We start from the raw sequence: 57,671 nt of genomic DNA, 5'->3' as shown, positions 1-57,671 counted from the left end.
CGACATCTACGACGCCCCGGACCCCCGCGCGTACTTCCGTCGCCTCGCCCCGCTGGACTACGAGATCCCCCACCACGCCCAGGAGGTCTTCCGCCGCACCCGCGCCGAGCGGGCCGCGGCCGCCGGCGGCCCCGTGACGGTCCTCGACCTGTGCTGCTCGTACGGCATCAACGCCGCACTCCTCAACCACGACCTCACCCTCGGCGACCTGTACGCGCACTACACCGGTCCCGAGGCCGAGGCGCTGACGACGGACGAGCTCATCGAGCGCGACAAGGCGTTCTACGCCGCACGGCGACGCGACGACGCCACACCGGCCATCGGACTCGACACCGCCGAGAACGCCGTCCGGTACGCCCTGACGGTGGGCCTGCTCGACCACGCGTACGCGGAGAACCTGGAACACGTACCACCGAGCGCCGCACTGAGCGGCGCCGTCGCCCGTACCGGACTCATCACGGTCACCGGCGGCATCGGCTACATCACCCGCCGCACTGTCGACGCCCTGCTGGGCTGTGCGCGCGATCCGCTGTGGGTGAGCGCCTTCGTCCTGCGCACCGTCTCGTATCAGCCCGTCCTCTCCAGCCTCGCCGCACACGGGCTCGTCACCGAGGAGGACCGCTCGCGCACGTACACGCAACGGCTGTTCAGCGACCCGGCGGAGCGGCGCGGCGCCATCGAACAGGTACGGCTCGCGGGCGCCGACCCGGCCGGCCTGGAGTCCGAGGGGCGCTACCACACACGGCTGTACCAGTCCCGCCCGTACCGGGGCTGAGCCCTACCGGGATCGACCGCGGCCGAGCGCCCGTACGCCCGGTCACCTCCGCCGCGGTCCGGTCCGCACCCGGCCGCAGCAGCCCCTCGCCGCCGACGGCTCAGCGCCCCCAGCGCAGGCCCGCCGTCTGCACCGGCGCGTCCCACAGGCGCAGCATCTCCTCGTCGACCTGGCAGATCGTCACCGAGGCGCCGGCCATGTCGAGCGCGGTCACGTAGTTGCCGACGAGGGTGCGGGCCGCGACGACGCCGCGTTCGCCGAGCACCCGCTGCACCTCCGCGTTGAAGCCGTAGAGCTCAAGCAGGGGCGTCGCGCCCATGCCGTTGACCAGCACCAGCACCGGACCGTCGGGCTGAAGGTCAGAGAGCACCGCGTCCACCGCGAAGTCGGCGATCTCGTGCGACGTCATCATGGCGCGCCGCTCCCGGCCCGGCTCGCCGTGAATGCCGATGCCCAGCTCCAGCTGGCCGGCGGGCAGGTCGAAGGTGGGGCTGCCCTTGGCCGGGGTCGAACAGGGGCTGAGGGCCACGCCGAAGCTGCGCGAGGACTCGTTGACGCGGCGTGCGAGGGCCTCCACGCGTTCCAGGGGAGCGCCCTCCTCGGCGGCGGCCCCGGCGATCTTCTCGACGAACAGCGTGGCCCCGGTGCCGCGTCGCCCCGCGGTGAAGAGGCTGTCGGTCACCGCGACGTCGTCGTTGACCAGCACGCTGGCCACCTGGATCCCCTCGTCCTCGGCGAGCTCGGCGGCCATGTTGAAGTTGAGGACGTCGCCCGTGTAGTTCTTCACGATGAACAGCACGCCTGCGCCGCTGTCCGCGGCGGCCGCGGCCCGCACCATCTGATCCGGCACCGGAGAGGTGAAGACCTCGCCGGGGCACGCGGCGTCCAGCATCCCGGGCCCGACGAACCCCCCGTGCAGCGGCTCATGCCCGGATCCACCGCCCGAGACCAGCGCCACCTTCCCCGCCACGGGCGCGTCCCGCCGTACGACGACCCGCTTCTCGACGTCCACCGCGAGATCCGGATGAGCGGCGGCCATACCCCGCAGCGCGTCCGCCACCACGGTCTCGGGAACATTGATGAGCATCTTCATGTGGATCTCCTCGGGCGTTGCAAGGAACTGCCGCCTACCTGCAATCCCGCAGGTCAGGGGTAGTGCACGGACAATTCTATGGTGGCGGTATCCGGCGGTCGGCGGGGGTCCCTGACGGTACCGATGCCGACCTGATGCCGACTTGGCTGATGGCGCGTCAGCTACTGCCTGGATTACTTGGCGCGACGATGTCGGGATGTGCGGAGGTGATGGAACGATCGCAGATATTGGCGGGTGGAGGACGCGACCCCTGCGTGTTGCGGCGCGCCCCTGACCGTGACCGCGTAGTCGGCTCACGTCCGGCGCAGGTCTACGGCTGACCGGGAAAGAGATGACTCCCGCCAACTGTCCCAAGGATCTGCGCGAACTCGACACCGAGCGGCTGCCCGACGGGAAGTGCGACCGATCGGGGATCGTTCACGGCAAGGAGATGTGCATCGCGGCCGTCAACGGCCGCGGCGCGGCCAACGTGGACTCCGGTGGCCCCGCCCTCATCAAGACCAAGGGCGCCTGGGCCCCGGCCGGCGCCACCTCCGGCAACGGAGGCGACCCCGACGTCGACCCCACCATCTACACCAACGTGACCATCAGGGCCGACTGGATCAAGTCCGTCATCAACCCCTGATCCCCGCCAACGGGAACGAGACCGAGCGCGCGGCCGTCGGCGCCGTACGCCCGACGGCCGCGGCGCCCATCCACCCCCGCAGTCCGGCAGCGATCCGAAGGTGAAGAACCCGCTCGCCTGGTATCCGGTCACGGTGTTCACCTATCGACGCGTGCCCGGTGCCGCGCAGGCCGCCCGGCACGCAGACAACGGCGAGAACCGGGCCGACGACACCGCCGCGAACCTGCTTCCAGCGCCAGGCCATGCCCCTTCATCTCGCCCGCTTCACCCGTCTCCAACGAGACGCTCGGTCCCACGGGCGACAGCAGTCCAGTCGCATTTCGCGATCACTCTCACCACGAAGGAAGACGTTCATGCACGTCGGAAAACGCCAACGTACAACCCCTCGCACGGGAGTGGGCCGGGTCGGCCTCTGCTCGTTCACCGCTGCGGCAGCGGCTTTGGCCGCCGTGGTGACCGGCCCGGGGAGCGCCGCGGCTGCGGAGGGCACGGAGAGGCCGGGTGCGCGGAGCATAGGCGACCGGCTGTTCTCCTATGTCGGCAATGGCGGCTACCACGTGCGGTCCTACGACGTGGGGTACGACTACCGGCCGGGCACCACGAAGATGGCGTCGTCCGCGCGGGTGGACGCGGTGGCCACGCAGGATCTTTCCGAGTTCAGCCTGGATGCGGCCGGGATGACGTTCACATCGGTCACGGTCGACGGCAAGGCGGCCACCTTCCGCAGCCAGGGCGAGAAACTCTTCATCACTGCCCTGCCGAACGGGCAGGCGTTCCGCGTCGAGGTCGCTTACACCGCCGACCGTTCAGCCGCGCCCCCGTCCCCAGCCACCCCGGACCAGACACGCTCCATCTCCGGCTGGTGGGACTCCACGGACAAGGGCAAGGAGGGGTTCGCTCTGCTGGGCCAGCCCGACCGGGCCCACCTGTTCTTCCCGATGAACGACCATCCCAGCGACAAGGCACGTGTCACCTTCCGTATCACCGTTCCCAAGAACCTGACGGCGGTGGCGAACGGCACGCTGCGCCGGACCACCACGAAGGGGAACCGCACCACGTACGTGTACGGCACGCGTGACCCGATCCCCACCGAGGTCGTCCAAGTGGCGGTCGGCCGTTACAAGAAGATCACCGCAACAGGCCCCGGGGGTCTCCCGCTGCGCAGCTACGTACCCGCGGACCAGGCCGACAAGACCAGGCCGTACGTGGACCAGATCGGCAAGCAGATCGCCTGGGTACAGAAAATGATCGGCAGCCCCTACCCCTACGAGACCTACGGTGTCCTGGTTCCCCAGGGGGACTACGGGGCAGCCCTGGAATCAGCGACACTGCCGACCTTGGGGCTGAGCGGACCGGACGATGTGCCGACCATGGTCCACGAGCTGGTCCACCAGTACTTCGGCGACGCCGTCTCGCTCAAGAGCTGGGACGACATGTGGATCAGCGAAGGCCACGCCTCCTACTACACGCTTCGCTACCAGGACGAAAAGAAGATCACCCCGCTGAAGGAAAGCGTGGAACGCGCCTACGAGTTCGACCAGGAGAACCGCTCGGAGACCGGGCCGCCCGGCCGGCTCAAGGACCCCGGTGACGTCCTCGGCTCCACCAACGCGCCTGGCCTCCTCATGCTCTACGGTCTCAACCGCCAAGTCGGCGCCGCGACGTTCCAGAAGATCGAGAAGACCTTCTTCGAGCGTTTCCGCCACAAGACCGCCTCGACCCAGGACTACATCGACGTCGCCAACGAAGTCTCCGGACGAGACTTCAGCGCCTACATCAAGAGCTGGATCTACGGCGCGAAAACACCGCCCAACCCCATCGCGGCCCCTACCTCGGCACCCACTCCAACGCAGACCGAGGGACACAAGGTCCGAGCAGCCGGCCCACCGTCCCGAGCCTGACCGACCCCAACGCCTGGGAGCACGACCTGGCGCTGCTGGCCCGCCCCGGCGCCCCTCGCCGTCGGTGATGGCGTAGAGGTGCTCGACGCGGGCCTTCTCGGCCGCGTAGCCGGGGTCGCGTGAGGTCTTCCAGGTCTTCACGCGTTGAAAGGAGACGTCTTCCTCGCGGAGCAGGGTGCGCAGGCCCTGGTGGCTGATGTCGTCGACCACTCCCTCGGCTACCAGGAAGTCCGCCGGCTTGGTCAGACTCCAGGTGGAGTAGGGCAGGTCGTGCTCGACTGGCTGGGACTCGGCGGTCTTCTTGATCTCGCGCCGCTCGGGCCGCGTGAATGTCTTCGGCCGGTGACGATTGTCAGCGCTCGCGTGCGGTCGAGCTGGTCCAGCTGGCCAGAAGATCGAGTGTCTGGCGTTCGGGTGAGTCGGGCTCGGGCGAGTAGACGGTGATACTGAGCCCGGGGTCAGCGGGCAGATCGAGGGCTTCGTAGGGCAGGGCCAGGTTCCCGACGAGCGGGTGGTGGAGTTGCTTCATGCCGGAGCGGTGGAATTTCACGTCGTGCCTAGCCCAACGTTGGGCGAACTCGTCGCTCTTTGTGGAGAGCTCTCCGATCAGGTCCGTCAGGCCCTTGTCTTGCGGCGAGCGGCCGGTCTCGGTGCGCAGGATGGCGACTGAGTCGTTGGCGGCTTTCTCCCACTCGGGCCAGAAATCGGCGGAACCAGGATCGAGGAACAGGAATCGCGCGGTGTTGACCGGACCACGCTGCGCGAACAACGGGGAATCGTAGACCGGGGCATACAGAGCCTGGCCGAGAGAGTTGGCGGCGAGGATGTCGAACCGCCCGTTGCGGATGTAGGCCGGCAGGTCGGTCATCGCGTCGAGCATCCGCAGGACCACCGGTCGGATCCGCCCAGTCGCAGCGGGTGGCCGACGCCCGGACGCAGTGGCCGCGCGGGCCAGGTCGTAGAGGTAGGCACGCTCGGCATCGTCGAGCTGAAGTGCGTGGGACAAGGAGTCCAGCACCGAGTCCGAGGCGCCGCTCAAGTTCCCGCGCTCAAGGCGGATGTAGTAGTCAATGCTCATCCCGGCCAGCAGTGCCACCTCCTCCCGGCGCAACCCGGTCACCCGTCGTTTGACACCGAAGACGGGCAGTCCTGCCTGCTGGGGCGTAATACGGGCGCGACGGGTACTGAGGAACTCCCGCACCGCGTCGGCCTGCTCATGCCTCTCGCTGTCGATCACATCACCATCGTAGGTCGCGCGGCGGTGCGCTGGGAGGTACTGCCGTTACCCGGAAGAGCGGTAACTCCCACCCGCGCACGAATACGGGTTTCGTAGCAGGGACACGGCAAGGCGGAGAGACCCTGCACAGCTTTCCCCCCCAGTCGGCACCTGCATCACAACCGCCTGACGAATTGGAGGCCAACGATAAGATCCCAGGCTGAATGTCGGGCCTGCCGCCTCAATCGCGGTATCGAATACGCGCGGAGTAGGGCGACACCTAATCCATGGAAAATCATCCGCGTGACGCCATGACGCCCATCAACGCATTAGGGAGCTCAACATGACGGTAAGACGAGTAGCCACTGGTCATAACGCGGAGGGCAAGGCTGTTTTTGCCAGCGACGTGGAGCTTGAGCACGACGGGGGTGGTGGCCCTATTTACCAGATTTGGGGCGGCGACTACAAAGGTGTGCACTTCCCTGACGCCGGTTCGGAGCCTGCCTGTGAAGACGAGTACTTCCCGAGGGCTGGCGGGTTTCGTTATGTAATGGTCACGCTGGCGCCGAATGGCGCAGACCCGTTGCCGGAGCTGGCGCCGGGGACGTTTACCCCGAGGCGGCCCATGCGTTACGGCTTCGACGGTAATTTCCCCGAAGGCGGCGGGATGCACAAGTCGGCCAGCGTCGACCTCATGGTGGTCTTGTCCGGGGAGATCACTCTCGAACTCGATGATGGCGCTAGCAAGACTCTGAAGGCAGGCGACACGATCATCCAGAACGGGACGAAGCACCGGTGGATCAATAATGGTGACGTGCCGGCGGTCTGTGCGGCCGTTATTGTCGGTATTGACCACGACGACTTCACCTAGTGTGGCAGGGCCAGCTGCTGGAGTGTAGCCGACACTCCAGCAACAGTCCGTGGAGTAATCAGAATGTGAGATTCCCCGAAGAATTTCGACTTGCTCCCGGAATGTGTAGTCTCCCCGACGGACCTTGAGGTATGGGACGAGGAACTCAACCGGGTTATTGCAGGAGCAGAGTCGCTTTTCGCCCGGTCGGAGCCAAGGGCGCACGCGGATCACTACCTCCGCCCCCTGCGGGCGATGCGGACGCCGATGTGCTTGCCCCGTAGCCATTTCCGCAGATGAGGGGCGTCGTACGTCGTGTCCGCATGCAGGCGTCGGGGCTTGAAGCGGCGCCCGCGGTGGGGGCGTGTCTCGTTTGGTGACCGGTGATCATGGGCTTCGGCGCGAGGCTGTCGTGGACGCTGGCCGCGGAGGCGCCGACGAGGAGGGGCAGCCCGTTCGCGTCCGACAGGACGTGCATCTCGGAACCCGGCTTGCCTCGGTCCACGGGGCTCGGACCTGTGAGTTCGCCCCTTCTTTTAGCCCTCACATGCGCGGAGTCGAGCACGGCTCGGGACAGGTCGAGCAGGCCGGCGTCGTACAGGCGATACCGATACAGGATCTCCTCGTGGGGCCGACCCCGGACACCGGCCCGCGACCAGATCAGGAACCTGCGATGGGCCGTCGACTTCGATATCCCGAAGCACGGCGGCAAGGTCCGCCAGGCGCAGCCGGACACCAAGCCGTAGATGTTCGCGGCGAACAGTGTCTCATCAGGCGTGTCCTGCGTCCCGCCGCCCTGCTGCCGTACCTTTGACGGCGGGATCAGCGGCTCCGCGATCTCTCACAATCCGTCCGGAACAAATCAACTCCACATACCCCGTCCCATACCGAGCCCAACGATCGACTCGCCGCATAGGACACCGTCTTAACGTCGCTGTCCGGCATCACCTCGCCTCTCGGACGACGCGTCGCCTCCGATAGCCTCGTGTTTGCCCTCGCCACAGCGATCTACACCTCTTGTCCTAGGGAGCGGAATTGGTGCACGCACAAGAAGAACACGCCGACAAGAACTCCGCGCGCAAGACACAGACTCCGCCCAGGACAGCGGCCGGGCCCGAGGCCATGGGGCCCGGGCCGATGACTCCCGCGAGGGCCTTGGCACTTCAGCATTCCATCGGTAACCAGGCCGTCGCCCGCCTTGTCGACGAGGACCAGCACTTCCATGGCCCCGGCTGTGGTCACGATGGCGGGGGCGCCGACCAGGCCGCACTGCTCAAGCAAGCCGGCGAATCCCCCAGCCGCTCGTTCCCGGACCCCCTCATCTCCGAGGCCAAGTCGTTCTACCAGAACGAGAACATCGGCGCCGCCCGCCTCCACGACAACGCCGTGGCCCAGCGCGCCCTCGCCGCGATGGGCGCCGAGGCCATGACCATCGGCACCCGCGTCTTCGCCTCCCCCTCGGCCAGCACCAACAGAGAACTGATGGGCCATGAATTCAGCCACGTCGACAAGAACACGCGCGGCGTGACTGAGACGGGCAACAGGAACGGCCAGGTCACGGTGACCGACCCGAACCAGCCCTCCGAACGAACCGCGATAGCCGAGGGCTCCGCTTTCAAATCGGGAGACTCGATCGCGCCGTCCGTTGTCGCCCAACGCGCCGTCGCGGGAGACAAGGCCCAGGACACCGACCAGCCGGTCCAGCGGACCTCCTCCGGTCAGGCCCCCGTTCAGCGCATGCCGGACGTCCCGAAGCCGAAGACGGCCCGGCAGCAAGCGCTGAGCACCCACAAGGCCGTCAAGGAACACTGGGATTATTCGTACGGCGCCGGTAACCAGGGCAACGGCCCCGAAGAAGCTCATAAGCGTTTCTCCCGCTCCTATGAGGGCGAGGAGGCGGCCCAGACCCTGTCACATCAAGCGTTCCTCGTCTACGACGCCCAGGCGGGCCTCCGGGAACAGGGAGACGAGAACGAAGAAGAGAGCGTGAACGAGCGTGAGATCCAGGGCATGCTCATCAACAACAGGCTCCTCTTCGCCTCGAACTTCAACGAGTCAATGGAGTTGTTCAAGGGCCACCAGACCGACGGCAAGGACGGACGCGACGCCTATTCCGAGATCATCGGGATACATCAGAGCGACCAGGGCCGTGAGGGGAACCTACCGAAGGCGGACGGCCGTGAGTACGTCGACCGGGTGAACCGCGCCGAACACAAGACGAAAGAACTCTTCTCGAAGTCGAAGCCTCGCAACCCGACCGGGGACGCCACGGCCGACGCCCTGCGCAAGCGTCACGGCAAACCGGTGACGATCGTGGACATCAGCAACCCGCCGAAGCCGCTGCACAAATTGCTGACCCACGAAGATTACATCGGGGCGATCTTCCTCATCACGTTCGGGGAGGAAAAGAAACTGGTCCACGCGGAGCAGAAGCTGATGCTGGCCCTGCACCGGTCCGGCGTCACTCCCAAGGAAGTCACGGGCGCCCATACCATCATGGGCCGGTACCGGGGCTGCCTCTGCTGCACGGCCGCATTGAAGTACTACCAGAGCAAATTCACCGGCCTGGAATTCGACCCGAATCCCGGCTTCTACTACTGGACGTCCCTGGCGAACCTGTACAAGCACCAAGCGCATGTCGTACAGGACCCGAAATTCCACGAGTACATGATGGAGCTCGCCCAGGGACTGCCCAGTTCCTCCGCGCTGTCGCGGGTACGGCCCCCGGAGGGCGCCGAGGACCGCCACGGCCCGCAGCTCACCGAATCCGCCGCACTGGCGGCACGACGGGGGTATAGGACCGCGTCCGACACCGAGGGCGAGAGCTCCGACCAGATGGACACGGACGACGAGTACAAGTCCCGGCCCCGCGCGCACGACCTCACCTACACGGAAGACTCCGCCGGGAAGCTCGGCAAAGGCTCGCAGATGCAAGGCTCCCGGTCCCGGGCCCGCGCCACCCGCATCGTCAGCCACGAGGGCAAGGAAGAAATTCAGGTCGCCTACCTCAACAACAACACGGAGGCAGAGGCAAATGTCTACAAGAAATGGGTGGCTCTGGGGGCGAGCTATGCAGAGCTCAGGGACATCGTCATGGACGTCGATGTGTCCGGCAGGTCCGAGAACGCCATTTACTCCCACGTCATCAGGTACGTGACGGGCAAGACCGGGCATGAGAAGCGCGATAACACCGCAGCCGGACGCGACGATATCAAGCGTCGGAAGACGGGCACCAGCACCGAGAAGAAGGGGGCGAATTCCAAGGGCACCGGGTGGCAGAAGATGACCGAAGACTCGGACGCCTGGAGCACCCTGCTGAGCAAGGTGGAGGCTGACAGCGTCTTCTACGGCGAGTGGCAGCGCCGGGAGAGCGACCCCGACCTCGGCGTCATCGCGTTCTCGAAGATGTCCCCCGATCTCGCCCAGTTCGTCGCCGAGCAACGCGGCACCTACACCGTCTCCTCGATGGCCGCCCTGCTGCACATGCAGGAGAAGACGTTCCGTACCAACCTCGTCAAAAAGTACGGGGAGGCCAAGTCGCCGCAGGCCACGGACGGCGACGGGGATGTCGAGATGGAGCTCGCGTAGCCCTCGCGCAGCCGTCCGGGAGCGCCGGCCGACGGGCCTCACACCGGCCCGGCCGGCCCCGGACGGCCGGGCCGGCGCCATCCCCACGGGCGGGACCACCAGCCCTCGCGGCCGGCATGCTCGGCCCGCCCCAAGTTCCCGCACACGCTGCGCCGCTCGCCGCTCGCCGCTCGCCGGTGTCGAGTTGCGACGAGGCGTTGAAGCGCCTGGCGCAGCGCGCGCTGCTCGACGGCCTGAACGAGGTGGCCCTGAACGAGGAGCTGCTGGCCTTTTTGGAGCTGGGCGCTGTACGGCTGCCCACCGCACCTGGAGGTGTGGGCCGGCGCCTCCACTGCGCGCCGCGATGCTCGCCGCGGTACGAGCCTTCACCGCCGCCACCGGACTCAGGTCCACGGGCGAGGAAGGCCCCGAGCGTCCCGGGCCCTTGGCGCGGATCATCCCGGATGATGCCTGGGCGGCTCCGACCCGCGTGGTGTGGAGCGATTGTTCTGTGCCGAGTCGCTCCGGTGACCACGGGTCTCCAGGGGCCAGGGACCGCAGGGAGGACGAGGCGCCGGACCAGGCGGTGACCAGTCCGAGAACGACGAGCTCACACCGGTGCTCCAGCGGCTCGACGGCCGACAGGCTCCGGCCGTCACGTGATCCGGATTCTGAACCGCTCAGCCGGATGGGCTCTTGCCGTCGGCGCGCCTCGGCATGACCAGGAACACGACGACGGCTGTGACCAGTACTACCACTGACGCGGTGATCCAGGTGGTCCGCATGGCATGGATGAAGCCGCTGTTCGCCGCCCGGGCGAGGGAGTGCGCCTGCGCGCCGCGGCCGTGCGCGGCGAGGTCCTGGGCGACCTGGAGCGTCGCCGCGACGGATCCGTGTGCCCGCTGCCCCGAGTGGGCGTCCAGGGCGTCGACCGCCGGTGCGATCCGGGCGCGGTAGGCCGCGTTGAGCACGGAGCCGAGGATGGCGGCCCCGATGGAGCCGCCGACCTGGCGGAACGTGTTGTTCACCGCAGAGGCCGCGCCGGACTCATCGGCCGGAAGCGCCGAGACGATCGCTCCGGTTGACGGCGGGTGTACGTGCGCGGCCCCGGCGCCGAAGACGAACAGGTATGCCTCGAAGATCCAGATCGAAGTGGACTGGCCGACTGTCGCCATCCCCAGCAGGCCGGCGCCCATGGCCGCCAGGCCGAAGGCGCACACGGCGCGCACGCCGAACCTGGAGACGAGCTTCGGCACCCGCGGCGCGAAGATGATCAACGAAGCCGCGAGCGGCAGCACGCACACACCGGTGAGCAGGGGGCTGTAGCCGCGGACGCTCTGCAAGTAGAAGGTGATCACGAAGGTGCCGCCGACCAGCGCGAAGTAGAGCACGCCGAGCCCGATCGCCGCCGCCGCGAACGTGCGCTCGCGGAAATAGCGTACGTCCAGGGCCGGTTGTGCGGCGTGCCTCTCCCACAGGACGAACGCGGTGAGCAGCGCAAGGCCCGCGGCGAGCGGCAGCACCGCTGCGGGACGCGTCCAGTCGTCGAGGTCGCCGGCCCGGATCACGCCGTAGACCACACCGAGCAGGCCGAGACCCGACAGCGCGACGCCGGGCAGGTCCAGGCGGCGGGCCCGGGCCGCGCGGGACCGGTGGGTATCCGGTACGACCCGGACCATCGCGACCAGGGCCACGAGCACGACCGGCACATTGACCAGGAACACCGACCCCCACCAGAACCGTTCGAGCAGCGCGCCGCTGATGATCGGCCCGAGGGCGACGGCCACGCCGACCACAGCGGTCCAGATGCCGAGCGCCTTGGTGCGCTTCTCGCCGGGGAACACCGCGGAGATGATGGCCAGGGTCGCGGGCATGATGAGGGCTCCGGCCGCGCCCATGACCGCGCGCAGGCCGATCAGTTGGCTGGGCGTCTGCGCGTAGGCCGACAGGGCGGAGGAGGCGCCGAACAGGGCGACACCGGCGATGAGCAGCTTCTTGTGCCCGATCCTGTCGCCGAGCAGCCCGGAACTCAGCAGCAGGCCCGCGTACGAGAGCGTGTAGGCGTCGACGGCCCACTGGAGCTGGCTGTGATCGGCGCCCAGGCCGACGGGCGCGGGCTCGGCGAGGGTCTTCAGCGCCACGTTGAGAATGGAGTTGTCCATCGACACCAGCAGCACGGCGGCCAGCACGACGGCGAGGACCACGGTGTGGTGGGGCTCGCGGCCGATGCCCCCGGGCACGGGCACCCGGGCGGGCCCGTCGGACGCGGTGGGGACGGGTGCGCTCACAGTCCTGAGTCCTCTCGGGCACGTCGATGCCTGCTGGCGCCGGTGACGGATGGTCCGCCGGCGGGGCGCCGACCGCGGCTGAGCCGGTACGTGCCGAACCGCGACCGTGCACGGCGGCCCTCGCCGCCCGGCACGCTCGCATCCCGCGCCGCTCCGCCGTGGCCACTGTGCCCCCGCCCGTACCGTCGCGGCGGCGCGGCTGCCGCGGACGGCCGACCGCGCGTCAGAGCCCCGGTGCGTCCCGCTTCGGCAGCCAGCGCTGTTCCGCCTCCGCCAGTTCGTCCTCCCCCTGTAGTTCGAGGACTTCGGCCAGCGGCGCGACCTTGCCCTCCACGTTCCCCAGATGCTGTTCGGCGAAGATCTCCGAAGCGGTCGTCTGCATGGCGCGCAACGCGGAGCGCATCAGATGGTTGGCCCAGATGACGGTCGAGAATCCGTCTTCGGCGAAGACCTCGGTGGGCGTCTTGTAGTACGTCGTCGGCACGATGACGACCGGCAGGCGATCACCCCACTCCGCCTTGAACAACAGGACCTCGCTCGCGTCGGAACGGGCCGAATGGATGAGGATGGCGTCGGCGCCGGCGCGCCGGTACAACTCGGCCCGGTGCAGCGCCTCGGCCAGGCCCCGGCCCGCGATCAGCGCTTCGGTACGGGCCACGACGACGAAGTCCGGATCGCGCTGCGCGGCCTTCGCGGCCTGGATCTTGCCCGCGAACTCCGCCGCGTCGGCGAGCTGTTGCGCGCTGCCGCGCACAAAGCTGTTCATCTTCGGAAACAGCTTGTCCTCGATGCACACTCCGGCGATACCGCGCTGCTCAAGTTTGTGCACGAGGCGCCGTACCGAATTGAAGTTGCCGTAGCCGGAGTCGCCGTCGAGCAGGATCGGGATCTCTGTCGCGTCGCTCATGAACTCGGCGACCTCAAGGACCTGGGTCCAACTCGCCTCGTTGCTGTCGCGTACTCCGAGCGCCGCCGCGATCGACAGACCGCTGGCCCAGATGCCCTCGAACCCCGCCCGTTCGACGATCTTCGCCGACAGGCCGTTGTGCGCCTCCATCAGGAAACTCATCTCCGAGCGCTGCACCAGATGCCGGAGCGCGGCGGTCCTGCTGGTCGTCCGGCTGGTCACGCTCATGAGACCGGTACCGCCGTGACGGGGGATACGAGCTGAGCGCGCAATCGCGTCGCGATCTCCGGTAGGCCGAGCGGGACCCGGGGCGCGGGCACCGGGTCGGTCGTCACCCGGATTTCGAGCAGCCGGGGCCCCGGCCGCGCCATCAGCCTGCCGTACGCCGTCCGCAGTTCCGCCAGGGAGTCGCAGCGCGCCGTCGCGGCGTAGCCGAGCAGTTCGGCGGTCGCGGCGAACGGCACCGAGCCCTGGATCGGCTGCCCGCCGGTGGAGTCGTAGCAGCCGTTGTTGAAGATGACGTGGAGAAAGTCCGGCGCCGCCGACGCCGCGGCACTGACCAGGGTCCCGAACCGCATCAAGGTCGCTCCGTCGCCGTCGAAGACCGCTACCGGCCGCGGGCTCGACCGCGCGATACCGAGGCCGACCGCCGCGGCGCACCCCATGGAACCGCTGAGGTAGAGATAGGTCGCGCGGTCTCCCGCGGCGTACAGCTCACGGCTGGTCAGCCCGGTCGTCGCGACGACCACTTGCTCCTCCGGCATCCGCTCGCGCAGCCATCTGATCGCCTCCGCCCTGCTCGGCGGCGTCCCGGTGCCCGGCGCCTGCTCCGGCGCGCGCTCCTGGGCCGGGCGTTCGAGTGGCACGGGCGCCGGCCGGTCCCGGAAGCTTCCCTTCCTGATCAGCAGGCAGTACGGCCGACGCGAGTCGTCCATCGCCTGCTCGGCCTCCTCGATCGCGCGGACGAAGCCGGAAGGGTCGGCCGGCAGCCACGAGTGGCTGACCCCGACGTCATCCAGAATCCGCGCCGTCGTGCGTCCCATCACGTCGTGATGGGGCTCGTCCCGTGTCCCCGGTTCGCCGCGGACCGACACCAGCAGGAGGACCGGCACGTCGTAGGGCAGGCACAGGGAGGCGAGCGGGTTGAGGGCGTCGCCGAGCCCGGAGTTCTGCATGGCGACCACCACGCGCCGGCCGGCCAGCCAGGCGCCTGTGGCGACCGAGACCGCCTCGCCCTCACAAGTGGCCGGGAAATAGGTGATGTCCGGTCGGAGTGCGGCGCGCTCCAGCAGCGGCTTGAGGTAGCTGCACGGCACCGCGGCCATCTCCCGGTAGCCGCGGGCCAGCAGCGTGTCGATGACGAAGTCCGGGTCCAGGGCCGGGCTTTCCTCATGCACGAATGTCGTATTCACGCTCACCTCGCCTGGATGCGTTGCATCAGCCGACGGGACCCGTCCGGGACCGCGTCTCGGCGATGCATCATGACTCGGTTGTCCCAGACCACCAGATCGCCAGGCCGCCAGCGGTGCGGCCAGGACAGCGCGGGGTCCTCGCAGTACGTCCAGAGCTCGTCCAGCAGCGCCTCGGATACGGCGAGCGGCAGACCTGGAATGTAGGCGTGCAGGCGACGCCCCAGGTAGAGGGCCTTGAGCCCGGTCTCCGGCCGGACGCGTACGAGCGGATGGACGGCGCCCGAGGAGGTGGTGATGTCGGTGACGGGCTCGCGGCCGTACCGCAGGTCGCCTGCCGCCGTACGGCTGTCGTCGTGCTTGCACGACAGCGGTTCGATCCGGTCGCGCAGCCCGGCGGGCAGTCGGCCGTAGACCGCCGACATGTCGAGGAACCAGGTGTCGCCCTGCGAGTTGGGCGTCTCGACGGCGTAGAGCGCGCTCGCGAGCGCGGGCTCGGGCACGTAGCACATGTCGGTGTGCCAGCTCAGGTCTCCGCCGCCCAGATGGCCGATGCGCCGGCCGCTCTCGACGATATTCGAGACGATCATGATCTCGGGCGGAACCCCGGAGGTGTCGACGATCCCCTCTTGGGCGGGCACCGGTACCGGAGTGCCGAAGAGCGCGCCGAACGCTACGAGATCCTCGGGCGTCAGCTCGCACCGGTGGAACACCAGGACCGGATGGTGCTGCCACGCTTCCTTGATCCGGGGGGCGAGCTCGGGCAGCCGCGCCGGCATGAGAGGTGGCAGGGTCGCGAACGGTGGCTCAACTCCTTTGGCGGATGGGCGGATTACCATATGGATCCTCCTTGTGGCAGGGAGGGAGAGGAGCCGGCGAGCCCGCCGAACAGGCCCTCGACCAGCTCGACGAGATCGGTGACCGCGAAGCGCGCCAGCGGCGGACGGTGCAGACGCTCGACGGCGAGAGCGGTCAGGCGCTCCACTTCCCGCAGCGTGGCGCCCGAGGCGTCGGCCTCGTCGAGGAGCTCCATGACCGCCGTGATCTCGGTGTCGCCCGGCGCGGGGCTGTCCAGCAGGGCCCGCATACGGCGGCGTTCGGCGGGACCGCACCGCAGGTAGCCGACGACGATCGGGTAGGTCTTCTTGTGCTGCCGGATGTCGCTGTGCAGCGGCTTGCCGTTCCGTACCTCGCTGCCCCAGAGCCCGCGGTGGTCGTCGATGATCGAGAACGCCGTGGCCACCAGCGCGCCGAACTCGCGGAAGGCCGCCCGGATCTCGTGGTCCGGGGTGCTGACAGCCGCCGCGAGCTCGACCCCGCACCTGATCAGGCACGAGCGTCCCAGGGCCACCCCCCTGACCTGGTCGAGCGTCATGCCGAGCTGGTTCTCCCAGTCCAGATCGGTGTGCTGGGCGCCGGCCATCTCCAGGCACGAGTCCAGCAGGGTCCTCGTGAGGGCCCGTGGTGCGACGTGGGAAGGGCCCGCGTCCAGGTAGTCCTGGAGCGCGTCGAGCCCGACGACGTAGATCCCGGCCGCCGTCGTCATCGCGTGGCCGGTGCCGTAACTGACCCAGAGCGCCGGGCGGTTACGCCGCATCCGATCGCGGTCCATGATGTCGTCCAGGATGATGCTGAAGTCGTGGACGAGCTGCACCGAGACCGCCGCCGGCATCGCCCTGCGGTGGTCGCCGACGATCGCCTGCGCGGTGAGCAGCGCGAGGAGCGGCCGCAGCCGCTTGCCCCGGGAGTTCGCCGCCGCCGGCTCGCCGTCGTCCCACGAGCGCCAGGCCATGTGGTCGCTGACCATCCGCCGGAACGTCTCGGACCGCGGCGGCTCGCGGTGCAGGAACGCGAACAGTTCCCGGTCCAACTGGTCCAGCAACGCGTCGGGGGTCATGGGCCGACCCGCTCCGCGGCAACCATGAGGTACGCGATCGACGAGGCGTTGTACCCGTCCATGAAGAGCTTCTCGATCGTGTCGCTGTGCTCGCTGCGCCGGCGCAACTCCCAGTACGGCAGCGCGTCGTCGTCCATCTGGGCTACGTGGTACGGCACGAACCCGGAGTCCAGCAGCGCCCGGAGGTAGGCCCCGCGCGTGTGCATGGTGCAGGAGTAGTGGCGGTTGATCGCGTCGATGGTCCCGTCCGCCGTACCGCTCTCGTCGACCGCCCACGTCGCGAAGGCGTAGCGCCCGCCCGGCTTGACGATCCGGGCGAACTCCCGGAACAGCGCGGTGAGATCGACGTACATGGTGACCTCGTTGGTCAGAGCGGCATCGACGGTCGCGGCGGGTAAGCCGGTACGCAGCATGTTCATGAAGTGGAACCGGACCTTCGCGTCACAGCCCCACTCGCGGGCGCTCCGTTCGGCGAACTCCCGCTGGTACCGCGAGATGGTGGCGCCGTCCACGGAACAGCCCAGCCGCTTGTGGGCCATGAAGGCCGTTCCGCCGCGGCCTGATCCGCCGTCGAAGATCCGGTGTTCGGGACCGAGCCCGTCGAGCAGGTCGAGGAGCCGCTCGGTCTGGGCGTTCTCCAGCTCGTGCAGACGGCGCTGTATCTCGGATTCACTCCGCAGCGCGCCGGGCGACCGATCGAAATCCCCGATCCCGAAGTGGTGGTGGACGAGGTTCGTCTCTTTCCCGAGCAGCAGATTGAAATCGTCCTGCTTCTCGTCGTACATCCGGGCGACTTCCCGCTCGTATTCCGTTTCGACAACTGCTCGGCCCCCGCCCGATTCGTTCATCTCGGACTCGGGCGAGTTCAGCGATACTCTGCTCATATCTGTACCTCGTCGTGTTGGATGGCGGCCTGGATTTCCGGCGGTGCGACTCGCGTCGGCCGCCTCGGAAATCGATGTCGACGAGCTTTCAGACGGGCCCCGATCGGTTGGCGTCACGGGCGGCATGGCGGCCACTGGCCTCGGCTGCCGACCCTGCCCACGCCTGACCTGGCTGCACTTGCGAGAGGCCCGGTTGAAGGGCTCAACGGTTTCTTCGCGCGCTTCAGCGAGGAGCGATATGCAGGATGAGCGGTTCGGCGCGCCGCAAGAAGGAGACGGGCTGCAGTTTCGCGGGAGCGGTGTCGGCGAGCGTGAACCGAAAACGCCGCAGCAGTGTCGCGACGATCATCTTCAGCTCCATCATGGCCACACCGCGGCCGATACAGACGCGTGGCCCGAAACCGAACGGGAGAAACGCGGCTCTGTGCGCCTCGCCGTGAGTGCGGCCGTGAAAGCGGTCGGGCTGGAACCGGTCCGGTTCGTTCCAGTGGGCCGGGTCCCGGTGCAGCGCGTACGGCGACACCAGCAGGACCGCGTTGCGGCGGAGGCGGAGACCGCCCAGCGAGAAAGTCCGCCGCACCCGTCTGCTGAGCAGCCAGCCCGGCGGGAAGAGCCGCATCGCCTCCAGGATCGTGTCCTCCACGAACTCCAGCTGGTTGAGGTCGTCGTACGTGAGCGGCCGGTCGGACGGCAGCGAGTCGAGTTCGGCCACCACTCGGGCCGTGACCTCAGGGTGGCGGCCGAGGAGGTCGAACAACCAGGTCGCCGCGGTCGTCGTCGTCAGCCACCCGGCGACGAAGGCCGTCTTCACCTCGGCCAGCAGCTCGTCGTCGGTCCAGCCGGCGCCCGTCTGCGCATCGCGGCACTCCATCAGCATCTTGAGGAGGCCGGCCCGCTCCGGAGGGTTCGCCCGGTGGTCCTCGATGATCTCGACGATGCTGTCGTTGAGCCGGGCGACTCCGTCGGTGAACTTCCTGTTCGCCGGGGTGGGGAACGAGAGCGGCAAGCTGGTGAAGGCCCAGCGCCGACGCTGACGGTATTCCAGCCCGTAGTCGAAGGCCCGTGTCAGGTGCCCGGCGGTTTCCGGAACGGCCACACCGAACATCATCCGCACGATCATGCGCTGGAGGAGATCGAGCATCGCAGCGCTGCAATCGATCGATCCCCGGGCATCGGCGATCGGCTCGAAGCGCGCAACGGTCCGCGCCAGCTCGCCCGCCGCCGAGCCGAACAGCTCCGGCAGGTTCGAGGTCTTGAACGCGGGCTGCAACTCGTCGCGCCGCTTGCGCCAGGGCTCGTCCTGCATGGTGAACACGGACTCGCCGAAGAGGAAGCCCAGGACGTCGCTGGTGCGCGTCATGCCGACGTCCGCACGCGGCGCGGTCATGACCGACCGCACCAGATCCGGGTCGTTCACCTGGTAGAACCGCCTTCTGCCGAGCCGCCCCAGCAGCACGACCGGACCCCGGCGGCTCGCTTCCTCCAGATAGCCGATCGGGTCCTTCCTCATCCGCACGATGCCGCCGAAGTACGGCAGCCCCGGCATCGACGGCGGGCGTGCCGGGGAGGCAGGCGCCGACGGTGCGGCGGCCTCGGTCACCGGGCGGCCTCCGACGTCCGCCGGAAGTAGGCTTCCGCCCAGCGTTCCAGGGGGGCGGCGAGTCCGGGCACGGCCTCGGCCAGGGCCCGGACGGCCAGTGAGATCCGGTCCCGGATCAGGAATTCGAGGAACGCCCGGGCCTGGACACCGTCGAGGATCTCCCGGGTCCTGTCCACATCGCGGCCGGCCGCGGCGGTGTGCAGCAGGTCGACGAGCTCGTCGCGGCGGGGGTGGTCGACCGCGAGGGCGTAGGCAAGGGGAGAGGTCACCTTGACGGGATCCTTCTCCAGGTCGTCGCCGCCACCCCAGACCCCGCCGGCGTCGTCGAGCACCTGCACCGCGAATCCGATGTGGTGGCCGAAGGCGGCGAGAGCCTCGACCGCCGCGTCCGGTGCCTGCATCGTCAGGGCCGCGCAGCGCAGCAGGCACTCGTAGATGACGGACGACTTCCAGCCGACGAGCTTCTCGTAGAACAACGCGACACGAGCGCCGGCCTCCGCGGGGAAAGGCGGCTTCGAGCGCAGTTCGGAGTAGCCCACGATGTCGAGGTATTCACCGATCGACGCCGTCAGGCACGCCGAGCCGAGCTCGATGGTCGCCCGGGACACCGCGTGGCTCGTCGTGGGGTCTGCCTCCGGGCCGAGCGCCAGCAGCGGTGCGCGGAAGACCTGGTCCTTCAGCGCCAGTACGAGCTCGATGGCGCCGACCCCGCCGAGTTCGCGCCAGTAGTCCGACATCGGATCGCGGTCCACCAGCTGATCGATCGGCGCCGAGAGATGGACCATGGTGAACCAGCCGCCCATGACCCGGGCGGAGGCATCGCAGGGGCGGTGGTCGAACTCCGCGGCGAGCAGGCTCAGGAGCGGCTCCCACAGCCGGGTGCGCTTGCGCAGCGAACGGGCGAACTCGGCCCTGATGGCGGGGTGGTCGTCGAAGGCCGGGTACGACGCGGCGTGCTCGGACAGATTCCCTACGATGCCGTCGCGCACGGGAGCGTTCATCGGCGCCCGACCTCCTCCGGGATCTCGAAGTCGACCATGTCGGTGTCGGCCATCGGAAGCCGCAGCATGCGCTCCTCCTCCGGGGTGGCGAGCAGCGCCGCGAGGACTTCTCCGATCCGCGCGCGGTCGGCTGCCGGAACCTTGTCGAGCACTTCCGACTGCTCCGGTGAGTTGGATGAAACGGCCGCTTCGAACAGTCTCGCCAGGTCGACGAGGTTGATCTCGTTCATGGCAACAGTCACCCCAGTCATTCCGTTGTGGCCCGAGCCTGCTGGTCTACTGCTCAGAGGTCTCGATCACCGTGGGTACGACGACGTGACCCTCTTCCATGGATTTCTCCATGGCGGCCTGGATGTAGTGTGCGTTGATCCTTGAGACCGCGCTCTTGGCCAGGTCCGGGCTGTTGACGACAGAGTTCGCGGCGGTCACGGCGAGTTCGGCCACGGCAGGGCCGCAGTCCGCGAGCAGGTTGCCGCGGCGAAAGGTGTTGCCGGCGATCACTGAGGCTGCCGCGTGAATGCTCAGATACTTGAAGGCAGTGATCAGCGCCGGGAATTCGACTTCCGCCTTGTGGAGGTCGGCGATCAACGACTTGCCGTCGAGAGAGATCACGGAGGCCATGAAGCTCTCGTAGGTGGTGTGCTTCTCCGCGGGCGTTTCGGCATCGACAGCCATGCTTCACCTTTCATGGATGTTTTGCGCGCGTCGGCCGCAGAGACTTCGTGAACAGTCCCGGGGCCTTGTGCTCGATTTATGCCGGAGGCTTCGAGAAGGGTGCCTGAGCCGTCAGTTCAGGTGATCGGTCGAACACCGGGACCGAAGCTGTGCCGCGTCCCCGGTGACGGCGCCCCGCCCGGTGTCCTCGGCCGCTCAGGTCACTGTCATAGCCGGGAAAGACTAGCCGCGCCCGCCGGACGGCACTGAGCTGTTTACCGGCCAACCACTGGGCTCACGCGATTCGGCGGGTGTCGCCACGGGACTCGGCCGCGTCGCCCCGCACCGGCCGTCCCGCGCGCCCGCGCCGTCGCGGTCGGCCCGACCGCCCCACGCCCGCCCCTCCGCCGCCGGGCCGGATACGGACGGAGGAACGGCCGTACGGACCGGCTGAAGAGGCCGGCCCAGGCGCGGCGGCAGCCGAGAAGGCCGGTCACGGCCTGGTGCCTCTCGGACACCGCCGTACCGGCCCCCACGCCCGCGGCGCGCCCGCGGGAAGCCGACCGCCCCCGCCGATGCCGCTCATCACCTCGGGCGGCGGGGCCTCCTCAGGAGGAGACGGAGAGCTCGGCGGTGGCCGGAACCGGCGGGCTCTGCGGCGTGATCCGGTTGAGGAACACGGTGAGCAGGGCGCCGACGACGTAGCACGCGCCGAACACCCACATCACGCCCTCCACACCCATCGGCGTCAGGCAGAGGCCGACCAGCGCGGGGCCGGCCGCCGTGCCGAGCCCCGCCCCGAGGTTCAGCCCGGCCATGGCCGCGCCCGTGCGCCGAGGGGCGATCTTCGGCATCAGGGCGGACATCGGGGAGAACCCGGCCAGGCAGGCGCAGAACGCGCTGCCGATGAGCAACGACAGCCAGAAACTGTGGGTCGCGGTGGGGACGTAGTAGAAGGCGACCGTGGTGACGGCGCACCCCACACAGCCCATCCACCGGAGCACGGGGGTGACCCCGTACCGGTCGCTCCAGTACCCGGCGAGCAGGTTGAACCCCAGATTCACCAGGTACATCACGGAGTAGATGGTGAGCCAGTCGCCGAGCGCGAACCCGAGGGTCTTGGTGAAGTAGACCGGCAGGAAGACCGGGAAGCCGAACTGGGAGACGCCGTTGATGACCCGGATCAGCCCCGCCACCGCCACCTTCGGCTCCTGCCAGAGCACGGAGACGCCCTTGACCAGCCCGCGCAGCGGGTTCTCCTCCGGGCGGGCGATCGGGCGGTCCCCTCCGGGGGCGCGGACCTTCATCGCTATGGCCGCGCCGATCGCGATCACCAGCAGGGCGGACCACAGCGTGGGCAGCGGCCCGATGAGAGCGATGCTCTCCTTGGCGATCAGCGGGCTCAGCGTGGAGAACCCGGCGATGTAGGCGAACCAGAACCAGCCCACGGCCACGCCCAGCTTCTCCGGGCGCGCCGTCCGTACGATCCACATGAGGAACCCGTAGGCGAACAGCGGATATCCGAATCCGCGCAGCCCGTAGCAGACGAGCAGCATCGCCCCGGAGTGCTCCGTCACCCCGAGCGTGACGAACAGGACGTGGAACACCACCCAGACCGCGACGCCGACGGCCATGAGGCGGCGCGGGCCGAAGACGTCGGAGAGGGCGGCGGCCATCCACGCGGACACCCCGGCGGTCACGCCGTACAGCGTGAACATCAGCGCCACTTGGTGGGAGGGGAAGCCCTGATCGTTGAGGAACGCGGACAGATAGCCCTGTTCGACGCCGTCTCCGATCATGAAGAACGCCAGAGCCAGATACCCCGCTGCCAGACTTCGCGGAATGCCGATCCTGTCGAGGATGTTGCTGTGTTCGCTTGCGTCCGGCATCGCTCCACCTTCCGTGTTGCTACGAGCGATCAGTAGCGGTGGCTGTCATCAGTCAGGCCAGGTCGGGTTGTGTGAGTCGGTCAGTGGGGCGGGGGTGGGCCGGCCCGGATCGGCCCCTACTCGACATAGGCGGCGTCGTGGAAGCGGATCTCCGCGGCGAGGACCTTCCCGAAGACCGTGACCAGCTCCGCAGCGGTCTCGGGAAGGATCTCCAGCGCGTCGATCTCGGCTTCCAGGAACCGCACCTGCGTGGTGAAGGGCTCGACGGTGTGCAAATGCACCCAGTCCGCGACCTCGGCACGCGCGGAGGGCGAGCCGACGGCCGCGCCGCACCAGTTCTCGTACAGCGACTCCGCCGCGTACATGCACGTCACGATGGCCGGGTAGCCGAGAGCGTCGGCCGCGTCCAGGACCTCTTCGGTGAGGACCGACGCCTGCTCCTGGGCGCGCGGACCGACCTCCGGCACACCGGTGGTCTCCAGCGCCCGGCTGAAGTAGTCGTACTGGTCCGTCACGAGAGCGTGCAGCGTACGGGCGTGCCCCGCCAGCGCCGCGGCGCCGGGCGCCTCGCGCACGGCCGCGCCCGCCAGCCGGGCGGCGGTGTCCACGAACTCCCGCTCGAACAGCAGGTATCGGGCGAAGACGGTGTCGCTGACGGTGTCGTCGGTGACCTCGCGTACGAACCGCATGGTGCGCGCCTGGTCCCATACCTCGGCGTTCCGCTCCTTGAGAGCCGCGCTGAGGGGGCCGGGCGGCGCCGACCGCGCATGTGTATGCCGCGCTTGCATAAGGGAGTACCTCCGCTGTCGCTGCCGGACATCGCCGGTATGTGAGGGGGCCGGCGGCCGGGCCGGAGGCGGCCCGCCGCGTCGGTGCGGTCCCCCGGCCGGTGCTGACACGGCCGGAGGGAATCATCGCCACCGATGAGAACCCGTTGTCCTGTTGGCGCCCGGCGGCCGCGGGGCAGCCGCCGGGGGGCTGGTGGGCCGACCTCGCATCGGGGGCCCGGTGGGTTGTTCCCGTACCGGGGGCCCGGTGGCCGTACGCGGCCCACCAGCGTCTTTTCAGCTGTCTGTCATGCCGCTGATCACGGCAGTTGGTAGCCCGCGCGCTCGGCGTGCCGGGTGAACGCCCGGACCTTCGCCTGGTCGACCCGGCCCCACCAGCGGCCGTTCTCCTTCAGAGAGGAGGCCACGATGGCGCCGTGGCACAGGGACAGCAGCCGCTCGGCGTTGTTCTCGGTCATGCCCGAGCCGATGATCACCGGCAGTTGAGTGGCGTCCATGATGCCCCGGACCTCGGTCTCCGCGGCCTCGTCACCCGTGCGGCCCCCGGTCGCGATGAGCACGTCCGCGTCGAAGAACTCGGCGTCCTCCGTCTGCTCGGCCAGGCTCCGGTCGGCGATGATGGAGTGCGAACCGTGCTTGACGTGCACGTCAGCGAAGACCTTGAGCTGCTCGGCGCGGAGCGTCGCCCGGTACCGGGTGGCGGAGGGGGCCAGCCCCTCCATGAAGCCCTCGTTGGCCACGTAGGCGTTCGCCCACTGGTTGACGCGGACGAAGGACGACTGGGCGGCCTGGGCGGTCGCTATCGAGCAGTGCGCGCCGTTCGCCAGGACGTTCACACCGACCGGCAGCCCCGCCTTCTCGCGCACGTGGTCACCGATCACGGCCAGGTTCGCCGCGGTCTCGAAGCCCTGGTCCTCCGGCTTGGGGAAGGGCAGGTCCCAGGCGTTCTCCACGATCAGGCCGTGGACTCCGCCCTCCTGGTACGCCTTCGCCTCCTCCACGGCGAACTTGACGATGTCCGCGATGGACTCGCCGCGGTAGTGCGGGCTGCCGGGGAGCGGCGGGCAGTGCACGACGCCGATGACGACGCGCTCGGTGCCGAAGATCGAGGTCAGCGCCGACTCCTTGGGCGGGAAGACGCCTACCGTTCGCTCGCCTGCGGTGCTGTCGACGGGGTTGTTCATGATGTCCTTTCAATGGCGTCAGGTGTGGACGGGCCGGCCGGGTCGGCCAGCCCCACCTGGTTGGAGAACTCAAAGCAGCTGGTGTATCCGGCGGTGACCAGACGGGACCAGTGGTCGAAGGACTGCTCGGCGGTGGGGAAGAACCAGATCTCCACCTGCGAGTAGTCGCTCTGCCCCCGGACGTGGAACACTCCGACCCGCTTTCCGCCCAGGCGCTCGGAGGCGTCGCGCTCCTTCTGGAACGCCTCCTCGTGCCGGGCCCGGGCGGCGGGTTCGAGCTCGAACCACGTGGTACGGGGGAGGGAGTAGTGCAGCCAGACGGTGTCGTTCGTGTCCCTCATGTCACTTCCTTCGCAAGGCGTCTTCGAGCCGCGTGCGACGGCCGAGGTAGTGGCGGGACGTCGTGAACTTGAAGTCCGCCACCCGGGTGTGCTCCCGCATCGCCGTCTGCACCATGGCCACGCTCGGCACCCGCCACACCCCGACGTGGTCCCACTCGCTCGCGCCGTCGAGGCGGTGCCGGCCGGCGATGGCGGCTCCGGCGCGTACGTCCTCGGAGAACGCGACATCGCACTCCAGGTCGTACTCGCGGCGCTCCCGCGCGGAGGCGGCCTGCCAGGCGCTGTTCCACTTCCAGAGCGCGAAGAACGCCCAGTCGTCCTCGCGCCGGGACGCGGGGCCGACCACCGGCAGGAACTCCCGTGGCCCGATGAGCCATTCGGTGCGCAGCGCACGCGCCCAGCCCGCCTCTTCGAGGGCGAGCGTCCCGCGGAGAGCGGCCGACGGAGTGGGGGCCTCGAACATGCCGACGAAGTCGACGTCGTGGGAGAACCCGGTGGCGTACACGGTGGGCGAATCCGCCACCGCGCGTCCGTCCGGCCCCGGCCCATCAGGCCCCTGCCCGTCCGGCCCGCCCTCGTCGCCCGCGAGGATGCGGTCGACGGAGAGCCGCCAGCCCTCGGCCCGCAGAGCGTCGAGCCGCTCCATGACCGGCCGCAGGGTCCGGTCGAAGTCCTCGGGGAACGGCGCGCGCAGGCGGGCCAGGAACAGTACGGCGCACCGCTGTCCCGGGGCGGCCTCGAAGACTTCCGTCTCCTCACTCACCAGCGTCATGCGAACCTCCGGGGAAGACGGACCCGGCCCGTGCCCGCGTCTGCGATGGCGGGGGAGTGCCGGTGGGCCGGCGCAGCTCCGACAGCTCGGCCCTCGTCGCGTACGACAGGTGGCCGCCGAACCCCGAGCAGCTGTGGGAAGCCGCCGCCACCGCGTAGCGCAGAGAGCCGAGCGGGTCGCCGGAGTCGAGCATCATGCCGACGAACGACCCGGCGAGGCAGTCGCCCGCGCCTGTCGTGTCGACCACGGGGGCCGCGCCGGGGGCGACGGGGACGGTGACCTCCGCGGCGCCCGGCGTGCACCAACGGGCGCCGTGCGAGCCGTCGGTGAACACCACCGAGCGGGCGCCGAGGCCGAAGAGCACCTCGATCGCGTCGGGTCCGATGGCACGAGCGGCGTGCGTATTGCAGAACACCGTCGCAGCGCCGTCGATATGGTCCGCGAGCTCCTCGATGCCGCCGGGGAACGTCGCCGGCTCCAGGTCGATCGACCACGGAACGCCGTTCTCGGCGCACCGGGCGATGACGGCTCGCGCGGCGACGGGGTCGTAGACCGCGGTGTGCAGCCAGCCCGCGTCCGCGAGGGAGAGCTCCCGGCAGACGGGTTCGGAGGGGTACATGCGGACGCCGGGCACGAGGATGAGGTGCTTCTCGCCGTCCTCGGCGATGGTGATGACGGCCCGGCTGGAGGGGCCCTGAGACACCTCGGGCCGGAAGTCCACGCCGAGGCCGCGCGCCTGCTCGGCGCACTCCCGGCCGGCCGCGTCCGTTCCCACGGAGCTGACCAGCGCGGTCGGGGTGCCGGTGAGGGAGCAGGCGACGGCCGCGTTGGTCACCACACCCCCCACCGAGTCGGTGAGGTAGTCGCTGACCACCTTCTCGTCGGCGGCGGGCAGGGAGCCCACGCGGAGGGTGGTGTCGAACACCGTGTCCCCGACGAAGAGCGCGGTCTGGTGCGCGGGTGCTGCCTTGTGCGCGGGTGAGTCTGTGTTCATGGGCGAGTGAGCTCGATTCGGAAGCGGTACCTGTCGGCCCGGTAGGTGATCACCACGTACTCCAGGGGGACGGCGGTCGCCGAGAGTGAACGGCGGCGCGCGATCAGGATCGGAGCGCCCTTGGCGACGGCCAGCCGCTGCGCCAACTGCGCGTCGGCGACGCCCCCTTCGATGTACTCCTCGCCCGAGCTGATCCGCGTACCGGTGGTGCGCTCGATCCACTCGTAGAGGGAGGAGTCCCGCAGCGTCGCCTCGGGCGGCGGCGTGGCCGGGTCGACGACCAGCGGCGACAGCCACGAGACGCTGGAGGCGATGGGTTCGTCGTCGGCGAGCAGCACCCGGTCCACGCAGACCGCGTCGTCGCCCTCGGTGAGCCCCAGCTCCTTGGCGACCTGCGCCGGAGCGGGCAGGACGGTGACGGCGACCAGCCGATAGCCCGGCGCCAGGCCGCGGGCCCGCATGTCGTCCGAGAACGAGGACAGCAGATTGAGCGGCTGCTCGACCTTCGGCGGGAGCACGATCGTGCCCTTTCCGGACCGCCTGCTCACCAGTTGGTCGCCCTCAAGCTCGTTCAGGGCGCTGCGGGCGGTGGTCCGGCTGATGCCGAAGCGCCGCGTGAGCAGCGTTTCGGACGGCAGCGCGTCACCGGCGGTGAACTCGCCGTCGGCGATGGCCGACCGCAGCAGTTCGGCGATCTGATGCCACTTCGGTACGGGGCCATCCAGCAGGTCTTCGTCATCCCAAGCCATGCCGAAATTATGCGAACGTCATGACGTTTGGTCAACGGATCGGCTCCGTCAACTTTGGGTGCACGGGTGATCGCCCAGCGTCGGCGGAAAGCGGCCTTCGGGCCGGGGGCCGTACCCCGTCGGCGGGGAAAACCGCACGTCACGAGGTGCCCGGCCCGACGGGCGGAGTGTCGGCAGGAGTGGGGAGGGGTGGGGGGAGGAGGCCGTTGACGTTCTCGCGCCGGGGCGCTTACGGTGCATCACCACGGCCCGGGTCCGCCGCTCAGCGATGGCGCGACCGACGGGCGACCGGTGCCACGGCGGCCTCAGCCCCGCCGTCGGCCGGGTATGTCAGGACCGCACGTCGCTGCCCGGTCCCGCGCTGATCCGGCCCGCCCGCGCGGCGGCCGGTCGCCGCGGTCCGACGGGCTGCCGCGCGGCAGTTCCGCAGCGAATGGGGTGCCCTTCTTTCATGATCGTCTTCTGTGGGTACGGCAACAGCGATCTCACGGTGAATGTGCCCGTCCTCCCGGGCGCGGGGGACCGGGTGCAGGCGCTCGGCATCGAGCGCCACGACGGAGGGATGGGCGCGAACGCGGCGGCGGCAGCGGCGAGGATGGGCGCCGACTCCAGATTCGCCGGGGTGGTCGGGTCCGACGCGCTGAGCACCGCCTTCCTGGACGGACTCGGCGCCGAGGGCGTGGACGTGGCGTGGGCCTCGCGCCGGGGCCGCCTCACCACCGCGGTCATCCTCGTCACCCCGGACGGCGAGCGCTCGATCATCAGTGAGGACGACGCCGTCACCGCGAGCCATGTGGCGGAGGTGGTGCGGCGGCTCGCCGGGGCCGGAGGCGGATGGCTCTACCTCGACGGCTACCGCTTCCCCTGGGCGGCGCCCCTCCTGGACGGCGCCACGGGCGTACGTACGGTCGTCGACCTGGACGGCTGCGAGAGCGCCGAGGCGGCGCGGGCCGCCCTGTCGGTGGCGGAACACGCGATCATCGGCCGTACGCGGGCCGAACGCCTCCTCGGCCGGGACCTCGCCGCCGCCGCGGCCTCGCACCGCACCCATCTCCTGGTCACCGACGGCGCCCGCGGCTGGCGGCTGCACACGCCGGCCGGCGGCACGCGGGCCGGAGCCGCCATCGACGTGCGGGTCCGCGATGCCACCGGGGCGGGCGACTGCTTCGTGGGCTCCTACCTCGCCGAACTGGAACGCGGAGCGGAACCGGCCGCCGCCGCGGCCTTCGCCGCCGTCGCGGCGGGCCTGTCCTGCACGGGCCCCGGCGCCAGAGAGAGCCAGCCGGACCGGTACGCGGTCATGGCCTACCTCGCCGACCGGGCGCCGGCCCGCGGGTAGCCCACCGCGCCGGCGCCGACTACGGGCGCGGCGCACTGCGACCGCCGGCCGGGCGGACGGCCTTTCAGGCCGGGAGGCCCAACGGGCCGGGGCGGTGCGGCCCCGGCCCGCGGCCGCCCGCTACTTGAACAGGCGGTCACCGCTGTTGGCCATGCGGTGGGTGCCGCTGTGGCGGTTCACCCAGTCACGGATGAGGCCGATGGAGTTGGCGCACTGCCAGCTGTTGTCGTAGTCGCGTACTCCGGTGAAGGCGCCGTAGCCCGCGATGATGCCGTCCACCCGCGCCTCGCCCAGCAGTTTGTCGACGTACCACGGGTCGTTGTAGGTGGTCGTCCAGGACAGCGTGGCCGCGAGCTGTCCGGCGGAGCGGTCGGCAGCGCCCTTCTTCAGCTCCGCGCACGTGTTCCAGGTGGCTTCCGTGCAGTTGCCGAACCCGTTGGCGATATTGGTGTCGCCGTAGTCCATCACCCGGCGGCCCTTCGGGAATCCGGCGCCCAACCGGTTGAAGGTGTCCCGGACCTTGTCGCGGGACCCGGTCGTCGTGATGCCCTCCAACGGGCCGAGCTTGCCCTCCAGGCTCTTCCAGCCCCGGCCGCCGACGTCCGGGTCGCTGCCGCCGTGGTATTCGAGGAAGCCGTAGAGCACCTGGATGCCGGCGGCCGTCAGTCGCTGCGCCTTGTCGCGTAGCCCGGCGACGCTGCACGCGCGGTTCGGCTGTTCTCCGCAGTAGTTCGGGTCCTTGATGTCCAGCCAGACCATCGACAGCCGGCGCCCCTCTTTGGCGTGCGAGAGGATGCGGTCGACCATGCTGTCGAAGCTGGGACCGTACCGGTTGTCACCGGCCGAGGAGCAGTCGTGCCACGCGCGCCATTCGTTCGGATTCCACCAGGCGCAGGTGTCGATCTCGATGGCGTTGGCGCCGTGGGCGATGGCGGCGTCCACGCCGCCCAGGGTGTCGACCCGGTGCGCGATGGCGTAGATGGCGTGCCGCTGATCGGCTGCCGACGCCGGGCTCGTACCGAACGCGGAGGCGCCGATGATCCCGCACAGCGCCGCCAGCAGCGCCAGGACTCTCCGCGGGCGGGCGCCGTGTCGAAGGTGAGTGGTCAAGGAAGGGGCTCCTTCATGCCGCAGAGCGGGACGGCGGCGAGCCGCCCGTCGATCGCGAAAATATAGCGCCCGACGGGGCATTCGTGATCGATTCCCGGTCCGCTTTCCTCGCCAAATGGCCATTTCACAGACCGAGTTGGACCCGGCCCGCATGAGCGGGCCTCTCGTGGACGGGTCGGGGGTGGTGCGGCGGCCGACCGGGCGCGGATGGTGTGCGGTCGGCGTCTTGCCAGGTCAGGGCCGGGGGAGCCGATCGGGGTATGCGCCTTATGGGGCCGCTCGCCGTCCCCTGACCAGTCGTGAGCACAGAATGGGCATCGCGAGCTCCTCGCCCCGCTGTCGTGTGAGTGCCGAGGGGCCGTACGGAGCGCGCGGTCTCGGAGCCCGGTTCGACGCTGTGGCCCAGGGCGGAGCCGCGACCGGCCCGCCTGGACGGTGCGCCCGTCACCAGCGCCTCGGCGCCGGTGACGGGCACGACTGCGCGTCAGGACTCGGGAAGCTCCGCCCGTACCGTACGGGCGGCGGTGACCAGGTTCTCCAGCGAGGCGCGCGTCTCGGGCCAGTCCCGGGTCTTCAGACCGCAGTCGGGGTTGACCCACAGGCGCTCGGCGGGGATGGCCTGGAGCCCCTTGCGCAGCAGGGCGGCGGCCTCCTCGACGGAGGGGACGCGCGGGGAGTGGATGTCGTAGACGCCGGGACCGGCCTCACGGGGGTAGCCGTGCGCGGCCAGTTCGCGTGCGACCTGCATGTGGGAGCGGGCCGCCTCCAGGCTGATGACGTCGGCGTCGAGGTCGTCGATGGCCTGGACGATGTCGCCGAACTCGGCATAGCACATGTGCGTGTGGATCTGGGTGTCCGGGCGCACGCCGCTGGTGGTGAGGCGGAAGGACTCGGTGGCCCAGGCCAGGTAGGCGGGGCGGTCGGCGGTGCGCAGCGGGAGGGTCTCACGGAGGGCGGGCTCGTCCACCTGGATGACCGAAGTGCCCGCCGCCTGGAGGTCGCCGACCTCGTCGCGCAGGGCGAGGGCCACCTGGCGGGCGGTGTCGCCGAGCGGCTGGTCGTCGCGGACGAAGGACCAGGCGAGCATGGTCACCGGGCCGGTGAGCATGCCCTTGACGGGGCGATCCGTGAGCGAGTTCGCGTACGAGGTCCAGCGCACCGTCATCGGCTCCGGGCGCGAGATGTCCCCGGCGAGGACCGGCGGGCGCACATAGCGGGTGCCGTACGACTGCACCCAGCCGTGCTGGGTGGCGAGGTAGCCGGTCAGCCGCTCGGCGAAGTACTGCACCATGTCGTTGCGTTCGGGCTCGCCGTGCACCAGGACGTCGATGCCCGCCCGCTCCTGGAAGGCGAGGACCTCGCGGATCTCGTTCTCGATGCGCTCCTCGTAGCCGGCCGCGTCGATGCGGCCGGCGCGCAGGTCGGCGCGGGCGGCGCGCAACTCGCCGGTCTGCGGGAAGGAGCCGATCGTGGTGGTCGGCAGCAGCGGCAGGCCGAGGTGGGCCCGCTGGGCGGCGGCGCGCTGCTCGTACGGCGCCGAGCGGCGGCCGTCCGCGTCGGTGACGGCGGCGGCGCGGGCCCGTACGGCCGGGTCCCGGGTGATCGGGGAGTTCGCGCGGGACGCCAAGTCGGCCCGGTTGGCGGCGATCTCAGTGGTGATCGAGTCCGTGCCCCGCGCGAGGCCGCGGGCGAGCGTGACGATCTCCGTCGTCTTCTGCCGGGCGAAGGCCAGCCAGCGCAGGATCTGCGGGTCGATGTCGCGCTCGGCCGCCGCGTCGATCGGTACGTGCAGGAGCGAGCAGGAGGCGGCCACGTCGACGCGGTCGGCGAGGCCGAGCAGGGTGGCGAGGGTGGACAGGGACTGCTCGAAGTCGTTGATCCAGATGTTGCGGCCGTTGACGACGCCCGCGACCAGGCGCTTGCCCGGCAGGCCGCCGACGGCGGCGAGGGCGTCCAGATTGGCGGCGGCGGCCTCGGTGAAGTCGAGCGCGAGGCCGTCCACCGGGGCCTTGGCGAGGACGGGGAGCGCGTCGCCGAGCCGGTCGAAGTAGGAGGCGACGAGGAGCTTCGGCCGGCCGGTGAGCGTACCCAGGTCGCGGTAGGCGCGGGCGGCGGCGTTCAGCTCGGCCGGAGTGCGGTCCTGGACCAGGGCCGGCTCGTCGAGCTGTACCCACTCGGCGCCCGCCGCGCGCAGGTCGGCGAGGACCTCGGCGTACACGGGCAGCAGCCGGTCGAGGAGGGTGAGCGGTTCGAAGTCGGCGGCGACGCCGGGGGCGGGCTTGGCCAGCAGGAGATAGGTGACGGGGCCGACGAGGACGGGGCGCGGGGTGTGGCCGAGCCCGCGGGCCTCCGTCAGCTCGGCGACCTGCTTGGTGGAGTCGGCCGCGAAGACCGTGTCCGGCCCCAGCTCCGGTACCAGGTAGTGGTAGTTGGTGTCGAACCACTTGGTCATCTCAAGGGGGGCCACGTCCTGGTTGCCGCGCGCCATGGCGAAGTAGCCGTCGAGCACGTCGGCGTCGACGGCGGCGCGGTGGCGGGCGGGGACAGCGCCGACCATGACACTGGTGTCCAGGACGTGGTCGTAGTACGAGAAGTCACCGGTCGGTACCTCGTCGATGCCGGCGTCGGTCAACTGCTGCCAGTTCGCCCGGCGCAGGCCCTCGGCGGTCTCCCGGAGGGCGTCGGCGGTGACGCGGCCCTTCCAGTAGCCCTCGATGGCCTTCTTCAGTTCGCGGTGCGCGCCCTGGCGGGGGTAGCCGTACACGGTGGCCTGTGCTGCCGCGGCTGCGGACTTCGCTGTCACGGAAATCTCCTTCGCGAGATGACTCCTGAGAACCCCGGGGACGGGACACGGGCGCGAAGGGTGACGGACCAGGCGGGCGGACCCGCGCCTGCTGCGCGGTGCTCTCCACCTGATATGCACGCCGACCCGCCCACGAGGTCACCGGGATCTCCGCACGCAATCGGTCGCGTACGGGCAACGGGCAGGTCTTCGGACTCGCGGGCACACCTGCCGAGGCAGATTCCTACTGGCCGTCGCTTCCCGGACCCGTGGCCGGATCCAGTGCGTATGACGGCGGTCGTTCCCGCTCACCGCTGCGGGGCAGTCCCGGATTCCCACCGGGTTCCCTCTTGCGACGCGTCTGCCTGGCGAGCAGGGCGAACCAGCTGCACGGGCCAGCCTAGAGGGCGGACGCTTCCGTGGGCACCACTGTTCACATCCCGGAACGTGACGTGGGACACGGGGTGCGCCGCCGCGTGCGGGCGGCCGGCCGAAGCGGCCGAAGCGGGGGGTGGACTTACTAGGACGTCCAACTATATCTTCGTGGCACAAGGTCCGCGGTGCAGGGAAGCCGGTGTGAATCCGGCACGGTCCCGCCACTGTGACCGGGGAGCGTGCTGTCGTCCACACGTCACTGGCGAGGTCTGCCGGGAAGACGGGCGGCGCGTGGAGATCCGGGAGTCAGGATACCGGCCGCGGAATGTTCCGTGTTGTCCACGAGGATGGAGCAGACACGCATGGCACCGGTCCGTACCCGCGACCCTGGTGATCCGGCGGAGCGCACTCGACTCACCCCGCGCTCATAGACCTTCGCGGCCCCGGCGGCCTTGACATCCGTCCGGCGGCCCCGACGCTCGCTGTCCCGCGGCCCGCGGGGGGGGGGGGGGGGAAAACACACCCCCCCCCCCCCCCCCCCTCCCCCCCCCCCCCCCCCCCCCCCCCCCCCCCCCCCCGCCCGCCGCGCCGTCCTCGGATCTCCCCTGACGAGAGCAGGCACCCATGGTCCGCGAACTCACGCACTTCATCGGCGGCAAGCACACCGCCGGCACATCCGGCCTCTTCGGCGACGTGTACGACCCCAACACCGGTGCGGTCCAGGCCCGCGTCCCGCTCGCGGGCCGCGCCGACACCGAGGCGGCGATCGCCGACGCGCTCACCGCACAGCAGGAGTGGGGCGCGTGGAACCCGCAGCGCCGCGCCCGGGTCCTGCTGCGCTTCCTCCAGCTCATCGAGGACGAACGCGACTCCCTGGCCCGGCTGCTCTCGGCCGAGCACGGCAAGACCGTGGCCGATGCGCACGGCGACATCCAGCGCGGCCTGGAGGTGGTCGAGTTCGCCGCCGGGATCCCGCACCTCCTCAAGGGCGAGTTCACGGACAACGCGGGCACCGGGATCGATGTGCACTCGCTGCGCGCCCCCATCGGCGTGGTCGCCGGGATCACCCCGTTCAACTTCCCCGCGATGATCCCGCTGTGGAAGGCGGCACCCGCCCTCGCGTGCGGGAACGCGTTCATCCTCAAGCCTTCCGAGCGCGACCCGTCCGTACCGCTGCGGCTGGCCGAACTCTTCCTGGAGGCCGGCCTGCCGCCCGGCGTCCTGAACGTCGTCAACGGCGGCAAGGAAGCGGTCGACACCCTCCTGGAGGACCCCCGGGTGGGCGCGCTCGGATTCGTCGGCTCCACCCCCGTCGCCGCGCACATCTACGCCACCGCCGCCGCCCACGGCAAGCGCGCCCAGTGCTTCGGCGGCGCCAAGAACCACATGATCGTGATGCCGGACGCCGACCTCGACCAGGCCGTCGACGCGCTCATCGGCGCCGGATACGGGTCGGCGGGCGAGCGGTGCATGGCGATCTCGGTGGCCGTACCGGTCGGCGAGGAGACGGCCGACCGGCTGGTCGCCGCGCTCAAGGAGCGTATCGGCACGCTCCGCATCGGCCGCAGCGACGACCCCGAAGCCGACTTCGGCCCGCTGGTGAGCAGGGACGCGCTCGACCGGGTCCGCCGCTACGTGGACATCGGCGTCAACGAGGGCGCCGAACTCGTCGCCGACGGCCGGGGGTTCACCCTGCCCGGCCACGAGGAGGGGTTCTTCGCGGGCGCGTCCCTCTTCGACCGGGTCACCTCGCGGATGCGGATCTACCGCGAGGAGATCTTCGGCCCCGTCCTGTGCGTCGTACGCGCCGCCGACTACGAGGAAGCCCTGCGGCTGCCCAGCGAGCACCCGTACGGCAACGGCGTCGCGATCTTCACCAGGGACGGCGACACCGCCCGCGACTTCACCCGCCGGGTGAACACCGGCATGATCGGCGTCAACGTCCCCATCCCGGTCCCCGTCGCCTACCACACCTTCGGCGGCTGGAAGCGGTCCGGCTTCGGCGACCTCAACCAGCACGGCCCGGACGCCATCCGCTTCTACACCCGGACCAAGACCGTCACCTCGCGCTGGCCCTCGGGCGCCAAGGAGGGCGCGAGCTTCACCCTTCCCACCATGGGATGAGCGCCATGACCGGCACCGCACTCACCGAAGACCAGCAGGCCCTCGTCGAAGCCACCCTGGACTTCGCGGAAGACCATCTGGCGCCCCGCGCCGTCCAGTGGGACCAGGACAAGCACTTCCCGCTCGACGTGCTGCGCAAGGCGGCCGGACTCGGGCTCGGCGGAGTGTACGTACGGGAGGACGCGGGCGGCAGCGGTCTCACCCGGGCCGACGGCGTCCTCATCCTCGAAGCCCTCGCCTCCGGCTGCCCGTCCATCGCGGGCTACGTCTCCATCCACAACATGGTCGCCTGGATGATCGACGCCTACGGAGACCAGGAGCAGCGCGCACGGTGGCTGCCCCGCCTCTGCGCCATGGACGACCTCGGCAGCTACTGCCTCACCGAACCGGGGGCCGGATCGGACGCCGGGGCCCTGCGTACCCGGGCGGACCGCGACGGCGACCACTACGTGCTGAGCGGAGTGAAGCAGTTCATCTCCGGCGCGGGCGCCGCCCAGGTGTACATCGTCATGGCGCGCACCGGCGAGGACGGCCCCCGCGGAATCTCCGCCTTCGTGATCGAACGGGACGACCCCGGCCTCTCGTTCGGGCCCAACGAGAAGAAGATGGGCTGGAACGCCCAGCCCACCCGACAGGTGGTCCTGGACGGCGTCCGGATCCCCGCGGACCGGCTGCTGGGCAGCGCGGGCGACGGCTTCCGGATCGCCATGAACGGGCTCAACGGCGGCCGGCTCGGCATCGCCGCCTGCTCCCTCGGCGGCGCCCGCAGCGCCCTCAACAAGAGCCTGGCCTACCTCGCCGACCGGGAGGCGTTCGGCGCCCGGCTGCTCGACGCGCAGGCCCTCCAGTTCCGGCTCGCCGACATGGCGACCGAACTCGCCGCCGCCCGCGCCCTGGTCCACCAGGCCGCCCAGGCCCTGGACCGCGGCGACCCCGAGGCGCCGCAGCTGTGCGCGATGGCCAAACGCTTCGCCACCGACACCGGCTACTCCGTCGCCGACCGCTCCCTCCAACTCCACGGCGGATACGGCTACCTGAACGAGTACGGGATCGAGAAGATCGTCCGCGACCTCCGCGTCCACCAGATCCTGGAAGGAACCAACGAGATCATGCGCGTCATCGTGGCCCGCGGCCTGACGGAGGCGTTCCGGTGACCGCCGCCGAGCACGCCGACGAGTCCGTACTGCTCCGTACCGAGGGCCGCGCCGCTTATCTCACGCTCAACCGGCCCCAGGCCCTCAACGCCCTGACCCACTCCATGGTGCGGCGCATCGACGAGGCGCTGACCGGCTGGGCGAGCGACCCCGCCGTGCGGACCGTGGTCATCACCGGCGCCGGCGGGCGCGGCCTGTGCGCGGGCGGCGACATCCGCTCCATCTACGAGGACGCCCGTGCGAACGGCACGGCCTCCGCCGCCTTCTGGCGGGACGAGTACCGGCTCAACGCCCGTATCGCCCGCTACCCCAAGCCGTACGTCGCCGTCATGGACGGCATCGTGATGGGCGGCGGCGTCGGCGTCTCCGCGCACGGCAGCGTCCGCATCGTCACCGAGCACTCCCGGATCGCGATGCCGGAGACCGGCATCGGCTTCGTCCCCGACGTGGGCGGCACCTATCTGCTGGCCCTCGCGGGAGGCGAGCTCGGCACCCATCTGGCGCTGACCGGCGCGCGGATCGGCGCGGAAGACGCCCTGCTGTGCGGCCTCGCCGACCACTTCGTACCCCGCGACGACCTGCCCCGGCTGCTCGACGACCTCGCCACGCGGCCCGTCTGGGACGCGTTCCGGTCGTACGTACGGCAGCCGCCGCCCGGCGAACTGGCCGGCCACAGGTCCTGGATCGACACCTGCTACCGCGCCGACACCATGGAAGAGATCGTCGCCCGGCTGCGCGGCCACGGGGCGCGCGCCGCCGCCGAGGCGGCCGACACCTTGGCCGCCAAGTCGCCCACCGCCTTGAAGGTCACGCTCGCCGCCCTGCGCCGCGCCCCCGGACTCGGCCCGCTGGAGTGCGTGCTGGAGCAGGAGTACCGGATCTCCTGCGCCGCGCTCACCTCGCACGACCTGGTCGAGGGGGTCCGCGCGCAGGTCATCGACAAGGACCGCACCCCGCGCTGGGCGCCGGCCGGCCTCGACGAGGTCACCGGCGCCGACGTGGCGCGCTACTTCGCTCCGCCCGCGGGCGGCGAACTCCACCTGACCGCGACCCCACAGGAGGTGCCATGGTGAACGGCAAGCACACGATCGGCTTCATAGGACTGGGCCACATGGGCGGCCCGATGGCCGCCAACCTCGTCAAGGCGGGCCACCGGGTACTCGGCTACGACCTGATGCCCGACCTGCTCACCACGGCCGCCGGGACCGGGGTGGAGCCGGTCGCGTCATCGGCGGGCGCCGCCGCGGCGGCGGACGTGGTGGTCACCATGCTGCCCGCGGGGCGGCACGTCCTCGGCCTCTACCGGGAGGAGGGCCTGCTGGCCGCCGCCCGGCCGGGCACGCTGTTCATCGACTGCTCCACCATCGACGTGGTCGACGCGCGCGCCGCCCACGAGGCCGCGGCGGCCGCCGGTATGCGCTCGCTGGACGCACCTGTCTCCGGGGGAGTGGTCGGCGCGGAGGCCGGCACGCTCACCTTCATGGCCGGCGGCGGCGACGCCGAGTTCGCCGAGGCCGAACCACTCCTCGCGATCATGGGGAAGAAGGCGGTGCACTGCGGTGTGCCGGGCGCCGGGCAGGCCGCGAAGATCTGCAACAACATGATCCTCGGCATTTCGATGATCGCGGTGAGCGAGGCGTTCGTCCTGGGCGAGAGCCTGGGCCTGTCCCACCAGGCCCTGTTCGACGTCGCCTCCACCGCCTCCGGCCAGTGCTGGTCCCTGTCCGTCAACTGCCCGGTGCCCGGCCCCGTCCCCGGCAGCCCCGCGAACCACGACTACCGCCCCGGCTTCGCCGCCCCGCTGATGGCCAAGGACCTGGGCCTGGCGGCCAACGCCGTCAGAGCCGGCGGGATCAACGCCGAACTCGGCCTGCGGGCAGCTGAGTTGTACGCCGACTACGCCGAGGGGGCCGGAACGGACCAGGACTTCTCCGGGATCGTCAACGCCATCAGGGAAGGCGACGGCACGCCCTCCTGACGCACGGGAGGCCGATGACCGTCGCGGGCGGTCATCGCCCTCCCGACGACTCCACCGGGTACGGGACGTACGTACGCCGGTCCGGGTCGACGGCCAGCCGGCCGCCCGCCGGCGGCCGGGCCCGCTGGGCGCAGTCGCGGCGCTCGCAGATGCGGCACCCCAGGCCGATCGGCGTCGCCGCCCGGGGGTCGTCCAGTGCGATGCCCTCCGCGTACACCAGGCGGTGCGCGTGGCGCAGTTCGCACCCGAGGGCGACGGCGAACTCGGCGCGCGGCGCGCGGTGCCCGGCCCCGCCCCGGGTGACGGTGCGGGCCACCCAGAAGTAGCGCTTGCCGTCCGGCATCTCGGCGACCTGGGTGAGGACGCGGCCGGGGGAGGAGAACGCCGCGTACACCGTCCACAGCGGGCAGGTGCCGCCGAGCCGGGAGAAGTGGAAGCCGGTGGCGGACTGCCGCTTGGAGACGTTGCCGGCCCGGTCCACGCGGAGGAACGAGAAGGGCACCCCGCGCCGGCCGGAACGCTGGAGCGTGCTGAGGCGGTGGCAGACCGTCTCGAAGCCGACGCCGAAGCGCGCCTGAAGCAGCTCGATGTCGTACCGCAGCTCCTCGGCGGCCGACTGGAACACCCCGTACGGCATCAGCAGGGCCCCGGCGAAGTAGTTCGCGAGCCCGATCCGGGCCAGCGCGGCGGCCTGAGCGGAGGTCACCCCGGCCGCGCCGACCAGGGCGCCGAGCAGCGGGCCGAACTCCAGCAGGGCGATCTGCGTGGCGAGCTGAAAGGCGCGCTGACCCTCCGTCAGCCACGGCGAGAGGAACAGCAGACCGCTCTCCGCGTCGAAGCGCCGGGCGTCCGCCGAACGTTCGGGCGACGCCCGTACGACCGTCACGCGGTGGTGGTCCGCCAGCCGGCGCCGCAGGACGTCCGCCGCCTGGTGCGCCGAGTCGAGTCCCCACTCCCGCGCCGCGCGCTCCGCCTCGCCGTCGAGCGGCCCGATGTGGTTGTGATGGGCGTAGAAGAAGTCGCGCACCTCGTCGTGCGGTTCGGCCGACGGCAGGGCGGCGGCCGGGTCGTCGGCCGAGGCCAGCGCGGCGACCTGCTCGGAAGCGTCCCGGTAGCGGTGGTGCAGGGCCACCAGCGCGCGGGCCACCTCGGGGTGGTCGCGGGCCACCGCGACGGCTTCCTCCACCGAGGCGGACACGCCGGTGGCCTCGTCACCGAGGGCCGCCCGCAGATCCGTCGCGAGCCGTTCCTCCACGGCCTCGGAGAAGAACTCCGGTTCCACGCCCAGGACTTCGGCGATGCGCAGCAGGACGGACGCGGTCAGCGGGCGCTGGCTGTGCTCGATCTGATTGAGATAGCTCGTCGAGATGCCGAGCGAGCGGGCCAGCTCGACCTGGTTCATGCCGCGCTCGGCGCGCAGCCGCCGCAGCTTGGCGTGCGCGTAGATCTTCCGTACGGGAGGCCGTGCCATGGGTGATGCGCCTCCTCGCTCCGCGGCGCGCGGTCGGCGCCGCTTTTTGTGAAGCTAGCATCCGCACGTTTCGCAAGATTCGCAGTTTCACAGCGCGGGAGCGTACGGAATCCGCAGATTGGAGGCGTCGCCCGCGGCCTCGGATGCGGGAATGATCGGAGCGGAAAGGCGCGAGACCCCCGGGCGAGGGCGGTCTCCGCGCAGCAGCGGACCGCGAGGAGCCCCGTGATCGACCACCAGGTACGCGTCCACCCCAGCGCCGACCGGCTGCCCCGCGAGGAGCAGCTCGCCTGGAAGCTGGCCGCCGTCGCCACCGGCACCGGGGAGGCCGCCGAACTGGACCCGGCGGCCGCCGCCATGGCGGTCAACCGGATCATCGACAACGCCTCGGTCGCGGTCGCCTCCCTGGTCCGCCGCCCGGTCGCGGTCGCTCGCGCCCAGGCCCTCGCGCACCCGGCCCGCTCCGGCGGGCCGGTCCACGGCGCGTCCCTCTTCGGGGCGCGGCCCGGCTCGCGCGTGCCGCCCGAGTGGGCCGCCTGGGCCAACGGCACGGCGGTGCGTGAACTGGACTTCCACGACACCTACCTCGCCGCCGACTACTCCCACCCCGGCGACAACATCCCGCCGCTGCTCGCCGTCGCCCAGCACACCGGACGCTCCGGCGCCGACCTGCTGCGCGGCATCATCGCCGCGTACGAGATCCACGTCGCGCTGGTGAAGGGCGTCTGCCTGCACGCCCACCGCATCGACCACGTGGCGCACCTGAGCGCCGCCACGGCCTGCGGACTCGGGGCGATGCTGCGCCTGCCGACGGAGACCGTGTACCAGGCCGTCGGGCAGGCGGTGCACACCACGACCGCGACCCGGCAGTCCCGCAAGGGCGAGATCTCCAGCTGGAAGGCGTTCGCCCCGGCCTTCGCCGGCAAGGCGTCGATCGAGGCGGTGGACCGGGCGATGCGCGGCGAGGGCGCGCCCTCGCCGATCTACGAGGGGGAGGACGGCTTCCTCGCCTGGATGCTCGACGGCCCCCAGGCGTCGTACACGGTCACCCTGCCGGAGCCGGGCGAGGCGCGTCGGGCGATCCTCGACACCTACACCAAGGAGCACTCGGCCGAGTACCAGGCGCAGGCGGTCATCGACCTCGCCCGTCGGCTGCGCGAGAAGACCGGCCCGCTCGACCGGGTGCGTTCCGTCGTGCTGCACACCAGCCACCACACCCACTATGTGATCGGCTCGGGGGCCGGCGACCCGCAGAAGTACGACCCGGACGCCAGCCGCGAGACCCTCGACCACTCCGTGCCGTACATCTTCGCGGTCGCCCTGGAGGACGGCGCCTGGCACCACGAGCGCTCCTACGCCCCCGAACGCGCCCGGCGCCCGCGGACCGTGGAGCTGTGGAGGAAGGTCTCCACGGTCGAGGACCCGCGGTGGACCCGCCGCTACCACGACCCCGACCCGCGGTGCCGGGCCTTCGGCGGCCGGGCCGTGATCACGCTCGACGACGGCACGGTCATCGAGGACGAGCTCGCCGTCGCCGACGCCCATCCGGCCGGCGCCCGCCCGTTCGACCGCGACGGGTACACCGCCAAGTTCCGCACCCTCGCCGAGGGCGCCGTCGAACCCTCCGCACAGGACGCGTTCCTGGCCGCGGCGGGCCGGCTGAGCCAACTGGACGCACCGGGGCTCGCGGACCTCTTCCCGGCGGTCGACACGGCCGCCGTCGCCGCGTACGACGCGACGCTCCCGACGGGCCTGTTCTGACGACGGGCCTGTTCTGACGACGGCCTGTTCTGATGCCGCCCCCCCCGCACCGGCAGCCGACCCCGCCGCCCGCACCCCTCTGTGGAGGACCCCATGATCACCGCACCGCCCGACCGGCCCGACATCCGCCGCGGCCTCGCCGGTGTCGTCGTCGACACCACCGAGATCTCCACCGTCATCCAGGAGACCAACTCCCTGACCTACCGCGGCTACCCGGTCCAGGACCTCGCCGCCCGCCGCTCCTTCGAAGAAGTCGCCTACCTGCTCTGGCACGGGGAACTCCCCGACGCCGGACAGCTCGCCGAATTCCGGGCCCGCGAAGGCGCTCTGCGGCCCGTGGACCGCACCGCCGCGGAACTCCTGGCCCGGCTGCCCGGCACCTGCCACCCCATGGACGTCCTGCGGACCGCCGTCAGCCTCTTCGGCGCCGAGGACCCCGCCGAGGACGACGGCAGCCCCGCCGCCAACCGGACCAAGTCCCTCGCCCTCCTGGCGAAGCTGCCGACCGTCGTCGCCGCCGACCACCGCAGGCGGCGCGGCCTCGCGCCGATCCAACCCGACGCGGCCCTCGGCTACGCCGAGAACTTCTTCCACATGTGCTTCGGCCGGATACCCGAGCCCGAAGTGGTCCGCTGCTTCGAGACCTCCCTCATCCTGTACGCCGAACACAGCTTCAACGCGTCGACGTTCACCGCCCGCGTCGTCACCTCCACGCTCTCCGACCTCTACAGCGCCGTCACCGCCGCCGTCGGCGCCCTCAAAGGACCGCTGCACGGCGGTGCCAACGAAGCCGTGATGCACATGCTGGTCGAGATCGGCGACCCGCTGCGGGCCGGGGAATGGCTCGACGAGGCCCTGGCCTCGAAGCGCAGGATCATGGGGTTCGGCCACCGCGTCTACCGGCACGGCGACTCGCGCGTACCGATCATGCAGGAGGCCACCGACCGGCTCGTCGCGCACGCCGCGAGCCCCGAGGCGACCCGGCTGGCCGGCCTGCACGCCGCGCTGCGGGACGCCATGATCGCCCGCAAGGGCATCCACCCCAACCTGGACTACCCGGCCGGGCTCGCCTACCACCTCATGGGCTTCGACATCCCCGCCTTCACGCCCATCTTCGTGATGAGCCGCATCACCGGCTGGACCGCCCACATCACCGAACAGCTGGCCCACAACGCGCTGATCCGCCCGCTGGGCGCCTACACCGGACCGGACCAGCGGGCCGTCCCGGCGACGGACGGCGCCCGCCCGTAAGGATCACCCGGGCTCGGTGCCGAACACTGTGAGAATGCGCTCGGCGGCGAGCGTGGCCGTCAGCTCGCCGTCCTGGACCTGCCGTTCGAGGCCGGGGGCCAAGGCGCGTACGGCCGCGTCCGAGTGCAGCCGGTTGAGGAGCTCGTCGCGGACCATCGTCCACGTCCAGTCCACCTGCTGGCCGCGGCGCTTGGCGGCCAGGCGGCCGGTGGAGTCGAGGAGCGTGCGGTGCTGTTCGAGGCGCTCCCAGACCGTGTCCAGGCCGGTCGACTCGCGGGCGCTGCAACTGAGCACCGGCGGCGTCCAGGCGGCGTCCGCGGCGTGCATCAGCCGCAGCGCGCCCGCCAGTTCCCGGCCCGCCGCGCGGGCGTCGCGCTCGTGCGGCCCGTCCGCCTTGTTCACGGCGATGACGTCCGCCAGCTCCAGGACGCCCTTCTTGATGCCCTGCAACTGATCACCGGTGCGGGCGAGGGTCAGCAGCAGGAAGGAGTCGACCATGTTCGCGACCGCGGTCTCGGACTGGCCGACGCCGACCGTCTCCACCAGGACCACGTCGTAGCCGGCGGCCTCCATCACCACGATCGACTCGCGGGTCGCCTTGGCGACCCCGCCGAGCGTCCCGGCCGTGGGGGAGGGGCGTACGAACGCCGCCGGATCGACGGCCAGGCGCTCCATACGCGTCTTGTCGCCCAGGATGGACCCGCCGGTACGGCTGGACGACGGGTCGACGGCGAGCACCGCGACCCGGTGCCCGAGCGCGGTGAGCCGGGTGCCGAACGCGTCGATGAACGTCGACTTCCCCACCCCCGGCACCCCGCTGATGCCGATCCGCCGCGCCCGGCCGCTGTGCGGCAGCAGCTCGGTGAGCAACTCCTGCGCCAGGGCCCGGTGGTCGGGGCGGGTGGACTCGACGAGCGTGATGGCCCGCGCCATCAGCGCCCGCTTCCCGTCGAGCACGCCCTTCACATAGGCGTCGAGGCCGATCGCCATGGGAGCCGTCGCCACGGGACTCAGCGGCCGTGACCGGTATCGGCGGGCCGGAGCTCGCCGTGCCCGAGGCCGGCGGCCAGCCGCCGCACCAGGTCGTACGCGGCGTCCGGGATCACGGTGCCGGGCGGGAAGACGGCCGCCGCGCCCATCTCCAGGAGCGTGGGGACGTCCTGCGGCGGAATCACCCCGCCGACCACGATCATGATGTCGGCGCGGCCCTCCTCCGCGAGCTGCTCCCGCAACGCCGGTACGAGCGTCAGATGGCCGGCGGCCAGCGAGGACACCCCGACGATGTGCACGTCCGCCTCGACGGCCTGGCGGGCCACCTCGCCCGGCGTCTGGAACAGCGGGCCCACGTCGACGTCGAAGCCGAGGTCGGCGAAGGCGGTGGCGATCACCTTCTGGCCGCGGTCGTGGCCGTCCTGGCCCATCTTGGCGACGAGCATGCGGGGGCGCCGGCCCTCGGCCTCCTCGAAGGAGGCCACCAGCGTACGGGTGCGTTCGATGGACGGGGAGTCGCCGGCTTCGTTGCGGTACACACCGGAGATCGTACGGATCTGGCTCGCGTGCCGCCCGTACACCTTCTCCAGGGCGTCGGAGATCTCCCCGACGGTCGCCTTCGCGCGGGCCGCGTCCACGGCGAGCTCCAGCAGGTTGCCGGTGGACGCGGCGGCGCGGGTCAGCGCGTGCAGCGCGTCCTGGCAGGCGCGTTCGTCGCGCTCGGCGCGCAGCCGCCGGAGCTTGTCGATCTGCTGGGTGCGTACGGAGGAGTTGTCGACCTTCAGGACGTCGATCTGCTCGTCGGTCTCGACGCGGTACTTGTTCACGCCGATGACCGGCTGCCGACCGGAGTCGATCCGGGCCTGCGTACGGGCCGCGGCCTCCTCCACCCGCAGCTTCGGGAGGCCGGCGTCGATGGCCTGCGCCATGCCGCCCGCCGCCTCGACCTCCTCGATGTGCTGCCATGCCCGGCGCGCCAGGTCGTACGTCAGCCGCTCCACGTAGGCGCTGCCGCCCCACGGGTCGATCGCCCGGGTCGTGCCCGACTCCTGCTGGATCATCAGCTGGGTGTTGCGGGCGATGCGCGCCGAGAAGTCGGTGGGCAGGGCGAGGGCTTCGTCGAGGGCGTTGGTGTGCAGGGACTGGGTGTGCCCCTGGGTCGCCGCCATCGCCTCCACGCACGTACGCGTCACGTTGTTGAACACGTCCTGCGCCGTCAGCGACCAGCCGGAGGTCTGCGAATGGGTGCGCAGCGAAAGCGACTTGGCGTTCTGCGGGTCGAACCGCCGGACCAGCTTGGCCCACAGCAGACGCGCGGCGCGCAACTTGGCGATCTCCATGAAGAAGTTCATGCCGATCGCCCAGAAGAAGGAGAGCCGGGGCGCGAACGCGTCCACGTCCATCCCCGCGGCCCGCCCGGCCCGGATGTACTCCACCCCGTCGGCCAGCGTGTACGCCAGCTCCAGGTCGGCCGTGGCTCCGGCCTCCTGGATGTGGTAGCCGGAGATGGAGATGGAGTTGTAGCGCGGCATGCGCTGCGAGGTGTAGGCGAAGATGTCGGAGATGATCCGCATCGACGGCTTGGGCGGGTAGATGTAGGTGTTGCGGACCATGAACTCCTTGAGGATGTCGTTCTGAATGGTCCCCGCCAGCTTCTCCGGCGGCACGCCCTGCTCCTCCGCGGCCACGACGTAGAGCGCGAGCACGGGCAGCACCGCGCCGTTCATCGTCATCGACACGGTCATCCGGTCGAGCGGGATCCCCTCGAAGAGCTGCCGCATGTCGTAGATCGAGTCGATCGCCACGCCCGCCATGCCGACGTCACCGGTCACCCGGGGGTGGTCGCTGTCGTAGCCGCGGTGGGTGGGCAGGTCGAAGGCGACCGACAGCCCCTTCTGGCCCGCCGCGAGGTTGCGCCGGTAGAAGGCGTTGGACTCCTCGGCCGTGGAGAAGCCCGCGTACTGACGGATCGTCCAGGGCTGGTTGACGTACATCGTCGGGTACGGGCCGCGCAGATACGGGGCGACGCCCGGGTAGGTGCCGAGGAAGTCCAGGCCCTCGACGTCCTGCCCGGTGTAGAGCGGTTTGACCGAGATGCCCTCCGGGGTCTCCCAGCGGAGGTCGTCCCCGGCGGCGGCCTTCTTGACGGCGTCGCGCCACTCCTCGGCGCCGCCGTCGGCCTTCGGCGTCCCGAGGCCGATCCCGGAGAAGTCCGGGATTCCCATCGTTGCCATCAGGACACTCCCATACGGTCGAGGGTGGCGGAGAGCACGGCGACGGCGTCGCAGCCCCCGAAGACATGGGCGTCGACACCTGGGTACTGCCCAGGGCGGCCCGCGAGGAACACATGCCGGGCGCCCGACTCCTTCAGCCTCGCGGCGGTCTCCGCGGCCCGCTCCTCGTACAGCGCGTCGCTGGAGCACAGGCAGACCTCGGTGGCACCGCTGTCCTCGAACGCCCCCTGGTCGACGGGTTCGATGCCGCCCGCCTGGAACAGGTTCGACGCGAAGGTGAGGCGGGCGGTATGCGCCGCGGCGGGCCCGAGGGCGGCCAGGAAGATCCGCGGCCGGGCCCCGGTCGCCGCGAGGTGGCGGTCGGAACGGGCGCGCAGTGCCTCGAACGCCTCGTCGCGCCGCACGCGCGGCAGCCCGCCGGACCGCGGCGCCGGAGCCGGTGCGCGCTCCACGAGCCGCTCGGCGAGGTTCGGGAACTCGCTGACCCCGGTGATGGGCTGGCTCCGCTCGGCCAGTTTCGCGCTGCGCGCCTTCCAGGTGTCGGCCAGGTCCTGGCCGAGCCGCCCGGAGCGCAGGGCGGCGGCCTGGCCGCCCGCCTTCTCGATGCGCTGGAAGAACGCCCACGCCGCGGTGGCGAGTTCGTCGGTGATCCGCTCCACGTACCAGGAGCCGCCGGCCGGATCGATCACCCGGGACAAGTGCGACTCCTCGACCAGGATCGTCGAGGTGTTGCGGGCGATCCGGCGGGCGAACGCGTCCGGCAGCCCGAGGGCGTGGTCGAAGGGCAGCACGGTGACGGCGTCGGCGCCGCCCACCCCGGCGGCCAGCGTCGCGACCGTCGTGCGCAGCATGTTCACCCACGGGTCGCGGCGCACCATCATGACCGGCGAGGTCACGGCGTGCTGGACCTGCCGGCCCTCGGCCCCGCACACCTCCGCCACCCGCGCCCACAGCCGGCGCGCCGCCCGCAGCTTGGCGATCGTCAGGAACTGGTCGGCGGTGGCCGCGTACCGGAACTCCAACTGCGCGACGGCCTGCTCGACCGTCAGCCCCGCCGCCGTCAGCTCCCGCAGATAGGCGACACCGGTCGCCAGCGAACTGCCCAGCTCCTGAGCCGCCGACCCGCCGGCCTCGTGGTACGGCAGCGCGTCCACGGTCAGCGCCCGCAGCCCCGGATACTCCTCGGCGCACAGCCGCGCCAGAGCTGCGACGGGCGCGAACCCGAAGCCCTCACCCGTACGCGCCTCGAACCCCAGCGGGTCGGCCCCCAGGCTGCCGCGCGCCGCCTCCTTCGCGACCCCGCGCTCCCTGTACAGCCGCAGCAGTTCACCGGCGGCGGCTTCGACGTCGTCTCCCGCGTCGAGGGCGATGGGCGCCAGATCGAGATAGACGCCGTCGACCACCCGATCGAGTGACGGTACGGGGATCCCCCGCTCGCCCATGACCAGCCACAGCGACGCGACGCCGTTCTCCAGATCCGCCAGCACCGCCCCGCCGTCGGCGGTGGTGTGCTGCTGCCGTACGTCCCACCCCCCGAGCACATTGCCCTCCGGGCGACCGCCCCGGACGAAGGGGGCGAAGCCGGGAAGACCGGGGTCGGGCGTCGCGTCGTCCGCGGTGTACAGGGGGCGGCTGCGCAGTCCGTCCTCTATCTCGGTGGACAGCGCGTCCTCCGCCGCCGCGCCCGAGAACTCCCTGCCCGACTTGCGCAGGACGCCCTCGACCAGGCGTTGCCACTGCTCATGGGTCGCGTCAGGGAACTCGGAGGCCAGCGAGAGCCCGTCGTCAGGCAGGACAGTCATGCTCGGATGCTAGGCCGGAACCGCAGGTGAGCTGCAGGGGGCACGGCTGTGACCTTGCCCTCTCCCGGGTTGGCTTGAACTTGGCGGCGAGGCGCATTAGGGCGGAGCGCCGGGCCTGTCCGCTGCCCTGCCGGGGCCTCTACGCGGCTCCGCCGGTGCCCTCGCTGGGACCGCGGCCGGAACGGAGCGGGACCTTTTTGAGGAAGAGCGCACAGGCCAGGGCCGCGAGGGTGACCGGCAGGGCGGTGAGGAAGACCGTGGACAGGGAGTCGGCGTACGCCGCGGTGTAGGCGTCCCGCACGCCGTGCGGCAGCCGGCGTACGGCGACCGGGTCGACGGACGCGCCGTGGCTGAGTTCGGACGCGTCCCCGGCGAGCCCCCTGTTGAGGATCGCGCCGAAGACCGAGGCGCCGATCGAAGTGCCCAGCATCCTGGTGAAGGTGACGGTCGAAGTCGCCGCGCCGATGTCGCGCACTGCCACCGAGCTCTGTGAGGCGACCACCGTGACCTGCTGGGAAAGCCCGGCGCCCAGGCCGAGTACGCCCATGAAGGCCGAGGTGACGGCGAGGCTCGTGCTGGTCGTCATGGTCGACAGCAGATACAGCGCGAGAGCGGCCACGGCCATGCTCGCGGCGGGGTACCACTTGTACTGGCCCGTAGCGGCCATGAAGTGGCCGGTGGACATGGTGGCCAGGAGCATGCCGGCCGTCATCGGGAGCATCAGCATGCCGGCGTCCTGCGAGCCGGCCCCCGTCACCATCTGCAGGTACAGCGCGAGGTAGTTCAGCGCGCCGATGGAGATGAACCCGCCGGCGAATGCCACGACATTGGAGATGGTGAACGTGGAGTCGCCGAACATCCGGAGCGGCACGATCGGGTCTGCCGCCCGGCGCTCCGCCGCGAACCAGAGCAGGCCCAGGACGAGGGCTGCGCCTGCCAGCCCGATGGTGACCGTGGAACTCCACGCGTACCGGGTGCCTGCCCAGTTGGTGAGCAGAACCAGGCAGCTCACCGTGGCACCGAGGGTGACGATGCCTGCGTAGTCGACGCGGGGGGCTCCGCGAGGGCCTGGCGGCGAGAGGAAGGCGACCACCATGAACAGGGCGACCGCGCCGACCGGCATGTTGATGTAGAAGACCCAGCGCCATCCGAGACGGTCGGTGATCAGACCGCCCAGCAGCGGGCCGCTGACGCTGGAGGCGGCGAAGGCGGCCGTCGCGTAGCCCTGGTAGCGGGCGCCCTCGCGAGGGCTGAACAGGTCGCCGAGAATGGCGAAGATCGAGACGGTGAGTCCCCCGCCGCCGATGCCCTGCACGCCGCGGAAGATGACGAGTTGAGTCATCGATCCGGCGGTGCCGCAGAGGGCTGATCCGACAAGGAAGATCGCGATCGCGAAGACGAAGACCCGCTTACGTCCGAAGAGGTCACCGAGCTTCCCATAGAGCGGCGTGACCACGCTGAAGGCCAGCAGATACGCGGTGCTGACCCAGGCGAACTGCTCGACGCCGTCGAGATCGCCGCTGATGGTCGGCATCGCCGTGGCGACGATCTGGGTGTCCAGGGTGCCCAGCAGCATGGCGAGCATCAGTCCGATGAATGCCGGAACCGCCTTTTTGCGGGGTGGTGTTGGGCCGGCAAGGTCCTCGGCGGATGTCGAGTTCGCGCGTGGCACGGCATCCCTCCTCTCTGTGTGGACTCGGGGTCGCACTCCCTTAATGTCAACTTAGGTTGACATGAGAGGTGCGTCAACCATGGGTGACAGGAATCCGCGAACTGCTTGACGGCCTGCGCCTTCGTCAGCTTGGGTTGACGTCGTGGATGAGGTGAAGGCAAATCAACTGGTTGCTGCTGCGACGTCCGGCGAGATCCGTGAAGGGCTGGCCGCCGTGCAGGCGCTGCGGAAGTTGGTCGAGGAGATGGAGGCGCGGCAGGTCGACCGGGCACGCGCGGCCGGCTGGGCCTGGGGCGAGATCTCCGAGCCGCTCGGTATCTCGCGTCAGGCGGCCCACAAGAAGCACACGCGGCGGCTGCGCGCGAAGTGACGGGCCGACTTGTCGTGCACGTGCCCGCCCGTGGGCGAGCGCGGTGCGGCCGGTGCCTGTCGGCCGCCTCCTGGAGGCGGTGGCCCGGCCGTACGGCGCGCAGCCGCCCGGGCGCGAGACGGTTCGGATCGTTGGCGCTGCGGTACCCGCAGGGGTAGAGGCAGTGCCGGGCGGGCGGACACATCAGCCCCAGGAGCGGCCCGGGCCCCGGGAATACATTGCCGTGTGAAGGAGCCGGAACCGTGTTCTTCGTCGACACCCTGAAGTTCGAGGGCCTGGGCAATCGCAGCTACTTGGCGGGGGGCGCCCGTGGTGCGGTCGTGATCGACCCGCCGCGCGACGTGGACCAGGTGATCGCCGTTGCTGCCCGGCGTGGAGTGCGGATCGCGTACGTGGCCGAGACCCATGTGCACAACGACTACGTCTCCGGCGGCCTGGAGCTGGCCCGTCTCACCGGGGCCCGCTACCTGGTGCCGGCCGCCGCCGACGTCTCCTTCGCCCGGGTCCCCATCGCCGCCGACGACACCGTCGTGGTGGACGAGGGCCTGGTGCTGCGTGCGATCGCCACCCCGGGCCACACGCCCCACCACACCTCGTACGCCCTGGAGGACGGCGGACGCGCGGTGGCCGCCTTCACCGGCGGGTCGCTGCTGATCGGCACCGTGGGGCGGCCGGATCTGGTCGAGCCGCGGCTGACCGAGCGGCTGGCCCGTGATCAGCACGCCTCGGCCCACCGGCTCGCCGGCGCGCTCGACGACGAGGTGCAGGTGCTGCCCACCCACGGCTTCGGCAGTTTCTGCTCCTCGTCCCAGGCATCGGGCGACGCCTCCACCATCGGCAAGGAGCGGCGGACCAACGACGCGCTCACCCAGGACGCGGACACCTTCGTCGCCCAACTGCTGGCAGGGCTCGAAGAGGTGCCGGCCTACTACGCGCATATGGGCCCGGCCAACGCCGCCGGACCCGCCCCCGTCGACCTCACCCCGCCCGAGCCCGCCGACGCCGCGCGGATCGCCGAGCGGCTGGCGGCCGGGGAGTGGGTGGTGGATCTGCGCAGTCGCGTCGCCTTCGCCGAAGGGCACGTGGCCGGGTCGTTCAACTTCGAGGGCGACGGGCGGCTCGCCACGTATCTGGCCTGGCTGATCCCGTGGGGCAAGCCCGTCACACTGCTCGCCGAGGCCCCCGAGCAGATCGCCGCCGCTCAGCGGGAGTTGGTGCGGGTCGGCATCGACCGCCCGGCCGGCGCCGCCACCGGCGACCCGCTGAGCTGGATACCGGAAGGCGAACGGCTCGCGTCGTTCCCCCGGGCTTCCTTCGCCGACCTGGCCGCCGCCCGCGAGCGCGGCGAGCAGGTGGTGGTGCTCGATGTGCGCCGCGACTCCGAGCGCGCGGCGGGGTGCGTCGAAGGGGCGGTGCACATCCCGATCCACGAACTGCGCGAACGCCTGGGCGCGGTCCCGCCCGGCACCGTGTGGGTGCACTGCGCCGGTGGGATGCGCGCCGCGATCGGTGCCTCCCTCCTCGATGCCGCGGGACGGCGGGTCGTCGCGGTCGACGACGGTTTCGAGGCCGCTGCGGAGGCGGGCCTGACCGTCATCGGTCCCTGCTGACCCCGCGGCACCGGTGATTCCACCTCGCGGGCGTCAGACGGTGGCCACCAGCAGGTCCTCCCCGCTCGACGGGCGGAGACCGTCGGCCCGATCGGCGAAGTAGCGTTCGGCCAGCTGGGCTCCGGCCACGTGCCGGGTGTTCTCGAAGCCGGCGGCGCGGGCCAGTGCCAGCATCTCCCGCGGGGTGTAGAAGCTGATGAACGGCGTACCCGACGCTCGGGCCCGCGGCTTGGTCGCCTCCAGCGCCGGACGGTCGGCGTCGTCGATGAGTTCGGTCGGCAGCATGAACGTCATGGCGAGCGTCGAGCCGGGGGCGAGCCCGGCGAGTCGGTGCAGGGTCGCCGAGTTGGCGTCTTCGGTGAGGTACATGGTGACGCCGGTGCAGACGACGAGCGCCGGCCGGGCGGGGTCGAATCCGGCGTCGGACAGGCGCTCCCACCAGTCCCCGCCCGCCTCGAAGTCGACCGGTACCAGTCGCAGCCAGTCGGGGATTCCGTAGCCGAGTTCGATCAGGCGTCGGCGCTTCCAGGCTTGGGTGCCCGGCTGGTCGATCTCGAAGATCCGCAGACGGGAGGCGATCTCCGGCCTGCGCTGGGCGAAGGTGTCCAGGCCGGCCCCCAGGATGACGTACTGGGTGACGCCATGGCCGGCCTGCTCGGCGACCAGGTCCTCGATGAACCGGGCGCGGGCCACGATGGCCGCCCGGAATCCGCTCGTGCCGCGCGGATCCATGTCCGGCCGGCGCTGCCACCCGTCGTCGGGAGCCACCAGCCGCAGGCCGACCTCGTCCTCAAGTACGTGCGGCGGCGGGTCGTTCTGTACGTGCAACGCCCGCCAGAGGGCGACCCGTACCGCGGTGCTGTCCGGAGCTTCGTTCGGTTCGTCCGTCACGCTGTCCCTTCCTCAGGGTCCTCAGGGTCCTTACGGTTCTCAGGGCCCTCACGGCCCTCGCGGTCAGTTCTCGGCCGGGGCCTGGAGGCTCCACAGGCGTCCGTCGGGGTCACGGACGGTCATTTCCCTGGTCCCGTAGTGGGTGTCCTCGAAGGGCGTGACCACCTCGACGCCTGGGTCGGCGCGGAACGCGTCCGCGTCCGGCACCTTCAGCACGATCCGCGTCTGGGGCTCCCGGTCCTCGGGAACCTCGGCGATGAACACGTAGGGGCCGTCGCCGTTGCGCAGTTGGCCGGAGCTGTGATCGGTGGCGAAGTCCAGTTCGTACCCCAGTGACTGGAAGAACTTCGCCGCCTTTCCCCAGTTGTGGGTCTCCAGGAACACGGCCTCGATCCCATCGGTCGCCATGTCAGCTCTCCTTCTCGGGTGGTTGCCGTCGCTGCCCGTGGGTGTCGTCAAGGTGGGCGCGCAGGGCGGCGGCGACCACCGCCGAGAGGGACATGCCCGACTCGATGGCGTGATGCTTGACCTGCTTGATCAGCCCGATCGGCAAGTACACGTTGAACTGCTTGACCTCTTCGTCACTCACAAGGGCGATGCTAGCACTCTAGCAAGCTAGCCGTGAAGGTGATCGGGACTGCCGCGCCGATGGGGCGGTGCCCACGGGAGACTGGCCCGCGGCTTCAGAAGGTGGTCCCCAGGGGCACGCAGGGCACGCGGGGGCACGCGGGGACTCGGTCACGATCTCGTCGGCGCGTTCTCGCGACAGCGGTGCCCGATGGGGGAGAAGCGCCGTCAGGCGCGGCCGTACCGCCCGCTCCCGCCGACGGCGATCAGCGGTGGCCGGCCGTTTCGACGGGGCGGTCGAGGTTGCGCCAGGCCCGGGGGGACATGCCGTACGCCTGCTTGAACACCTTGCTGAAGTGCGTGGCATCCACGAAACCCCAGCCGCGCGCGATCGCCGCGATCGTGCGGTAGCGGGCCCGCGGATCGGCCAGTTCCCGGCGGCACTCCTCCAGGCGGTGCGAGCGGATCCACTCGCCCAGCGTGACATTCGACTTCGCCAATACCGCGTACAGATGGCGGACCGAGATGCCGTGCGCGGCGGCGATCCGCTCGGCCGAGAGGCCGCGGTCGGCGAGGTGCGTGCGGAGGTAGCGCATGATCCGCAGGTTCAGTGTCTCCGCCATGGGGGCGCGGGCCAGGCCGGAATCGCCCAGCTGGGAGGCGACGACCGCGCGGACCAGCTCGATGCTGGGCTCCGCTATCGCCTCGGCGTTCGGGCCGCGGTGCAGGGCCTCGGTCACGGCCAGTTGCTTGAAGTACCCGGCCGCGAGACCGGCGACGGGGTTGTCGGGGCCCAGCGTCACGGCGGTGATCTCGCGCAGCGACCGCTCGGGCAGCGCGAGCGCCGCCCGGGGGAAGCGCAGGAAGTGCTGGTCGACGCCCGAGTCGAAGGCCAGCGTGTACGGGATGTCCGTGTCGTAGAGGGCGAAGTCGCCGGGTTTCAACAGGGCTTCGCGGCCGTTCTGTATCACCAGGCTGGTGCCCGTCAACTGGAGCCCGAGGAACACCGCGGGCTCCGTGTCCTCCCGTGCCAGTCGCGGCGTGCGCCGGATCGTCAGGCCGGTCGCCTGTGCGGAGCAGATGCCGATGAGGCCGACGTTGTCCAGCTCCACCTTGACCGAGAGGTCTTCCGGCGGGAGGTGGTGATCGATGTCTATGCGCACGACGGACTCCCACACCGCGTGCCGAATGAGCTCTTCCCGGTCTCCCGGCGGAATGGCCCTGGTGTCCAGTGTCTCGCTCACTCCAACGCCCCCTCCCTGAGAGCTCCGGCGGGCAGTGGGTCGGCGGAAGGCGTCGCGGCGCACCGCTGAGGGGCCGGCGCACAATCGACCAAGTTCCGTGCACGCGCAGCAAAGTCGGTGGGACACGGCCAGCCTAGAGTCGTCATCCGTCGAAGCGAAAGCGCCCGGGACCACGAAGCGTCGAAGCACATCGATGACCGGCAGGATTCACGCCAATTGCCTCGCACGGGGGGCGAGACAATTGGCGCCTGCCTGTGTCGAGCGGTTCCGGCCCAGCGCTCGCACCCGTCTCGTACGCCTCTGCACCGCGCCGCGAGTGTCCACGGCCGGTCGGTGAGGCCGATTCCCACGACGGCGGTGATCCCGCCGTCGCTCTTGGGACCGAGCGAGGTCGACGGGGGCCGAGCCGGGCGAAGTCCGTACTCCGCAGGTCCCTTCCGCTTTCTTCCATGGTGTCGAAGGCCGATGACGTGCCGGTACCGCCGATGCACTGAGTGACGCCGCGGCCGGTGTCCCGCGGCTCAGCGCCACGTCCGAATCCCGCCGGTCATCGCGATCGCGAAACCGCGCTCTCGAAATGTGACGAGAAGTCGAGACGAGAAGTCGAGACGAGCGGAACAGGCAAGAGGGCGTACCGAGCGGGCAGGAAGGCGCGCCCAGCGAGAAGACGCGACAAGAGTGCGCACGAGAGAAGGAGGCGACGACGGACATGACCGTCTACGCGCTGCCCGAGCGGTACGCCCAGCGGAAGGCGGAGCGCCCGCCCGGGCGGGAAGGCGATGCCCCACGTGTCCTGGCCGGTGAGCCGGGTGGGGCGGGCCGCCCGGAACCCGGCGCGGGGGCGTAGCGGTCCAGTCGCCCCGCGTGCCCCGGGCGGGGGCGTGGCGATGCCGGCCGCGGAGCCCTCGCCCGGGATTCGTGCGCTGCCGCGGGTTCCTAATTTCTGTAACGGGTTCTAGTCTGTGCGCGGTCGGCGCGGAGTCCGCGCGATCCCAGACTCCAGGAGGGCCCGTGCACCTCGAATACACTCCGGAACAGCAGCGGTTGCGCACCGACCTGCGTGCGTACTTCGCGGAGCTGGTGCCCGACAACGCCTACGCCCGCTACGCCGACCCCGCCGCGCAGAAGCGCTTCTACCGCGAGACCGTCCGCCGCCTCGGCGCCGACGGACAGCTCGGCACCGGCTGGCCCGAGGAGTACGGCGGGCGCGGCATGACGCCCATGGAGCAGTTCATCTTCTTCGACGAAGCCGCTCAGGCGGGCGTGCCGCTGCCGATCATGGCGTTGAACACGGTGGGCCCGACGATCATGCAGTTCGGCACCGAGGAGCAGAAGCGGTACTTCCTGCCGCGCATCCTCTCCGGCGAACTCGACTTCGCCATCGGCTACAGCGAGCCCGACGCCGGCACCGACCTCGCGGCCCTCAAGACCCGCGCCGTGCGGGACGGCGAGTACTACATCGTCAACGGACAGAAGATCTGGACCACCAACGGCGACACCGCCGACTGGGTCTGGCTCGCCGTCCGTACGGACCCGGCCGCCCCGCCCCACAAGGGCATCACCATCCTCCTCGTCCCGACCACCGACCCCGGCTACTCCTGCACCCTCATCAACACCCTCGCCTCCCACGACACCACCGCCAGCTACTACGAGAACATCCGCGTCCCGGTCGCCCGCCGCGTCGGCGAGGAGAACAAGGGGTGGCGGCTGATCACCACTCAGCTCAACCACGAGCGCGTCACCCTCGCCGCCCACGGCACCATGGCCGTCCGCGCCCTGGCCGACGTCCGGCACTGGGCCGCCGAGACCAAGCTCGCCGACGGCCGCCGCGTCATCGACCTGGGCTGGGTGCGCGGCCGCCTCGCCCGTACGCACACCAGGCTCGACGCGATGAAGCTGCTCAACTGGCGGATGGTGGACGCCCTCCAGCGCGGCACGCTCACCCCGCAGGACGCCTCCGCCGTCAAGGTGTACGGCTCCGAAGCGCGGCGCGACGCCTATGCCTGGCTGATGGAGGTGGCGGGCGCCGCCGGGCCGCTGAAGGAGGGTTCGGCCGGCGCGGTGCTCCACGGCGAGCTGGAACGCGGCTACCGCAGCGCCGTCATCTTCACCTTCGGCGGCGGCAACAACGAGATCCAGCGGGAGATCATCTCCTGGGTCGGACTGGGGATGCCGCGGGTCCGGCGGTAGGGCGTTCCGATGGCTCTTGGGCCGTGTCGCGGAGCCGGATGACGGATGCCGCGAGGGTCAGGGTGTCGTCGAAGAAGTGGTCGCGGTGGTCGTACGTTCCTCCGCGCGGACGCGGGCGAGCTCCTTGAGGGCCATGCGGGCCGCCGGGGTGCCGGCCGGGGTCTGCCAGTACGAGTGGTCGGCGATGCGGGCGGAGAGCTGCTGCAGGCGTTGGCGGTGGGCGGTCGTGGTGTGGGGTGAGGGGGCGCCGGCGAGCAGCCAGTACGTGGCGTACCACTCGGTCTGGGTCTCCAGGAGGTCGGCGGGGAAGAGGTAGCTCATGGGGAACGAGTAGATCGTATGTTCGAATTATTCGGCAAAGGGCCAGGCCATCGGCCTGGAGAGCGGGTGCCGGCGCTCAGCGGGCCCTGATGCGGCCCACGCCGTACAGGCACAGCGCGGTGAGCAGCGCCGCCGCCGCGAGGCGGATGCCGCTCTCCAGTCACTGGCGGGGCATGAGCTGCGACACCCCAGACGGCCAGGCAGCCGGCACCGGCGAAGAACTGCGCAAGCACAACGTCCGCACAGCCCCCATTCGACGCCGAGGCGTTCGCCCGTGCTGCGGCCCGGCGCTTGCGCGCCGCCGCCGCCCGCTACCCCGACGACCCCGAGGTGGCCAAGCTGGTTGGTGACCTCCTCTCCGGCAGCGCGGAGTTCGCCCGGTTGTGGGCCGCCCACGACGTGCGCCCCGGGTCGCGGACGATGCGTCGGCCCCGATCGGGCAGGCCCGCGTACAGCGTCGTCGCCGGGCCGCGGCGACCGAGGTCGCCGCGCTGCGCCGGGCCCGAGCCGAACGTATTGCCCGGCAGGCAGGTAAGGCGGCCGCTGTCCCGCAGCCCGCTGTGCGAAGCACGGCGTGACGGAGCAGCTGTCGTGCCGTCGCCATGGCAGTCTCCCGCTCGGCAGACTGGAGTCCTCACCGCCCCTTTGCGAGGTGCCGTCGCGCTCGGTGCTGGGCAGTCGCGGCGGGGCGTCGGTGCCGCGGTGCTCGGTGCCTTCGAGACCGGGCGTCGTGCGGTCGCTGAGCAGTATGGCCAGGACTGGTTCTGGAGGAACTGTCAGATGTGGGCTCTACAGTCAGCAGAGACCGCCGAACGATTGAAGAAAGGGAGGGGTCCGGTGGTATCCGGTCCACATATTTCAGCGCCACGCCGGGACGAAGCGCACGACCGGAGGTCCGCTGAAAACCCGCCACTACAGAGCCCAAAGCATCAGCCCCGACCTGCGGCTTTACCGTGGGGTCCTCATCGCCTCTGAGGGGGGGTGCCAACGGCGAGTGCGTCGTACTGGTCCTGCCGGTTGAGCACGCCATACCGACGGGTCGAGTCGGTCG

The 57,671-nt window shown here is 70.6% G+C and carries 47 protein-coding genes, 3 pseudogenes and 2 riboswitches (1 of these 52 running past the window's edge); of the genes and pseudogenes, 17 read left to right on the top strand and 33 right to left on the bottom strand.

The genetic code is table 11. From position 1 onward, the window contains the following. Positions 1–775 carry the 3' portion of a hypothetical protein gene (locus AC07AB_RS29290; protein ID WP_478572918.1) on the top strand. The gene continues 47 nt to the left of window position 1, outside the view, so only the last 775 of its 822 coding nucleotides appear in the window; the start codon falls outside the window, past its left edge; it ends in the stop codon at positions 773–775. Between the two features lie 100 nt (positions 776–875). Here the strand turns inward: AC07AB_RS29290 and dhaK are convergent, their stop codons facing one another. Then, on the bottom strand, positions 876–1,868 hold the full coding sequence (gene dhaK, locus AC07AB_RS29285) for a dihydroxyacetone kinase subunit DhaK (protein ID WP_478572915.1): 993 nt from the start codon (positions 1,866–1,868) through the stop codon (positions 876–878). A 331-nt stretch (positions 1,869–2,199) separates the two neighbouring features. Here dhaK and AC07AB_RS29280 point away from each other — a divergent pair, with 331 nt between their 5' ends. Further along, complete coding sequence (locus AC07AB_RS29280; RefSeq protein ID WP_478572913.1) at positions 2,200–2,493, top strand: trypsin-like serine protease; 294 nt, start codon at positions 2,200–2,202, stop codon at positions 2,491–2,493. Between the two features lie 353 nt (positions 2,494–2,846). Beyond that, complete coding sequence (locus AC07AB_RS29275) at positions 2,847–4,394, top strand: M1 family metallopeptidase (protein WP_478572910.1); 1,548 nt, start codon at positions 2,847–2,849, stop codon at positions 4,392–4,394. A gap of 54 nt (positions 4,395–4,448) precedes the next feature. Here the strand turns inward: AC07AB_RS29275 and AC07AB_RS29270 are convergent. Together AC07AB_RS29270 and AC07AB_RS29265 are read right to left on the bottom strand one after the other, a co-directional pair. Then, positions 4,449–4,736 (bottom strand): annotated as a pseudogene (locus AC07AB_RS29270) (IS630 family transposase); the annotation flags it as partial. Positions 4,737–4,746: 10 nt separating this feature from the next. Continuing rightward, the gene (locus tag AC07AB_RS29265) at positions 4,747–5,631 is read right to left on the bottom strand and encodes a helix-turn-helix transcriptional regulator (RefSeq protein ID WP_478572907.1); all 885 of its coding nucleotides are present in this window, start codon (positions 5,629–5,631) and stop codon (positions 4,747–4,749) included. Positions 5,632–5,953: 322 nt separating this feature from the next. Here AC07AB_RS29265 and AC07AB_RS29260 point away from each other — a divergent pair, with 322 nt between their 5' ends. Next, positions 5,954–6,481 (top strand): cupin domain-containing protein, encoded by a 528-nt coding sequence (locus AC07AB_RS29260; RefSeq protein ID WP_478572904.1) that lies wholly within the window; start codon positions 5,954–5,956, stop codon positions 6,479–6,481. A gap of 221 nt (positions 6,482–6,702) precedes the next feature. Here AC07AB_RS29260 and AC07AB_RS29255 read toward each other — a convergent pair. After that, a pseudogene (locus AC07AB_RS29255) lies at positions 6,703–7,307 on the bottom strand (IS5 family transposase); the annotation flags it as partial. 308 nt (positions 7,308–7,615) lie between these two features. Between AC07AB_RS29255 and AC07AB_RS29250 the strand changes: the two are divergent. Further along, the gene (locus AC07AB_RS29250) at positions 7,616–10,048 is read left to right on the top strand and encodes an eCIS core domain-containing protein (RefSeq protein ID WP_478572902.1); all 2,433 of its coding nucleotides are present in this window, start codon (positions 7,616–7,618) and stop codon (positions 10,046–10,048) included. Between the two features lie 659 nt (positions 10,049–10,707). Here the strand turns inward: AC07AB_RS29250 and AC07AB_RS29245 are convergent. The 17 genes from AC07AB_RS29245 to AC07AB_RS29165 all read right to left on the bottom strand — a co-directional run bounded on the left by AC07AB_RS29245 (position 10,708) and on the right by AC07AB_RS29165 (position 27,384). Then, a complete protein-coding gene (locus AC07AB_RS29245; RefSeq protein WP_478572899.1) occupies positions 10,708–12,315 on the bottom strand; it encodes an MFS transporter in 1,608 nt (535 codons plus the stop codon). Between the two features lie 223 nt (positions 12,316–12,538). Next, on the bottom strand, positions 12,539–13,450 hold the full coding sequence (gene aepX / locus AC07AB_RS29240; RefSeq protein ID WP_478572896.1) for a phosphoenolpyruvate mutase: 912 nt from the start codon (positions 13,448–13,450) through the stop codon (positions 12,539–12,541). Further along, complete coding sequence (gene aepY / locus AC07AB_RS29235) at positions 13,447–14,634, bottom strand: phosphonopyruvate decarboxylase (protein WP_478572893.1); 1,188 nt, start codon at positions 14,632–14,634, stop codon at positions 13,447–13,449. The genes aepX and aepY overlap by 4 nt, the downstream gene beginning before the upstream one ends. Before the next feature lie 2 nt (positions 14,635–14,636). Beyond that, positions 14,637–15,470, bottom strand: coding sequence for a TauD/TfdA dioxygenase family protein (locus AC07AB_RS29230; protein ID WP_478572890.1), 834 nt, complete (start codon positions 15,468–15,470; stop codon positions 14,637–14,639). Further along, entirely contained in the window at positions 15,464–16,528 is a 1,065-nt protein-coding gene (locus AC07AB_RS29225; protein WP_478572887.1) for a polyprenyl synthetase family protein, read from the bottom strand. Before AC07AB_RS29225 ends, AC07AB_RS29230 begins: the two co-directional genes overlap by 7 nt. After that, a complete protein-coding gene (locus AC07AB_RS29220) occupies positions 16,525–17,412 on the bottom strand; it encodes an SAM-dependent methyltransferase (RefSeq protein ID WP_478572885.1) in 888 nt (295 codons plus the stop codon). Before AC07AB_RS29220 ends, AC07AB_RS29225 begins: the two co-directional genes overlap by 4 nt. A 223-nt stretch (positions 17,413–17,635) precedes the next feature. Beyond that, a complete protein-coding gene (locus tag AC07AB_RS29215; protein ID WP_478572882.1) occupies positions 17,636–19,012 on the bottom strand; it encodes a cytochrome P450 in 1,377 nt (458 codons plus the stop codon). After that, positions 19,009–20,013, bottom strand: coding sequence for a polyprenyl synthetase family protein (locus tag AC07AB_RS29210; RefSeq protein WP_478572879.1), 1,005 nt, complete (start codon positions 20,011–20,013; stop codon positions 19,009–19,011). Before AC07AB_RS29210 ends, AC07AB_RS29215 begins: the two co-directional genes overlap by 4 nt. After that, positions 20,010–20,243 carry a hypothetical protein gene (locus AC07AB_RS29205; RefSeq protein ID WP_478572876.1) on the bottom strand — a complete coding sequence of 78 codons (234 nt, stop codon included), beginning with the start codon at positions 20,241–20,243 and terminating at the stop codon, positions 20,010–20,012. Before AC07AB_RS29205 ends, AC07AB_RS29210 begins: the two co-directional genes overlap by 4 nt. Before the next feature lie 46 nt (positions 20,244–20,289). Continuing rightward, positions 20,290–20,688: a hypothetical protein gene (locus AC07AB_RS29200; RefSeq protein WP_478572873.1), complete on the bottom strand. Its 399-nt coding sequence runs from the start codon at positions 20,686–20,688 to the stop codon at positions 20,290–20,292. 587 nt (positions 20,689–21,275) lie between these two features. Beyond that, positions 21,276–22,556, bottom strand: coding sequence for an MFS transporter (locus tag AC07AB_RS29195; RefSeq protein ID WP_478572870.1), 1,281 nt, complete (start codon positions 22,554–22,556; stop codon positions 21,276–21,278). Positions 22,557–22,672: 116 nt separating this feature from the next. Continuing rightward, the gene (locus AC07AB_RS29190) at positions 22,673–23,344 is read right to left on the bottom strand and encodes a TenA family protein (RefSeq protein ID WP_478572868.1); all 672 of its coding nucleotides are present in this window, start codon (positions 23,342–23,344) and stop codon (positions 22,673–22,675) included. Between the two features lie 299 nt (positions 23,345–23,643). After that, positions 23,644–24,528, bottom strand: coding sequence for a BtpA/SgcQ family protein (locus AC07AB_RS29185; RefSeq protein ID WP_478572865.1), 885 nt, complete (start codon positions 24,526–24,528; stop codon positions 23,644–23,646). Next, a complete protein-coding gene (locus AC07AB_RS29180; protein ID WP_478572863.1) occupies positions 24,525–24,869 on the bottom strand; it encodes a hypothetical protein in 345 nt (114 codons plus the stop codon). The genes AC07AB_RS29185 and AC07AB_RS29180 overlap by 4 nt, the downstream gene beginning before the upstream one ends. A gap of 1 nt (position 24,870) precedes the next feature. Continuing rightward, a complete protein-coding gene (locus AC07AB_RS29175; RefSeq protein ID WP_478572860.1) occupies positions 24,871–25,641 on the bottom strand; it encodes a hypothetical protein in 771 nt (256 codons plus the stop codon). Next, on the bottom strand, positions 25,625–26,635 hold the full coding sequence (locus AC07AB_RS29170) for a carbohydrate kinase family protein (protein WP_478572857.1): 1,011 nt from the start codon (positions 26,633–26,635) through the stop codon (positions 25,625–25,627). Before AC07AB_RS29170 ends, AC07AB_RS29175 begins: the two co-directional genes overlap by 17 nt. Continuing rightward, positions 26,632–27,384, bottom strand: a complete 753-nt coding sequence (locus tag AC07AB_RS29165; RefSeq protein ID WP_478572855.1) for a GntR family transcriptional regulator — start codon at positions 27,382–27,384, stop codon at positions 26,632–26,634. The genes AC07AB_RS29170 and AC07AB_RS29165 overlap by 4 nt, the downstream gene beginning before the upstream one ends. 451 nt (positions 27,385–27,835) lie before the next feature. On the opposite strand from AC07AB_RS29165, the gene AC07AB_RS29160 reads away from it, so the two are divergent. Beyond that, a complete protein-coding gene (locus tag AC07AB_RS29160; RefSeq protein ID WP_478572852.1) occupies positions 27,836–28,723 on the top strand; it encodes a carbohydrate kinase family protein in 888 nt (295 codons plus the stop codon). A 120-nt stretch (positions 28,724–28,843) separates the two neighbouring features. Here AC07AB_RS29160 and AC07AB_RS29155 read toward each other — a convergent pair whose 3' ends face one another. Then, entirely contained in the window at positions 28,844–29,833 is a 990-nt protein-coding gene (locus tag AC07AB_RS29155) for a PI-PLC domain-containing protein (RefSeq protein WP_478572849.1), read from the bottom strand. Positions 29,834–30,317: 484 nt separating this feature from the next. Then, entirely contained in the window at positions 30,318–32,636 is a 2,319-nt protein-coding gene (metE, locus tag AC07AB_RS29150) for a 5-methyltetrahydropteroyltriglutamate--homocysteine S-methyltransferase (RefSeq protein WP_478572846.1), read from the bottom strand. A 163-nt stretch (positions 32,637–32,799) separates the two neighbouring features. Beyond that, a riboswitch (cobalamin riboswitch) is annotated at positions 32,800–33,017 on the bottom strand. Between the two features lie 139 nt (positions 33,018–33,156). Beyond that, a riboswitch (cobalamin riboswitch) is annotated at positions 33,157–33,327 on the top strand. Positions 33,328–33,614: 287 nt separating this feature from the next. Between metE and AC07AB_RS29145 the strand changes: the two genes are divergently transcribed. The 4 genes from AC07AB_RS29145 to mmsB are packed head-to-tail and all read left to right on the top strand — an operon-like array spanning position 33,615 to position 38,246. Continuing rightward, complete coding sequence (locus AC07AB_RS29145; protein WP_478572843.1) at positions 33,615–35,114, top strand: CoA-acylating methylmalonate-semialdehyde dehydrogenase; 1,500 nt, start codon at positions 33,615–33,617, stop codon at positions 35,112–35,114. A gap of 5 nt (positions 35,115–35,119) precedes the next feature. Continuing rightward, positions 35,120–36,268 carry an acyl-CoA dehydrogenase family protein gene (locus AC07AB_RS29140; protein WP_478572840.1) on the top strand — a complete coding sequence of 383 codons (1,149 nt, stop codon included), beginning with the start codon at positions 35,120–35,122 and terminating at the stop codon, positions 36,266–36,268. Further along, positions 36,265–37,341: an enoyl-CoA hydratase/isomerase family protein gene (locus tag AC07AB_RS29135; RefSeq protein WP_478572837.1), complete on the top strand. Its 1,077-nt coding sequence runs from the start codon at positions 36,265–36,267 to the stop codon at positions 37,339–37,341. Before AC07AB_RS29140 ends, AC07AB_RS29135 begins: the two co-directional genes overlap by 4 nt. Continuing rightward, positions 37,335–38,246, top strand: coding sequence for a 3-hydroxyisobutyrate dehydrogenase (gene mmsB / locus AC07AB_RS29130; protein WP_478572834.1), 912 nt, complete (start codon positions 37,335–37,337; stop codon positions 38,244–38,246). The genes AC07AB_RS29135 and mmsB overlap by 7 nt, the downstream gene beginning before the upstream one ends. 31 nt (positions 38,247–38,277) lie before the next feature. On the opposite strand, the gene AC07AB_RS29125 is transcribed toward mmsB, so the two are convergent. Then, on the bottom strand, positions 38,278–39,717 hold the full coding sequence (locus AC07AB_RS29125; RefSeq protein ID WP_478572831.1) for a short-chain fatty acyl-CoA regulator family protein: 1,440 nt from the start codon (positions 39,715–39,717) through the stop codon (positions 38,278–38,280). A 225-nt stretch (positions 39,718–39,942) separates the two neighbouring features. Between AC07AB_RS29125 and AC07AB_RS29120 the strand changes: the two genes are divergently transcribed. Together AC07AB_RS29120 and AC07AB_RS29115 are read left to right on the top strand one after the other, a co-directional pair. Then, positions 39,943–41,478 carry an MmgE/PrpD family protein gene (locus AC07AB_RS29120; RefSeq protein ID WP_478572828.1) on the top strand — a complete coding sequence of 512 codons (1,536 nt, stop codon included), beginning with the start codon at positions 39,943–39,945 and terminating at the stop codon, positions 41,476–41,478. A gap of 93 nt (positions 41,479–41,571) precedes the next feature. Beyond that, positions 41,572–42,729: a bifunctional 2-methylcitrate synthase/citrate synthase gene (locus AC07AB_RS29115; protein WP_478572826.1), complete on the top strand. Its 1,158-nt coding sequence runs from the start codon at positions 41,572–41,574 to the stop codon at positions 42,727–42,729. A 3-nt stretch (positions 42,730–42,732) separates the two neighbouring features. Here the strand turns inward: AC07AB_RS29115 and meaB are convergent, their stop codons facing one another. The 4 genes from meaB to AC07AB_RS29095 form a co-directional block, all read right to left on the bottom strand. Continuing rightward, positions 42,733–43,719, bottom strand: coding sequence for a methylmalonyl Co-A mutase-associated GTPase MeaB (gene meaB, locus AC07AB_RS29110; RefSeq protein ID WP_478573176.1), 987 nt, complete (start codon positions 43,717–43,719; stop codon positions 42,733–42,735). A 20-nt stretch (positions 43,720–43,739) separates the two neighbouring features. Further along, positions 43,740–45,944 (bottom strand): methylmalonyl-CoA mutase, encoded by a 2,205-nt coding sequence (gene scpA / locus AC07AB_RS29105; protein ID WP_478573174.1) that lies wholly within the window; start codon positions 45,942–45,944, stop codon positions 43,740–43,742. An 8-nt stretch (positions 45,945–45,952) separates the two neighbouring features. Next, positions 45,953–47,755 (bottom strand): methylmalonyl-CoA mutase family protein, encoded by a 1,803-nt coding sequence (locus AC07AB_RS29100; RefSeq protein ID WP_478572823.1) that lies wholly within the window; start codon positions 47,753–47,755, stop codon positions 45,953–45,955. Between the two features lie 139 nt (positions 47,756–47,894). Continuing rightward, positions 47,895–49,427, bottom strand: coding sequence for an MDR family MFS transporter (locus AC07AB_RS29095; RefSeq protein ID WP_478572821.1), 1,533 nt, complete (start codon positions 49,425–49,427; stop codon positions 47,895–47,897). Positions 49,428–49,569: 142 nt separating this feature from the next. Between AC07AB_RS29095 and AC07AB_RS29090 the strand changes: the two genes are divergently transcribed. Both AC07AB_RS29090 and AC07AB_RS29085 read left to right on the top strand, forming a co-directional pair. After that, positions 49,570–49,797 (top strand): hypothetical protein, encoded by a 228-nt coding sequence (locus tag AC07AB_RS29090; protein WP_478572818.1) that lies wholly within the window; start codon positions 49,570–49,572, stop codon positions 49,795–49,797. Positions 49,798–50,039: 242 nt separating this feature from the next. Further along, positions 50,040–51,407, top strand: a complete 1,368-nt coding sequence (locus AC07AB_RS29085) for an MBL fold metallo-hydrolase (RefSeq protein WP_478572815.1) — start codon at positions 50,040–50,042, stop codon at positions 51,405–51,407. A gap of 33 nt (positions 51,408–51,440) precedes the next feature. Here the strand turns inward: AC07AB_RS29085 and AC07AB_RS29080 are convergent, their stop codons facing one another. The 4 genes from AC07AB_RS29080 to AC07AB_RS29065 form a co-directional block, all read right to left on the bottom strand. After that, positions 51,441–52,298, bottom strand: a complete 858-nt coding sequence (locus tag AC07AB_RS29080; protein ID WP_478572812.1) for a class I SAM-dependent methyltransferase — start codon at positions 52,296–52,298, stop codon at positions 51,441–51,443. Positions 52,299–52,361: 63 nt separating this feature from the next. After that, entirely contained in the window at positions 52,362–52,706 is a 345-nt protein-coding gene (locus AC07AB_RS29075) for a VOC family protein (RefSeq protein WP_478572809.1), read from the bottom strand. A 1-nt stretch (position 52,707) separates the two neighbouring features. Continuing rightward, positions 52,708–52,887, bottom strand: a complete 180-nt coding sequence (locus AC07AB_RS29070) for a CopG family transcriptional regulator (protein ID WP_478572806.1) — start codon at positions 52,885–52,887, stop codon at positions 52,708–52,710. A 244-nt stretch (positions 52,888–53,131) separates the two neighbouring features. Then, complete coding sequence (locus AC07AB_RS29065; RefSeq protein WP_478572804.1) at positions 53,132–54,109, bottom strand: AraC-like ligand-binding domain-containing protein; 978 nt, start codon at positions 54,107–54,109, stop codon at positions 53,132–53,134. Positions 54,110–54,818: 709 nt separating this feature from the next. Here AC07AB_RS29065 and AC07AB_RS29060 point away from each other — a divergent pair. Together AC07AB_RS29060 and AC07AB_RS29055 are read left to right on the top strand one after the other, a co-directional pair. Then, positions 54,819–54,956, top strand: a complete 138-nt coding sequence (locus tag AC07AB_RS29060) for a hypothetical protein (protein ID WP_478572801.1) — start codon at positions 54,819–54,821, stop codon at positions 54,954–54,956. A 164-nt stretch (positions 54,957–55,120) separates the two neighbouring features. Next, complete coding sequence (locus tag AC07AB_RS29055; RefSeq protein WP_478572798.1) at positions 55,121–56,299, top strand: acyl-CoA dehydrogenase family protein; 1,179 nt, start codon at positions 55,121–55,123, stop codon at positions 56,297–56,299. Between the two features lie 57 nt (positions 56,300–56,356). Here the strand turns inward: AC07AB_RS29055 and AC07AB_RS29050 are convergent, their stop codons facing one another. Further along, positions 56,357–56,620 (bottom strand): hypothetical protein, encoded by a 264-nt coding sequence (locus AC07AB_RS29050; protein WP_478572795.1) that lies wholly within the window; start codon positions 56,618–56,620, stop codon positions 56,357–56,359. A 255-nt stretch (positions 56,621–56,875) separates the two neighbouring features. Here AC07AB_RS29050 and AC07AB_RS29045 point away from each other — a divergent pair. Beyond that, a pseudogene (locus tag AC07AB_RS29045) lies at positions 56,876–57,022 on the top strand (MmyB family transcriptional regulator); the annotation flags it as partial. Positions 57,023–57,671: the final 649 nt, after the last annotated feature.

Source organism: Streptomyces sp. NPDC044033, assembly GCF_056434425.1.
The sequence above is the reverse complement of the archived record's forward strand: the minus strand, read 5'-3'. Positions and strand labels throughout refer to the sequence as shown.

What these genes read in the sequence shown, in the direction of transcription:
- AC07AB_RS29275 (WP_478572910.1), top strand. Translation starts at nt 2,847, where the DNA reads ATGCACGTCGGAAAACGCCAACGTACAACCCCTCGCACGGGAGTGGGC.
- AC07AB_RS29125 (WP_478572831.1), bottom strand. Translation starts at nt 39,717, where the DNA reads ATGGCACGGCCTCCCGTACGGAAGATCTACGCGCACGCCAAGCTGCGG.
- AC07AB_RS29210 (WP_478572879.1), bottom strand. Translation starts at nt 20,013, where the DNA reads ATGAACGCTCCCGTGCGCGACGGCATCGTAGGGAATCTGTCCGAGCAC.
- AC07AB_RS29190 (WP_478572868.1), bottom strand. Translation starts at nt 23,344, where the DNA reads ATGCAAGCGCGGCATACACATGCGCGGTCGGCGCCGCCCGGCCCCCTC.
- AC07AB_RS29195 (WP_478572870.1), bottom strand. Translation starts at nt 22,556, where the DNA reads ATGCCGGACGCAAGCGAACACAGCAACATCCTCGACAGGATCGGCATT.
- AC07AB_RS29220 (WP_478572885.1), bottom strand. Translation starts at nt 17,412, where the DNA reads ATGAGCAGAGTATCGCTGAACTCGCCCGAGTCCGAGATGAACGAATCG.
- AC07AB_RS29115 (WP_478572826.1), top strand. Translation starts at nt 41,572, where the DNA reads ATGATCACCGCACCGCCCGACCGGCCCGACATCCGCCGCGGCCTCGCC.
- AC07AB_RS29140 (WP_478572840.1), top strand. Translation starts at nt 35,120, where the DNA reads ATGACCGGCACCGCACTCACCGAAGACCAGCAGGCCCTCGTCGAAGCC.
- AC07AB_RS29260 (WP_478572904.1), top strand. Translation starts at nt 5,954, where the DNA reads ATGACGGTAAGACGAGTAGCCACTGGTCATAACGCGGAGGGCAAGGCT.
- scpA (WP_478573174.1), bottom strand. Translation starts at nt 45,944, where the DNA reads ATGGGAATCCCGGACTTCTCCGGGATCGGCCTCGGGACGCCGAAGGCC.
- AC07AB_RS29145 (WP_478572843.1), top strand. Translation starts at nt 33,615, where the DNA reads ATGGTCCGCGAACTCACGCACTTCATCGGCGGCAAGCACACCGCCGGC.
- AC07AB_RS29075 (WP_478572809.1), bottom strand. Translation starts at nt 52,706, where the DNA reads ATGGCGACCGATGGGATCGAGGCCGTGTTCCTGGAGACCCACAACTGG.
- AC07AB_RS29170 (WP_478572857.1), bottom strand. Translation starts at nt 26,635, where the DNA reads ATGAACACAGACTCACCCGCGCACAAGGCAGCACCCGCGCACCAGACC.
- AC07AB_RS29205 (WP_478572876.1), bottom strand. Translation starts at nt 20,243, where the DNA reads ATGAACGAGATCAACCTCGTCGACCTGGCGAGACTGTTCGAAGCGGCC.
- AC07AB_RS29100 (WP_478572823.1), bottom strand. Translation starts at nt 47,755, where the DNA reads ATGACTGTCCTGCCTGACGACGGGCTCTCGCTGGCCTCCGAGTTCCCT.
- mmsB (WP_478572834.1), top strand. Translation starts at nt 37,335, where the DNA reads ATGGTGAACGGCAAGCACACGATCGGCTTCATAGGACTGGGCCACATG.
- AC07AB_RS29225 (WP_478572887.1), bottom strand. Translation starts at nt 16,528, where the DNA reads ATGACCCCCGACGCGTTGCTGGACCAGTTGGACCGGGAACTGTTCGCG.
- AC07AB_RS29230 (WP_478572890.1), bottom strand. Translation starts at nt 15,470, where the DNA reads ATGGTAATCCGCCCATCCGCCAAAGGAGTTGAGCCACCGTTCGCGACC.
- aepX (WP_478572896.1), bottom strand. Translation starts at nt 13,450, where the DNA reads ATGAGCGTGACCAGCCGGACGACCAGCAGGACCGCCGCGCTCCGGCAT.
- AC07AB_RS29185 (WP_478572865.1), bottom strand. Translation starts at nt 24,528, where the DNA reads ATGAACAACCCCGTCGACAGCACCGCAGGCGAGCGAACGGTAGGCGTC.
- AC07AB_RS29050 (WP_478572795.1), bottom strand. Translation starts at nt 56,620, where the DNA reads ATGAGCTACCTCTTCCCCGCCGACCTCCTGGAGACCCAGACCGAGTGG.
- AC07AB_RS29160 (WP_478572852.1), top strand. Translation starts at nt 27,836, where the DNA reads ATGATCGTCTTCTGTGGGTACGGCAACAGCGATCTCACGGTGAATGTG.
- AC07AB_RS29175 (WP_478572860.1), bottom strand. Translation starts at nt 25,641, where the DNA reads ATGACGCTGGTGAGTGAGGAGACGGAAGTCTTCGAGGCCGCCCCGGGA.
- AC07AB_RS29280 (WP_478572913.1), top strand. Translation starts at nt 2,200, where the DNA reads ATGACTCCCGCCAACTGTCCCAAGGATCTGCGCGAACTCGACACCGAG.
- AC07AB_RS29060 (WP_478572801.1), top strand. Translation starts at nt 54,819, where the DNA reads ATGACCGTCTACGCGCTGCCCGAGCGGTACGCCCAGCGGAAGGCGGAG.
- AC07AB_RS29165 (WP_478572855.1), bottom strand. Translation starts at nt 27,384, where the DNA reads ATGGCTTGGGATGACGAAGACCTGCTGGATGGCCCCGTACCGAAGTGG.
- meaB (WP_478573176.1), bottom strand. Translation starts at nt 43,719, where the DNA reads ATGGCGATCGGCCTCGACGCCTATGTGAAGGGCGTGCTCGACGGGAAG.
- AC07AB_RS29180 (WP_478572863.1), bottom strand. Translation starts at nt 24,869, where the DNA reads ATGAGGGACACGAACGACACCGTCTGGCTGCACTACTCCCTCCCCCGT.
- AC07AB_RS29200 (WP_478572873.1), bottom strand. Translation starts at nt 20,688, where the DNA reads ATGGCTGTCGATGCCGAAACGCCCGCGGAGAAGCACACCACCTACGAG.
- dhaK (WP_478572915.1), bottom strand. Translation starts at nt 1,868, where the DNA reads ATGAAGATGCTCATCAATGTTCCCGAGACCGTGGTGGCGGACGCGCTG.